The following is a 56,783-nucleotide window of genomic DNA, read 5'->3' as shown; positions in this document are numbered from 1 at the left end:
CAGCAGAACCGCCTCATCGAGCCGGACGGCATCGAGCTTGCGGGCGCGCCGATCAACCTGCACGGAATCAAGACGCCGACTTTCATGCTCTCGACCCGCGAAGACCATATCGCGCCATGGAAATCGACCTATGCCGCGACGCAGATATATCAGGGGCCGGTGAAATTCGTCCTGTCGGGTTCCGGCCATATCGCGGGCGTCATCAATCCGCCCGCCGCCAACAAATATAATTACTGGACGAACGACGAACTGCCCGCGAAGCCCGACGACTGGTTCAAGGATGCCGCGCAGCATCCGGGCTCATGGTGGGGAGAATGGGACAAATGGTCGCGCCAATATACCGGCGGCGAAGTCCCCGCCCGCAAGCCCGAAGCCCCGATCATCGAAGACGCGCCGGGCAGTTATGCACGCGTGCGGGCGGTTTGATTGTCAACACAACACATCTGTTGACAAAACACAACATATCTGTTAGGTTTTTATGAAGACAAAAGAGGCATTGCGTCGGTTGCGGCGGCTGGGCGTGGAAACAGGCGGCCAAACAGGCAGTCATCTCAAGCTGTATCACCGCGGCCGCCGAAGCATCATTCCGATGCACACCGGAGAGATAAAGACCGGAACGCTGTATGCCATCTTGAAACAACTCGGCATCGACCGGCAAGACTTCATGGAGATTTAGATGTTCGCCTATCCCGCCGATATTGAGGACGCTGCCCAACATAATCCGGGCGAGCGCGGCTTTGTCGTGACGTTTCCGGACGTGCCCGAAGCGATTACGCAAGGCGACTCGCTGGAAGAAGCATTGGCCCATGCGTCGGATGCCCTGGAGACCGGCCTGTCCTTTTATGTCGATCAGGGCAAAGATTTGCCCAAACCGTCGGCGCGGCGCCGGCGTCCCCTGATTTTCCCGTCATTGCGCGGCGAAATGAAGCTGGGGCTATATCAGCAGATGCGGACGCAGAAAATCACCAAGACCGCACTTGCCCGACGGATGGGCAAGCATTTAATGGAAGTCGACAGACTGCTCGACCTCACGCATCATAGCCGGATCGATCAGGTGGAAGCCGCTTATGCCGCGCTGGGGCAACGGGTCAATGTCGTGCTGGTGTCGACTTGATGCCTGGCAAATGGGCCGAATCCGTTTCCATCAGGCCCGCGAACGCTAATGATGCCGAGTTAATGTCGACATTCATCGTGAATCTGGCAGAAAAATTTATCCTGTTTGAGTTCTCGGAGCGAGGGCGCGCGCAATTTCTTTCGGATCACACGCCCGCGAAAATGCGGGAACGCATCAACGGAAATTTCCGATACCACCTTGCCGAGGCGGATCACGAATTGGTGGGGCTGGCAGGCATTCGCGATAACGCGCATCTGTTTCATTTATTCGTTGCTGAATCCTTGCAGTGCCAAGGATTGGGACGACGGCTGTGGGAATACGCAGTGGCTGAATGCCGAAAGGAAAGCAACTCCGGTATCTTTACGGTCAATTCTTCAAAGAATGCCGTAGCGGCGTACGAGAGGCTTGGATTCTCAGTCACTGGACCTATGCAGAATATGAATGATGTGTTATTCGTTCCGATGCAGTTGGCTTTCTTATGAATGATCATATCGAAGACGCGGGCAGTTATGCACGCGTGCGGGCGGTTTGACAGGCGCGCTTATGCCCCGAAAAAATATCGCCAAACTCTTTTATGGCATCTGCGCGATTTTTATCGCGGCGGGAGCCGTAAACTACGGCTTTTCCGGCTTTGCGCCGGCCCTTCCCTTCATGCTCGCCGCGATAGCCCTCGCCAAAAAGATATCCCGCAAGGCCATGACCGGAACCATGCTTGCATGCATCGCCGCCATCGCTTTCAATATGACCGTCGCAAGGAACCCGCTGGTTTTCCCCATCCTGAACGATGGCTATGTCACTATTAACGAGAATGGCTATTTGCGGACATATTCCGATGGAAGCGGCGGCTTCTCGTCCGGCAAAGAGACGTTTGGCGGCGGCGGCCAAGTTACGTTCCGGGAGCTTCGCCAGGGCGAAACCTATAAAATCACCGGCGTCAAAATCGGTCATCCGGAATTCGCGACGACCGTAAGCCTCGTGACGGAGATTGGCCAGTTTTCCGAAGAGGACTATAAAACCGCAAAACATATATCGCCGAGCAAACCGGCCGTCAGCGACTGGGCGGACAAGCTTAGCTTTCTTATGAACTATCCCGTGGCCTTCTTTTATCTTGGCAATCTGGCGCAGACATCCATGCCGTGGATGAATGTTCTGGTGGAAGACGATAGCGGGCAGGTCAGAAAAGGCCGCCTGAGTCCGACCGTCACCAGCGGACGCCTGGTGAAATCAGGCGACACCGTGCGGCTCAATTGCGTAAAAGCCCCTCCCCTCCCGGGCAGGAAATTATGCAAAATCGAGTTCCGGGGCTTCGATCCGAATTCCGCTTGCCCGAAGGGCAGCCCCTGTTACGGCAAAATTCCTGATTTCAGCGTCTCGGTGGACGAGACAGGCGTACCCGACAAGAATCTTCTTATTCTGGAATGACCGGCATTCACCGATAACTCGCCGCCAGCTGCGCATAATGATCGGCGCGATGATGAAATTCGGCGATTTCTTCGGGTTTGAGAGCGCGCCAGAGCTTGGCGGGATTGCCCGCCCATAGCTCGCCGCCGGAAATGACTTTTCCCGCCGTCAGCAACCCCATCGTCGCCAGCATGCCTTGGCTTTTGATGCGCGCCCGATCCATGACGCAGGATTTCATGCCGACGAAAGCATTATCCTCGATCGTGCAATCATGCAGCACCACCATATGCCCCACGGTGACGCCGGAGCCGACATGCGTCCCCTGCCCGCCTGTCGTGACGTGAATGACGGTGCCGTCCTGGATATTCGTCCGCGCGCCGATACGAATGACGTGAACGTCGCCGCGCAAGACGCAGCCGGGCCATATCGAGCTTTCCGGCCCGATCTCCACGTCGCCGATAACGACCGCGCCGGGAGCGACGAAAGCCGCCGGATCGATCTTCGGCCAGATGCCCTTATAGGGCATGATGATGGGTGCGTTGCTCATGCCTTATCATCGGCCATAACAAGCGCGGCGGTCAATGCGGCGATTCTTCTAATCGACCGAGAAAAAGAAGCTCGGCGCGGGGCGCTGCGCGTAATAAGGCGCCGTATAAATCACCGGCGGGTTGGTATAGATCACCGTCGGATTAGTATAGATGACCGGCGGCGCATAGACGGGCCGCGACGGATATCCATAGTAGGTGTAATATGGCGGATAACCAGGGCGTATGACGACCGTGGGCCCATGATTGCGCCCGCGATTCCAATCATGGCCGCCATGCCGGCCCCGGTCATGATGGTCATGATGGTCTCCCTGACGCCGATCTCTGTCGGCTTTTGCCGGCATGGATGAAGGAACCGCCATAACGGCGCTCAACACCAGCGATAAAGCCACTGCCGTGCCGCAACGAGTAAGAAACGCCTGAATCGGCATTTTTCGGCTGTTCATGATGATCTCCTTCTCTCTCCCCTCCGCTTGAAGCGAATCCGGCGCTTTGCCGGATTCGCCATCGAGCGCGCGACTGATTATTGGCCTTCTCTCATGGACCTGCCATGACCGCCGCCTTTGCCGCCAAAGCGATGCTCTCCTTTGCCGCCGCCCTTAAATTTTCCGAAGGACGCGTCGGCGGCCTTCTTCTGTTCCTCGGACATGCTGTTATAGAGCGGCTCGAAAGCCGTCAGCAGCTTGCCTACGCCTTCGGCATGGCTCTGCGCCATCTTTTGCTGAAAGCGCAGATTGTCGAGCGCGCTCGCGCTTTCCCCTTCCTTATGGCGCTCGGCGAAAGAAGCGCGCATAGCCGCATGGTTGTCATGCATGACCTGTGCGACGACCTTCCATTGCGCTTCCTGCGCGGCAGTGATGCCGAGTTCGTCATGCAGTTTCTGGTTATGGGCTTCGCCCCGTTCTTCCGGGCTCATCTTTCCCCATGCTTCCTTCATCGAGGCGGGGCTTTCTTTCTGAAGCGTCACGGTGTCGCCCGTGGCCGCATAAGCAGGTCCGGCGAGCACGCCGAGCAAAGCAGCCGCAGCCACGGTGCGCCGCAAAGAATTGGTGAATGTCGTCATATTGATCCTCCGTCAGTGGTTGCGGGATTGCGCGGATGCTTCCGTTTCCCGAATTAGATTCTTAGTTCCGGTTCATGGCCGATATGTGGCGGCGACAGGGCAATGCTAAGGCGCCAAGGTAACAATATTCCATGCTGAACCCATAACGAAAAAGGGCGCTCCAACCGGAACGCCCTTTACATAACAACAGGATAAGAAGCTTACCGCTTGCTGAACTGGAAGCTCTTGCGCGCTTTGGGCTTGCCGTATTTCTTGCGTTCGACCACGCGGCTGTCGCGGGTGAGGAATTTGGCCTTTTTCAGAACCGGGCGCAGCGCGGGCTCGAAATAAGTCAGCGCCTTGGAGATGCCGTGCTTGACGGCGCCGGCCTGGCCCGAAAGCCCGCCGCCGACGACATTGACGTCGACATCGAATTGCGTGCTGCGATCCGCGATAGCGAAAGGCTGGCGTACCACCATCTGCAGAACCGGACGCGCGAAATAAGTCTCGATGCTGCGGCCGTTCACGACGATCTTGCCATTGCCCGGCTTGATCCATACGCGGGCGACGGCGTTCTTGCGCTTGCCGGTCGCGTAGGCGCGGCCGAATTTGTCCAGTTTCGGTTCGTTGGGATCATGCTGCGGCGCGGGCGGCGCAACAACCGCCGCCACGGGCGCTTCCGGCTTCGCGGCTGCCTTGCCGATCGTCTTCAGCTCGGCAAGCGGCGCGGCCTTCGCACGCGGCGCGCGAGGCGCGCGGGCGGGCTTGGGGGTGTCGTCAGTGGGAGAAGCCATGCTTAGCCTCTTTTATTCTTGGGGTTGCGGGACGCGAAATCAATCACGGTCGGAGCCTGCGCCGCATGAGGGTGCTCAGCGCCCTTATAGACGCGCAGGTTGGTAAGCTGCCGCCGCGCCAGCGGGCCGCGCGGCATCATGCGCTGCACCGCAAGCTCGATGACCCGCTCGGGGAACTTGCCCGCCAGCATCTTGTCGCGCGTGCGCTCTTTGATCCCGCCGACGAAGCCGGTGTGATAATAGTAAACCTTGTCGGTCGCCTTCTTGCCGGTCATTTTGACCTTCTCGGCATTGATGACGATGACATTGTCGCCGCAATCGACCGACGGCGTATAAATCGCCTTGGTCTTGCCGCGCAGCGTCATCGCGATCGCCGAGGCCAGACGGCCCAGGATGACGCCTTCGGCGTCGAATAATACCCAATGCTTTTTAACGTCCTGATGCCGGAGCGCAAAAGTCTTGGTGGGGGTTCTCTTGACCGCGACTTTCTTGGCCGCGGTTATCGCGGGCGCGGGTTTGTTTGCCTTGGTTGCCATGTTCATACTCCATTAACGTGCGCCTTTGTATCGGCAGACGGCTCGCTATGTCAAGGAATATCAGGCGTTTATTTGTGGGGTATTATATTACCTCAAAAGCTTCGCCCCTCGCCTCTATAAGCCTCTATAAAGAGCATGTTTACCAATCTTTGGTAGCCTGCGAAGGTGGCGTTATTACTTTCATCCGATTCCGGTTATATAATTATCCAAGGCTTCGATAACAACGCATAGACGCATTACAATGGACAACAATAATCGATTTCCGCCGCGAGGCTCCAACCGTTCGCCCAATCGCCGTCCCGCTGGCTTGGGCGGCGTGGCTCAAATCCCCTATGTTCCGTTGCAGGCATGGCAGCAGCAACAGGCTGCTCAACCGCTGCCACAGATTCAGCCGCAACAGCTTCGGCAACAGCCCGCTCCAGCGCCCGCAGGCCAAAGCCGTGCGCGCGCGCAGCCCGCGGTCAATGCGCCTGCCGCTGAGCCGCCAAAAAAGAGAAGCAAGATAAGACGATTTTTTAAGGTCGCCGCGATCGGCCTGACCGCGACTGCCGTCGCAAGCGGCGCAGTGGGCGGACCTGCTTTAGTCGCCTTGAATAAAATCAACAGCGAACTGCCCGACATTCACAAACTGACCGAGCATAAGGCGCCCCAAACGACGAAAATTCTCGCGCGTGACGGCAGCCAGCTTGCGGAAATCTATACCGAGCGGCGCACGAATATTAAGCTCGACGACCTACCCGCCCATGTCAAACTCGCCACGCTCGCCGCCGAAGACGCCAGCTTCTATGAGCATGAAGGCATAAGCTATACCGGCATAGTCCGGGCTGGCTTCAAAAACCTTGTATCGGGGCACAAGAAGCAAGGCGCATCGACCATCACCCAACAGGTGGTCAAAAACATTCTGGGCGATACCGAAAAAACCTACACGCGCAAAATAAAAGAAATCCAACTCGCGATCAAACTCGAGCAGCAAGTTCCTCCGGGCGCGGAGAATCTGCCGCCAGAGCAGCAAAAAATTGCAATCAAGAACTGGATTCTCGAAAACTATTTCAACGAGAATTATTACGCTAACGGTCGTTACGGCATCCAGGAAGCTTCGAAATATTATTTCGACAAAGACGCCAAGGAACTGACGATCGCGCAAGCCGCCTTTCTGGCGGGAATACCGAACTCGCCGGAAAAATATAATCCGATCAAGGACGAAGCTCATTTCAATGCCGCTATCAAGCGCCAGCATGAGATCATCGACCAGATGGCGGAGAAAGGCTTCCTGGACAAGGAGCCCGCCCAGGCCAAGAAGATGGCCGAGTCCATAAAAAGTGAGCCCATCGTCATCACGACGCCATCGGAAGCCACAAGCGGCCCGGTCTCCGAAGTCGTGGGGATCGTGCGCGAACGGTTGACCCAGGTCGCGGGCTCCTCATACAAGGCGACGGGCGGCTACGAGGTGGAAACCACCATCGACCCGCGTGTCCAGGCGCTGGCGCGCACGGCCGTGCGCGAAAATCTGGAAGCGCTGGATAAGCGCATGAACCTTCAGGTTCGCAAGGACGTTCCGACACCATACCGGAACCCGGGATCCGTAGTCGCGCAGAGCGGCAAAAAGGGCAAGCACGCCGTTGTCGCTTCCGCTTCGCCGTATAACGCCGAGCCTCCGTTCGAGGGCATGCCGACGAAGAGCGATTTCAATCACGGCGTCATCGGCGTTGTGACGGCCGCGGACGACGTTGCCAAGACCGTGGAGTTTCGGGTCGGCAAGCTGCGCGGCTATATGACCATGGCCCAGCTGAAGCGCTATAATCCCGACGATGTCCCGGCCAGCCAGTTCGCCGAAGTCGGCGCGCATATGCGCGTCAGCCTTGTCGGCAACCCCGATAAAGTCCTGGCTTTGCAGCCCGGAACCAATGAGCCGGGCCGCGTGCAGCTCTCCCCCGCCATGGGAGCGGAATCCGCCATGGTCGTCATCGATCCGGCGACCAAGGAGATTCTCGCATTGGTGGGCGGCTATGACGGCAGCAACGGCGGCTTCGACCGCGCGACGCAAGCCATGCGCCAGGCCGGATCGACCCTCAAGCCTGCTCTCTATGCCCAAGCATTGGAATTGGGACTAGCGACTCCCGGCACGGTCTGCGACCCCGAGGCAATCAAGAATAAATTCGCGCCTGGAGGGATCATCTCCATGCGCGGCCTTAAGATGAGCGTGATCGAAGACAAGAATTTCCGCGAGCCGGTTCTTCTTCGCGAAGCCTTGGCGCAAAGCCTCAATCCCGTCGCCACCGACCTCATGGCCAAAGTCACGCCGCAGAGATTCGTAACCTGGGCGCATCAATTGGGCATTCCGGAAGGCGTCAAGATGGACCTCGGCCTGTCTCTTGCTCAAGGCGCGGTCGATGTTAACGCCCTTATCATGGCGAATATGTTCACGACCATCTTTAACGGCGGCGTAGCTGAACCCTCGCATCTCCTCACGAAGATGAGGAATCCCGATAAAACGGAAATAGCTCTTCCCGAACGCCCCGCGCCGCAGCGCGTCATGCAGGCGAATACCGCATATCTGATCACCGATATGCTGACCTCCGTGGTCGATCACGGCACGGCTAAAGCGGCGGGAAAAGTTTTCCCCGCCCGTTCCATCGCGGGCAAAACCGGCACCAGCAATATCGTGGACGATGCAAACGTGAATACCAAGGGCACGAAAGATGCGTGGTTCGCGGGCATGAAAGCAGGCGATCCCAAAGACCCCCAAAATCACGGCTTTGTCGGCGTGGTTTGGGTAGGCATGGATGACGGCTCGTCGCTCGGCAAGGAAACGGGGGCCACCGCCGCCCTGCCCGCCTGGATATCCTTGGCGAATGGCCTGCAAAACAATCGTTCCGTGACTCTATTCCAGCCTCCTCCGGAAGTTCAAGTGCCGATCGATCCTGCGACCGGCCTGCCGTCCTGGGGCGCGCAAACGCCTCCCAAGGATGGCATCGTCAAAATGACCATCGATCCCGCGACCGGCTTGCTGCCATGGGCGGGACAGGAAAATCTTCCCAAGGAAGGCGTGGAATTGCTCAACGAAGAGGGTAAGGCCATAAAAGGCAAAGACGGCAAGCCGAAGAAGGCGCTCTTGCCCATCACCGAATCCTTCCTGCCCGGCACCGAGCCGAAAGCGCGCGCGCCCGTGCCGACCGGCCTGCCGCCTGAATATATTCCTCAGCCGGTGCTGGTTGGCGCGGCGCCGGTTAACGCCATACCGGGATATACGCCTCCGGGCGGCGCGCCTCCTTTGCTGGCGCCGCAGCCTCAAGCCCCGCTGCCGCCTTCATCGTTGCCGCAGCAGCAGCCGTCCACGCTGCAGCCCTGATGAAAGTCTATTCGGATTTTTTGCATGAAGCACACAGGGTAAGCTATCCGTGTGACTCCGTTAAATTACTGAAGCTCACCGAGACGGTTTTGCGCAAAAAGAACCCCGGATTGAAGGACGAGGCCAAGACCCAAGCTATCATGGGTTGTCTGTCTCAATCCTTGAAAGAAGAAAAGAATAACCCCCGTCGCGATCCTGTGCGCGGCCGGAAACTCGCCGAAGGGCTGTTGCGCATTGGCCAAACCCGGAGCTTGGCCAGCCATCAAGCCTTTTTAGAACTGGCGGATGTTATCGACACCTATCCCGCCACGGCGGCCCTGGCCGCGCCGGGTATCGCGCAAACTTTAGCCGCGGAAACGGCCCGCCAGGGACGGGAGAATTACGCTCCGCTGATAGCCGCCGTTGCATGCATGAGTGCCGACAAGAACACTGCCCCAATTCTGGCGAAAGCGCTTGATAACGTCGCGCGGCACGATTACCTAACAGATAATCGCAGGGCGGCGCAGAATATCGCCAAACGCCATGGCTGCGCGGCGTTTCTCGAAGACGCGAAGCCCGCCGCCGTTTTAGACGACGCCTCCGTTATTTTCGTTTATGACGAAGATGCCCCGCCCCCGGCGAGCCGGAGCCGCGCGCGAATTAAGCCGCCTTCCCGCCATGAGCCTTCGACCACGCCTCCGGCGCGTTCAGGAACTTCTCGACCTCGTCCAGCGTCCCCGCGTCAAAATAATTATTAGCCCTCGCGACCGCGAGCGCGTCCCGCCATGTGCAGAGCGCGTGCAGCTTCACGCCGAGCTTCTGCATCGTGTCGTCGCTGGCCGCGAAAATGTCGTAGTGAAATACCACGGCGATATGCTCGACCACCGCTCCCGCCTGGCGCAGCGCCTCGACGAACTTGATCTTGCTGGTGCCCTGGCTCTGCAAATCCTCGACGAGCAGCACGCGCTGCCCCTCGCGCAGATCGCCCTCGATCTGCGCCATGCGCCCGAAACCCTTGGGCTGCTTGCGGACATAGAGCATCGGCAAATCGAACGCGTCCGACATCCATGCGGCATAGGAAATGCCCGCCGTCTCCCCGCCCGCGATCGCGTCGAAGGCTTCATGGCCCGCGCTATTCATGACCGTCTCGGCCAGCATGGCGATGATCGCGCGGCGCGCGCGCGGGAACGATATCAGCTTGCGGCAATCGATATAGACCGGGCTGGCGCTGCCGGACGTCAGGATGAACGGCTTCTCGGCGTTGAAATTCACCGCCTTGATCTCAAACAGGATTTTCGCGGTGCGCTCGGCGGTGGCGGTGAGTTGGTGCGGTTTCATGAATGGCTCCCCAATAAGATGAGCCGACAATAGCTTATTTGGGCGGCATGGAAAAGCAGGAATGAAAGATTACTTCTTCGCGCCTGGCGGGATCGAATTGGCTCCCGCGATCATGTTCATGCGGGCGATTTGCTTGTCGATATAGGTATTGATCATGCCGACGCGATTGTCGCGGATCAGCGCCCGCACCGGATCGCCGCTATTGCCTTCTTCGGTGACGATATAGCGCAGATAGGGGCCGTTGACGTTCAGGGTTTGGTGGCAGGCCGCCGTCAGCCCTTGCGCCAGCATGAAATTGGCCCCCTGCTCCATCGTTTGCGACGCCAGATGCATCAGGCCCATGAAGCTTTCTTCGATGGAACCGGCGTGAATCGTGGTGATGACCAAATGCCCCGTCGTCGCGGCGCGCAGAATCTGCTCCGCCGCTTTTGGAGAACGCACCTCGCCGACCAGGATATAGCGCGGCGTCCAGCGCAGCGCGCGCTTCAGCGGCGTCGCCCAATCTTCGTTGTTGTCCACCTGTACCTGATAGCAATAGCCGTGCTCGCCGACCGGACCGTCCAGCGCGTATTCGACCGGGTCTTCAACCGTGATGCCGACGCCGCCGAAGCGGATCAGATATTCCCGAAGCAGCGCGAAGCTGGTCGTGGTTTTGCCGTGGCCGGTCGCTCCCGAGATCATGATCAGCCCATCGCGGCGGCCAAGCCCCGTCAGCATCGTGGCGATATGCGGCGGATAGCCAAGGCTGACCAGCGTGGCGACATTCGGATTGATTTTGCGCAGGATGATCCATTCCGCGCCCGACGCCAGTTTCTGATAGGACAGGCGGAACCGCATCCCGTCATACTCGAAGGATGAATCCGGGTTATCCAGCTCGCTGCGGATTTTTTCCGCCATCCGCATCGCGTCCGGCATATAATCGTCTGGCAACGGACGCGACCAGGTATTCGACATGTCGCGTGCCGGAGAACGATAGCGGGCCTCGCCCGTCCTATCGATCCGCACATAGATATCCATCATCGGCAAGTCGTATAGCCGCGCGGGACCCGCGCCCATCGGCATCATCATATCCGGCGACAGAGGAGGCTTCGGCGGGATGACATTCATAACCTATATCCGTCTTTTCCCGGCCAGGGACGATGGCTGCACCGACGTTACGCCCGCCGCGTGAGCATGGGTAAGCTTGGCGGCGATCTTTTCGACATAGGTCGTGATCATGCCGATTTTCTTGTCGCGGATCAGGGCGCGAATCGGATCGCCCGGCGAATTTTCTTCCGTATAAAGATACCGCATGTAAGGCCCGGTTTCGGCCATGTTCTGATAGATCAGCGCGGTAAGACCGGCGGCCAGAATGTTTTCCACGCCCGGCCCCATCGCCTGTTCAGCGAGATGGGTGAGGCCCATCAGCGCCTCTTCGGGCGCTCCGGCGTGAACCGTGGTGATGACCATATGACCGGTCGTCGCGGCGCGCAGCAATTGCTCGGCGGCTTTCGGGGTGCGGATTTCGCCGACAAAGATATAACGCGGCGCCCAGCGCAGAGCGCGCTTGAGGCAAATCGCCCAATCCTCGTCTTGCTCCACTTCCACCTGGAAACAATAACCGCCCTCGCCGTGGCGGCCTTTCATCATGAACTCGACCGGGTCTTCGATCGTCACCGCCGTGCCGCCGTTGCGGCGCAGGAAATCCGCCAGAAGCGCCGCCGCCGTCGTGGTCTTGCCTTGCCCCGTCGCGCCGGAAATCAGGATCAGACCGTCGCGCAGCCCGAGGCCGCGAATATGGTTGAGAATATGCGGCGCGATGCCGAGCTTTTCGATATCCGGTATCTCGGTATTGATCCGGCGCAAACAGGCCCAGGTTTGTCCGTCCGCCATATGCTGGCGGGAAATACGCAGACGAATGCCGTCGAACTCCATCGCGCCGTCCGCATGCTGCAGAATCTCATTGACCTTCAGCATCACGCGCTCGATCACCGGCTCAAAGGCGTCCGGAACGTCCCGATTATGGCGATGCCTGCCTTTTTCGCGCGGCAAGTACTTGGCTTTGTCCTTCTGATCCAGGCGCAGATAAAGGTCAGTAAAATTCAGGTCGCTGAGCGTCAGGATGGACATGAAGAAACCCGGTTAATGAGGTATGAAGGGACTCACCCAGCATGATGGCGGAATTTCCCTAATTTGCTGTTAATGAATAACGTCCGGCAGGCACCCGACCCCGGCATGATCCCTTGCGAATAGCGCCGATTAAGGTAAGGTAAAATCCGCTCGCTCATCCCGGATTGAACCTATGTCTCTCGTCACGCCCCGCACGCCCGCCGGCACCATGGAACTGCTGCCGCGCGAGCAAATCGCCTTTCAGCGTATGCTGGATATTATCCGCAAGGGCTATGAGCGTTTCGGATTCCTGCCCGTCGAAACTCCGGTCTTCGAGCAGCGCGACGTGCTGCTGACCAAATCCGGCGGCGAGACCGAAAAGCAGGTCTATTTCGTCCAGTCCACCGGCTCGATCGAGCAAGGCCACGCGCCGGATATGGCGCTGCGCTTCGACCTGACCGTGCCCCTCGCCCGCTATGTCGCCGAGCATGAGCGCGATCTGGTCTTTCCCTTCCGCCGCTATCAGATACAGCGCGTGTATCGCGGCGAGCGAGCGCAAAAAGGCCGGTTCCGCGAATTCTACCAATGCGATATCGACGTGATCGGCAAGGATAAGCTCGACCCCGCCTATGACGCGGAAATTCCGGCGATCATCGCGCAGATTTTCACCGAATTAAACGTCGGCGATTTCACCATCAATTTCAGCAACCGGAAAATCCTGCTCGGGCTGTTCGCGGCGCTGGGCTACGATGACGACAAGCAGAAGCTATGCCTGCGCGAGATCGACAAGCTGGACAAAATCGGCGTCGCGAAAGTACGGGAAAATCTCGGCGCGCTCGGCATGAAAGCCGAAGACGCGGAGAAAGTCTTGCGCCTGATCGGCGGCGCGACAAATAATGCCGCGATCATCGCGCTGCTCAAGGCGGAAACAATCGATCATCCGGTTTTCAAGGCCGGCGTGGAAGAAGCGGAAAGCACGGTTGCGGCACTTGCCGCGCTCGGCGTGCCGGAAGGCAGGGCGCGGCTTAACCTCGCCATCGCGCGCGGCCTGGATTATTACACCGGCACGGTTTACGAAACCGTCATCGACGCGCATCCGGAATTCGGCAGCGTCTGCTCCGGCGGGCGCTATGACGATCTGGCGAGCCTCTACACCAAATCCAAGCTGCCCGGCGTCGGCATATCCATCGGCGCGACCCGGCTTTTCGATTTGCTGCGTTCCATCGGATGGGCCAAGGATGCAGCGAGCACCGTGCAGATATTGATCCTGCAACTCGATCCCGCGCTGCGCCATGATTATCTGGCGCTCGCCGCGAAGCTGCGCGAAGCGGGACTCAATACCGAGGTCTATCTCGAACCGGCCAAGCTCGACAAGCAGATGCGCTATGCCGACCGCGCCGGAATCCCCCTCGCCGTCCTTATGGGCGAGGACGAGCGCGCGAAACGGGTTGTCCAGCTTAAAAACCTGCAAACCAAGGAGCAGCGCGAGGTGGCAATCGGCGATATCGCCGCGCGGGCGAAGGAAATCCTGAATGCCGCCCCTTGATAGCCCGGATGCCTTTCTAGATCACATCCTGACCCGTTTTTATGGCGACCTGCAAACCGCCGTCGCCGATAATTACGACGCCGAGCGCTTCAATTATGGCGGGGTCGACCGTTCCCAGGATGATTATCTGCCGGTTCATTTCGCCACGCTGAAATCCCTTATCCGCGAGACGGAGTCCTATTACCGCGCGTGGTCGCTTCTCGGCGACGAGGATTCGAAGCGCCTGTTCATCGATCTGCTGCGCTACCGCCTCGCCGGGCATAAGCATGTGCGGCTTCCCACCAACACGCCGGAACATTGGGCAATCCGGAAAATCGGACATGCGATGCCCTCCTCGCCTTCGGCGCTCGCCATCCCAAGCGTGCTTGGCTGGCAGATTTCTCATATGGAATTCGTTTTCGAGGGCGACGCCATCAAAATAGACGGCTACGGCGCGCCGTTATGGCCGTTCCAGTACCGGCAATATTTCTACGAAAAAAACGGCGTCCGCATCCGGCCCGAACACGGCGACCATGTGATCGATGCAGGCGCGGGCTTCGGCGACACCTCGCTGGCTTTCGGCCAGGCTGTCGGACGCGACGGCTGGGTCTATATGCTCGAAATGCTCGAAGCCCATGTCAAGTTCTGCCGCCTGAACGCGGAGCAGAATGCCGGGCTGTCCCATTTCAAAATCATCGAGCGCGGCCTGTCGGATGCCGTGTTCACGCCGGAGCGGAAACTACCGCAAGCGGACGCCTACGACCCCGGATTTACGCTGGAGGAAGGCAACCAGACTTTCGCGACATCCACCGTCGATCATCTGGTGGCGCAAGGCGAAATCCCGCGCGTCGATTTCATCAAGATGGATATCGAAGGATCGGAAATGCGCGCTTTGCATGGAGCCGCGCAAACTCTGCGGACTTTCCGCCCCAAATTGGCGATCTCGGTCTATCACGACGTCCGGCATTTTTACGAAGTGCCTATTTTTATCGACGCGCTCGGCCTGGGCTATAAGTTCCATCTGGATCACTACACGATCCATATGGGCGAAACGGTGTTATACGCGGCAATCGAATAGCGCTAGTCCTTAGCAAACATTAGGTGCGAGAATGGACGCTGCTGGTTCTGCAAGGCGACGGGCCTGGAGGGAGAAACGTGAACATCGTGCCAGTGCGAATCCATAAAATCGGGACGGCCAGTATATTTAATATTGCTTCTTATTTTTCTGGCCCACGGCAGAGATATGACCGTGACGGATGCCAGCTTTGGCGCAACGATATTATCTTTTGGAAAAGTATTGACGCCGCCTTGCTCTAAAAGCGGCGCATAAATATAGCTTCCGCTGTCAGGGTGACCATTGGGACGATAAAAATAGCGTTGCAGCGTAATGCATCCGCTTTTCAGATTCGGCACTTCGACGCGTTTTGCGTAATCCGATTCCTGGATCGTATCGCGGATGCATATTCCGCCGGCGGCCTCGACAAGGGACGGCGCGACAAAGCGTTCCACTTCGCTAAATAGGCTGGCCTTAACGATCGGCGGCAAGCGCGAGAGATCGGAGAGATTCGTGACATTCAGAGCCACGCCCGGCGACTGGGCCATCTGCCGAAGCGTTTCGGTCGAGATTTGATCATTAACTTTTATGTCCCCCGTAAAGCCATAGGGAGTTTCTTTTTGGGACATAATCGATCTCCTTATTATGAATAGAATAAAATCGAAATCTTCAGCGCGGGCAGCCTACTATGAATTCATGAAAGTAAAAACCAAATATCGCTCGCTATAAAGCCATTCCTGCTTTTAATCAGCTCAAGCGTTCGGATCGACCAGGCTTACAAGTTGGCCGTTCTCGTCGGCATGGCCGAGGCACAGGGCATATTCGATGTTGCCGATCAGGGTGTCGGAAAAGAAACCGGCGGCGAGCTTGGAAGGCGGGGCCGATGTCCGCGCGAGCGGCATATGCGGGAAATACCCGTCCCGGCTCTTGGTATAAACTTCCGGCAGCCGGTTCTGCAAATCGTCGGCGATCTCGGCCTGCAGATCCATCAATTGCGGAGCGCGGGCGACGCCGTAGCCGATCCAGAATTTTCCTTCATGTTCCGCCGTCCCTTTATTGATATAGAGGCCGGTATTCTTGAGCCATATCCCGCCCAGTGAAAATTTGCTCGCCAGCATAACCGCGACGGCATCGCTCTCCGCGCGGAACTGGCATAAGGATATGTGAGGGAACGACAGGTCGGGCGCAAGGCAATAGCCGTCCGCGATGGATTTGAACTGCGCCGCCGCCTGGAAAAGATATTTTACGACCTTCGGATCGGTCGGCACCGCGGCGATGTCAAATCGTGGGAGCATGGTCGGCTCATCTCGGCTTGAAAAGAATTAGGGCCGGGACAGAGTATCACCATTGCCGAGATTATCAACATGCTTGGCAAAGCGCACGTCTTTGACGACGGCGAACGGAACGCCATCGCGTCCCACTTCGGCTATAATGCGGCCCGGCAGCTTTTCGTCGCAGCCATATCGCGTCGCGGCGATAAAGAAGTCCACATGCCGCCAGTCCGCCGTCGGCTGAAGCTCCGGATGGGGCTGATCGCCCATTTGATTGTAATCGCCGCAAATGGCCACGCGCCAGGGTTCGGGCCGGTTCAACTGATGCTCGGCGATATAGCGCCTCAAATCCGTCGTCGCCTCGGCCATGGAAGTTCCCCAGTATTCCGTCTCGAACAGCCCCTCCGCGCCTTTCACGCCGCCAACGATGTCGTTGAAGGCCGCGTATTCATAAGGATGCATATCGATCAAGACCTGCATCTGCCGACCGCCTCCGGCGATAAGCATGATGGCGACGGCGGCGCTGGCCCAGCGCCGTTGCGGCATCACCGCGAGCCTGCTTGCCGCCAGCCCGGCAAGAACCGCCATGGGCGGCAGAATGAATATGAAATGACGGTCTGCGTCATAAAGCTCGGGCCTGGCGATCACGGCATAGGCGAGAGGAAAAAATGCCGCCAGCGTCACCGGCGCCAGGCGCAGAGGAAATTGACGAATGCCGTTTTTCCATAGCGCCATCGCGCCAAGGGCCGTCCCTGCCGCCAGTGCGGCTATGACTATCTGCGGCATCTTGGCGGCGACATAAACCGGCAAATATAAAGCGGGGTGATAGGTCAGACCCACTTCATGGCCGAAGAACAGCGTATTGATGTTGCTGTGCGTATTGGAAAAATGCAGGAGAGCCTCGAAGGGATGGCGCAACGGATCGACCTGCGCCCACGGCCAGAACGCCATCATGACGATCCAGGCCAGCGCCACGGCGGGAACAACAATCCGCAGACTTGAAATCCCGGCCTGCCGCCAGCGATCGAGCATGGATTCCGCCCGGCCGGTCTTGTCCGTCATCCAATAAAGCAGCAGCGCCGCGCCGAGATAGAAGAAAAGCAGTATCCCGCCCACGCGAACCGCGAGAGACAGACCGGCGGCCAAGCCAAAAGCCAGGATCAGCTTCATCGGCGGTTTCGGCAAATTCTCCATAAGGAGGGTACAGGCGTAAACCGCCCATATGGTCATGGCCGCGAAAGGAATATCCTTCGGGTTGACGAACATCATCCCGTAATAACTTGGCATCAGCGCCAGCGCCGCCAGCGAGAAAAACCCCGCGAGCGGCCCGCCGAGATGGCGTCCCAGCTTCCAGGCTCCCGCAAGCCCTATCAGGCCGAATATTCCCCCCATTAGGTGACAAGTCGCCCAACGGTCGAAGGGAGAAACCATGGTGGCCAAGGCCGCTAACGTATCGAACAGGCCGCCATAATAAAAAAGATCGCGATAATGAAGGGCGGAGGTGTCGGCGCCCAGGCTGGCATACCAGGAGATAATTTGCCTGCCGTAGGTATCCTCGAGAGCGGCATCGAAGCCGTTGCCGTAATTGCCGAATGTCGCGGCGACCAGTAAAACGAGCGCGCCGAACACGGCTAGGCTCGCCCAGTCCGCTAATGGCATGCGACGCGATAAAAACCTACTCATGCCGGAAGACGAGAAATTCATCATGGGCTGCTCTCTGTACGGATATTTACCACAAATGTCTTTTTGCAAAAGCATGTCCCGATCCATGCTTGACATATTTCTCGAAGGCTATCGCCTTGTCCTTATCTTCAAAAGCGATATAGGCAACAAGCTTCCATGGTTTAAATTTATTGGTGTGAATAGATTTACCGCTGTTATGCTCCTTGAACCTTGTCTTCAAATCAATAGTAACACCTGAATATCTTTGGTCAGGGTTTGCCATGCTTTGAAGAAGATAGACGTAATGCATACAGCCCTGCTTCGCTAAAGCTTCGCAGGGCATCCTGCTGCTTTATTTTACGCAGGACAAGCCCTCCGAAGGCGGAGGGCTTGTCCTGCGTAGCTTTAGCGGAGCAGGATGGCGCGCCCGAAGAGATTCGAACTCCTAACCTCCAGATTCGTAGTCTGATGCTCTATCCAGTTGAGCTACGGGCGCGCAATTCTTCATGCAGGCATATTGGTTAATATTACCAAGGCTGCAAGAGAGGCGGCACCTTAGCCGAAAGGAATTTGCACTGCAAGCTTTAGCCAAATAAAACAATCCCCTGACGGAATTTGTGGCGTTTTTATATGAAGCGCGGTTACTATCCCGTCATATCCGTTAGTTTAAGCCATCATATGCAGCCGAAAATCAGCATCATCATCCCGGTATTCAACGAAAGCGGCAATGTCCTGCCGCTTGCCGAAGATATTCAGGCCGCGCTCGATTTTCATCCGGCGATCCTTGGCGCATACGAAGTCATCTTTATCGACGACGCCAGCCTAGACGCGACATGTGGCGAAATCATGACGCTGATGCAGGACGACGGCCGCATTCGCCTGCTGCGCCATGGCGCGCGCATGGGCATTAGCGCGGCCATCCGCCATGGCATTAACGGCGCCCGCGCCGAATGGATCGTGACCTGCGACGGCGATGGGCAGAACGACCCGTCCGACATTCCGCGCCTCTTGCAGCGCGCCTGGACGCACGGCAAAGACGGCAGGATTATCGTTTGCGGCGTCCGCATCCATCGCTGCGACACGTGGCAAAAACGGCTCGCAAGCAAATTCGCCAATGGCGTACGGCGCGCCCTGCTGAAAGACGGCTCTCCCGACACCGGCTGCGCCCTCAAGGCGTTCCGCCGCGACGCCTATCTGGCCGTTCCGTTCTTCAACGGGCTGCATCGTTTCATGCCAGCGATGTTCAAGACCTACGGCCATGAGGTCGTCCATATTTTGGTCAATGACCGTCCCCGGCTCCGCGGACAATCGAAATCGGGCATTATCGAACGCGGCCTGCGCGGGTTTTACGACATTTTCGGGGTCATATGGCTGACCCGCCGCACGCCTGTCCGAACCGCTCATGAAGAAATGCGGACGGCGGTGGTGACCACTCTGCAAAAACCGCTTAAGCGTTAAAACTATTCTCCATATTGAGAAACGAATTATGGGCCAGGATAAGATAAGCGAAATCATAACGCCGCGCCTGCGCTTGCGGCGGTATAATCATCAGCGTCCCGATCCCGGCGACATGCGCGGCTTCTATAAGCTCAACGCCGACTGGCTGACGGTGCGGCGCTATTTTCCCGACGGGATCAGACCCGACTATGGATCGAAGCCGATCACGCAGGATGGTTTCGTTATCGCCGACAAAGAGACCAATCAGTTCAAGGGTTATATAGGCCTCGCCGCTTGGGCTGGCCCGGAGGAGAACGAGCGGCAAGTCATACACTATGCGTTGCTTAAAAAAGAGCGCCGCAAAGGCTACGCTGCCGAATCCCTGCATGCGATTTGCGCTTACGCTTTCGAGCAACGGGAATTGCCCCGGATTGCCGCTTCCGTAGCGCGCAGCAATGCCCGGTCGCACGCCCTGCTGGAAGGCGTCGGGTTCGAACCTTTGGAGGAGGTGCCGTGGTATCACACCATCCTTGACCGTTATCTGAGCTTGCCGCGCGAAAGATGGAAAGAACAGCCCGACAAGCCGAGCTGGGCCATGGTCAATTCGTCGCCGAACACCGCCATATTGACCCTTTAGCCCGACCGAAACTGTTTTTATTGACTTCGGGCCGTGAATCCGCGATAAATCCGGCATCCGGGGGCGCCTAGGCGGTTGCCCTCTTTTTATTGTTGCAATTCAAGGTGTTAGAAATGTTCGCGGTCATTAAAACAGGCGGCAAGCAATACAAGGTTGCCCAAGGCGATGTGATCCAGGTGGAAAAGCTGGCTGGAGAAGCGGGAGTCAAGATCCAATTGGCAGAAGTGCTGATGGTCGGCGACGGCGCAAGCTCCAAGTTCGGCGCGCCCTTCCTGGCCGGTGCTACGGTAGAAGCCGAAATCCTCGGCCATGAGCGCAGCGCCAAGGTCATCGTCTTCAAGAAGAAGCGCCGCCAGAATTATCGCCGCAAGAACACGCACCGGCAGGATTACACGGTCATCCGCATCACGGCGATTGCCGCCTAAGACCTAAAAACTCTGGAGAACGACTATGGCTCATAAAAAAGCAGGCGGCAGTTCGCGCAACGGCCGCGATTCCGCGGGAAAACGCCTCGGCGTCAAATTATTCGGCGGCCAGGAAGCCAAGGGCGGCGCGATCATCGTGCGTCAGCGCGGCACCAAGTTCCATCCGGGACGGCATGTCGGCATCGGACGCGATCATACGCTCTTCGCGGAAGTTCCCGGCAAAGTGAAATTCCGCACCATCGTCGGAGGCCGCACTTACGTTTCGATCGAACAGGCCGAGCAGGCTGACGCGGCTGAATAGTTCCGTTAATTCGGCGAATGAATAAAGCGGGGATCGAACGATCCCCGTTTTTATTTGCAGGATACGATACAATGAAATTCCTCGATCAAGCGCGCATTCATGTCGCCAGCGGCCATGGCGGGGCCGGCTGCGTCGCTTTCCGGCGCGAAAAATTCATCGACAAGGGCGGCCCCAACGGCGGCAATGGCGGACGCGGCGGCGACGTGATCGTCGAGGCGGCGGACGGCCTCAATACCCTGATCGATTACCGCTACCGCCAGCATTTCATCGCCGAAAAAGGCCGCGCGGGCATGGGCAGCGATTGCACCGGAGCCGACGGCAAGGATGCCGTGCTGCGCGTGCCGCTGGGCACGCAGGTGCTGGCCGAGGACAATGAAACGCTGCTGGCCGACCTGACAGAGCCGGGGCAGCGCATCGTGCTGTTCCGGGGCGGCGACGGCGGTTTCGGCAACGCGCATTACAAAAGCTCGACCAACCAGGCGCCGCGCAAGCATTCTCCCGGCTGGCCGGGCGTCGAATGCGACATATGGCTGCGCCTGAAGCTGATCGCCGACGCCGGGCTGATCGGTCTGCCCAATGCCGGAAAATCGACCTTCCTCGCCGCGACGACCGCCGCCAAGCCGAAGATCGCCGATTACCCTTTCACCACGCTCACGCCCAATCTCGGCGTGGTGCGTTACGGCACGGCGCGGCAGCCGGTCGAATTCGTTCTCGCGGACATTCCCGGGCTGATCGAAGGCGCGCATGAAGGACATGGACTCGGCGACCGGTTTCTCGGCCATGTCGAGCGCACGCGCGTTATGCTGCATCTGATCGACGCCACCGGCGAAAATGTCGCCGCCGATTACAAGACCATCCGCAACGAGCTGAAAGCGTACGGGCATGGCCTGGCGCGCAAGCCGGAAATCATTGCACTGAACAAATGCGACGCGCTGACGCCGAAAGACATCAAGGCGAAACTCAAGGAACTCGCCAAGGTCACCAAAAAGCCGGTCCTGACGATTTCCGCCGTGGCTGGCACGAACGTCAAGGAAACGCTGCAAACGCTGTGGAAGAAAATCGAAAAGAAGAAATGAAACCCTTCACATTGGGAAATTTCCCTTGACTTTTTCGCCATATTCCTGTATTTGACGATCCCAGGGGCCTTGCGCCCAAAACCCGCCCGGAGACCATCCCGGCGGGTTTTTTCATGGCCCGAATGCGGCAAAAATCTTTATTTCAAAACCGGAGGTAAGAGTCGCGATTTTTGGGGATTGTCCCGGCACGCCGCACCATGCGCCCGAAATCCTTGTCAACATGGCCTCAAGCTTGGTACTCACCATGGATGCACAATCAACGGCTCAAAACCCTGCTGGCCTTCGGGCACGATCTGACGGCGGCGGCGCTGGCTTTTCTGCTCGGCATGGCGCTGCGTCACGGCGAGCATATCGGCGAAGTTCCCGCCGAGCATATCTTCGGCAATACGCTGCTGTTCGCGGCGGTTTGCGGCATCGTCTTCATGCTGTCGGGGCTTTATCGCGGCATCTGGGCCTATAGCTCGGTGCGCGATCTCGGCGCGATCCTGCGCGCGGTGACGCTCGCGGTGCTGATTTTCCTGCCGGTATCGTTTCTGACGACGCGCCTTGCCGACGTGCCTCGCACCACGCCGGTGATCGTTTGGCTGATCCTGACCGCGATGCTGTGCGGATCGCGGCTCGGCTACCGGCTGATCCGCGAAGGGCGGCTGTCGTCATTATGGTCGAAGGCGGGCGCGGGACAAAGCCCGGTCTTGCTCTACGGCGCGGGCGACGGCGCGGATTTGTTCATCCGCGCGCTAGCCTCCAATCCCCACGCGCCCTATCGCGTAACGGGCGTGATCGCCGAGAACGCCAAGCGCGTCGGGCGCGAGATTCACGGCGTCAAAGTGCTGGGCGCGCTCGAGCAGCTGCCCGCGATCATGACGCAGATGCGCGCCAAGGGGCAAGCTCCGGCGCGGCTCATTCTCACCTGCCCGCCCGCGGGACAGGGCGATACGCTGCTGGAGATGGCCGCGCAACATGGATTGCAGTTATCGAGCGTGCCGCGCCTGACCAACCTGCAAGCCGCCGAAGCCGCCGCCGCGACCGAGCATCCCATCGCCATCGAGGATTTGCTGGGACGCGCCGAAACCGTGCTGGAGCGCGAAGCCATCGCGTCGCTGATCGCCGGAAAGCGCGTGCTGGTCACGGGAGGCGGCGGCACCATCGGCGGCGAGCTTTGCCGCCAGATCGCCGCGCTCAATCCCGCGCAACTCGGCATCGTCGAACTGAGCGAGTTCAACCTCTATACCATCGAGATGGAACTGCGCGAAAAATTTCCCGCGCTCAATCTGCGCTGCCATCTCGGCGACGTGCGCGACCAGACGCGCCTGCGCGATATTTTCGCCAAGGACAGGCCGGAACTGGTGTTCCATGCCGCCGCGCTCAAGCATGTGCCGATCGCGGAAGACAATGTGCGCGAAACCGTTTTGACCAATGTGCTCGGCACCAAGATGGTGGCCGACAGCGCCGCCGAGTCCGGCGCGCTTGCCGCCGTGCTGATCTCGACCGACAAGGCCGTCAATCCCACCAGCGTGATGGGCGCGACCAAGCGCGTCGCCGAGCTCTATACGCAAAGCCTCGATCTGAGCGGCGGCAAGACCCGCTGCCTCGCGGTGCGGTTCGGCAATGTGCTGGGATCGACCGGCTCGGTCGTGCCGCGTTTCCGCGCGCAGCTGGCGAAAGGCGGCCCGCTGACCGTCACGCATCCCGACATGACGCGCTACTTCATGACCGTGCGCGAGGCGGTAGAGCTGGTCTTGCAGGCTTCGGCCTTTGCCGTGCAGCCGCAAGAGGAACGCGGCCACATTCTGGTGCTGGATATGGGCACGCCGGTGAAGATCGTCGATCTCGCGCGGCAGATGATCCGCCTCGCCGGATTGCGCCCCGACGAAGACGTGAAGATCACCTATACCGGCCTGCGCCCCGGCGAGAAAATGCATGAGGAGCTTATCGGCGGTCAGGAAAATCTGCGCGCCACGACGGCGGACGGCGTGAATATCCTGCTCAATCCCGCGCGGGATGCGGCGCAGTTCCGGCGCGATCTCGAAGACTTGCTCCGTTCCGCCAGCGCGGGCGCGGACGCCGCGGCGCTGCGCCAGTTCATCACGCGCCTGGTTCCTGAATTTTCAGGCGACGGCGCGGAGCGCAAGGCGGGGTAGCCCCCTCCTCACATTCTACATATGCACGACCTTGCCATACGCATCCAAAACCGCTTCATGCATCGTTTCTGAAATCGTCGGATGCGGGAAGACGGTGTGCATCAATTCCGCCTCGGTGGTTTCGAGCGTGCGGGCGATGGTGTAGCCCTGGATCATCTCGGTGACTTCCGGGCCGATCATATGCGCGCCGAGCAGCGCGCCGGTCTTGGCGTCGAAGATCGTCTTGACCATGCCTTCCGGCTCGCCCATCGCAATCGCCTTGCCGTTGCCGATGAAGTTGAAGCGCCCGACTTTGACCTCATGCCCGGCGGCTTTGGCCTTGGCTTCGGTGAGGCCGACGCTGGCAACCTGCGGCGTGCAATAGGTGCAGCCGGGAATGTTTCCGGCATCGAGCGGATGCACGCCCTTCACGCCCGCGATCTTCTCGACGCAGACGACGCCCTCATGGCTGGCCTTGTGCGCGAGCCATGGCGGCCCCGCGACATCGCCGATGGCATAGATTCCGGGCTCGCCGGTCGCGCACCATTCGTCGATCACGATATGGCCGCGATCCACTTTGACCTTGGTATTCTCAAGGCCCATATTTTCCGTGTTACCCGTGATGCCGATGGCCATGATGACGCGGTCGACCGTGAGCTGCTGCGCCTTGCCGCCCTGCTCGATGGTGGCGGTGACATTGTCCCCTCCCCGCTCCAGCTTCTTGACCGTCGCGCCGGTGAGAATCTTCATGCCCTGCTTCTCGAAGCTCTTGCGGGCGAAGGCGGAGATTTCCTCGTCCTCGACCGGCAGCACGCGATCCATGACCTCGACCACCGTGACCTCCGCGCCGAGCGCGCGATAGAAGCTGGCGAATTCGATGCCGATGGCGCCCGATCCGACGACCAGCAGCGATTTCGGCATCGCGGGCGGCACCATGGCCTCGCGATACGTCCAGATCAATTGCCCGTCAGGCTCCAGCCCCGGCAGCACCCGCGCCCGCGCGCCGGTAGCGAGGATGATGTTCTTGGCAGCAATCGTGACGGTTTTCTGGTCGTCTTTCGTGACCTCGATCTGGCCTTTGCCCAATAGTTTGGCGTGACCTTCGATCACTTCGACCTTGTTCTTTTTCATCAGATGCTTGATGCCGCCGGAAAGTTGCGCCGCGACCTTGCGCGAGCGGTCGACGATTTTCTTGATGTCGAAGCTATGCTCCTTGATCGTGAAGCCATAAGCATCGGCATGTTTCAGCAGCGTGGCGATCTCCGACGAGCGCAACAGCGCCTTGGTCGGAATGCAGCCCCAGTTCAGGCAGATGCCGCCAAGCTGCGCCTTTTCCACCAGCGTCACTTTCATGCCGAGCTGCGCCGCGCGAATGGCCGCGACATAGCCGCCCGGCCCGCCGCCGATGATGATGAGGTCGGATTGAGTCATGAATTTATACCACGAGGCTGTAAGGTTGCTCGATCAGGCCCTTGAAGGCCTGCAGGAATTCCGCGCCGACCGCGCCGTCCACCGCGCGGTGATCGACCGAGAGCGTGCAGGACATGATCGTCGCCACGGCAAGCTGGCCGTCCTTTACGACGGCGCGTTGCTCGCCCGCGCCGACTGCGAGAATACAGCCCTGCGGCGGATTGATGATCGCGGCGAAATCCTTGACGCCGAACATGCCGAGATTGGAGATCGAGAAGCCGCCGCCCTGGAATTCTTCAGGCCGCAGCTTGCCGTCGCGGGCGCGCGCGGCGAGGTCTTTCATCTCCGTTGAAATGACGGCGACGGTTTTCTTGTCGGCTTGCTTGATGATCGGCGTGATCAGGCCGTTCGGCGTGGCCACGGCAACAGACACATCGACATTCTTATATTGCAGGATCGCCTCGTCGCTCCAGGACACGTTGGTCGTCGGAACCTTGCGCATCGCCAGCGCAACGGCGCGGATGACAAAATCATTGACCGAAATTTTTACGCCCTCGACGCCGTTGGTCTTCTTGCGCAGGTCGAGCAGGTCGTCGATGGCGCAATCGACGGTCAGATAGAAATGCGGAACCGTCAGCTTCGATTCCATCAGGCGGCGCGCGATGACCTTGCGGACGCCGTTGTTGGGAATGAGATCATACTCCATGCCGAGCTTGTCCGCGAGATCGCGGGCATCGACCCCGGCAGGCATCGCGCCGCCGGACGCGGGCGCGGCGGATTTCGCCGGAGCGGGCGCGGCTTTGGCGGCGGGCTTCGCGCCGCCTGCCGTCGCCGCCCTCGACATCGGCCTTGACGATCCTGCCGCCCGGACCGGAACCGGCGACGGCTTTCAGATCGACGCCGGATTGTTCCGCCACGCGGCGCGCGAGCGGACTGGCGAAAATGCGTCCGCCATCGTGAGAAACCGATGGCGATGATTGAGCGGACGTTGCGGGCATGGCTGGGGCCTCCTGCGGTTTGGTTTCGGCTTTCGGCGGAGCGGCTCGGGCGGCAGTGGGGGCAGCGCCGCCTCCCGTCGCGGCTTCGATGCTCTCCCCTTCTTCGGCCAATATGGCGATGGGCGCGTTGACGGCGATGCCTTGCGCTCCGGCGGGAACCAGAATTTTCGCGAGAATGCCTTCATCGACGGCCTCGACCTCCATCGTCGCCTTGTCGGTTTCGATCTCGGCCAGCACCTGACCGGCCTTGACCGTGTCGCCTTCCTTCTTGAGCCAGCGGGCGAGATTCCCCTCGGTCATCGTTGGCGACAAAGCGGGCATGAGGATATTGATGGGCATAAGGGTATTCCTGTGTGACTGTATGCTAATCGAAATTCAGGCCGTGCTTCTTCAGAAGCTTGTCCATCGTTCCGTCGCGCTGGATTTCATCTATAATCGCATCGATGTTGGCTTTCAACTTATAGCTTTCGGGCGGGTAAAACACGCGTACCGATACTTTCAGGATCGAGCCGTCGCCGGCCTTTTTCAACTGGCCGGGATTGTCTTTGAGATAAGCATTGGCGGCAATGCGCGACAGAACGACGAAATCCGCCTTCTTGCCGCGCAGTTCCAGGAACATATTGCTCACGGACAGCCCCATGGCCAGCAGGTTGAGTTTCGCCTTGGGAAACATTTTCGGCACATAAATGCCGCCAAGCTCGCCATCCATGCCAACGAAGGTGTATTTCGGGTCATTCAAGTCGGCGAGTGTTTTTATGCCCGAAATATCCTTCTCTCCGTCCGCGTAGATATTGATTTCGTCGGAGCCGATGAAGTAGCCCGGCAGATATTTCATGGCCGTCGACGGCAGCAGCAGCAGCGGCGCGCAGGTCATGTCGTATTTGCCGCCATTCAAATCCTGCAGCAAGGTCGCGAAGCTCGAAATCTCGGTGTATCTGACCTTCAGGCCGGTGCGCTCGGACACTTCCTTGAAAAGATCGACGGTGAATCCTTGCGGCTGGCCGGAGGCATCGTAGGAAAAAATAGTCCCGAGAACATAAACGCCGCAGTTGATTTCCTGGTTCTTATTGATGCGCTCGAACGCCTTGTCTTCAGCATGAGCAGAAAAGGGCATAGCGAGAATAAGCGCGAGAGCGAGCAAGGCTTTGAGCATCTTATTCCTTACGTGGATGAGCGGACAGCGGCTGATTTATGCCGCCCGCTTGAGGCAAAGCTGGCGCACGGCCGCGACGATGTTCTCCACCTGCGGCAGGGCGAGGCGCTCCAGATTGGCGGCGTAGGGCAGCGGCACGTCGGCGGCATGGACGCGCATGACCGGCGCATCGAGATAATCGAACGCATGCTCCATCATCAGCGCGGCGATTTCCGAACCCATGCCCGCGACCGGCCAGCCTTCCTCGACGGAAAGCAGGCGGTTGGTCTTCTTCACGCTGGCCACCACGGTCTCGGTATCGAGCGGGCGCAAACTGCGAAGATTGATGACTTCGGCCTGGATGCCTTCCGCCGCAAGCTGTTCCGCCGCCGCCAGCGCGTAGCCCACGGGGCGCGAGAACGACACGATGGTCACGTCGCTGCCCTCGCGCATGACTTTCGCCTTGCCGATGGGAATGGTGAAATCCGGCTCGTCCGGCACGTCGAAGCTCGTGCCGTACATCAATTCATGCTCGAGGAAAATGACGGGATTATTGTCGCGGATCGCCGATTTCATCAGGCCCTTCGCGTCCTCGGCGTCGTAAGGCGAGACGACTTTCAGGCCCGGTATATGCGCATACCAGCTCGCATAGCATTGCGAGTGCTGCGCCGCGACGCGCGATGCCGCGCCGTTCGGGCCGCGGAACACGATGGGGCAGCCCATCAGCCCGCCGGACATATACAGCGTCTTGGCGGCGGAGTTGATGATCTGGTCGATGGCCTGCATGGCGAAATTCATCGTCATGAATTCGATGATCGGGCGCAGGCCGCCGAAGGCCGCGCCGACGCCCAGGCCGGCGAAGCCCATTTCGGTGATCGGCGTATCGACCACGCGCTTGGCGCCGAATTCCTGCAGCAAGCCCTGGCTGATCTTATAGGCGCCCTGATACTCCGCGACTTCCTCGCCCATCAGGAATACGTTTTCGTCGCGGCGCATTTCCTCGGCCATGGCATCGCGCAAGGCTTCGCGGACGGTTTGCTTGATATATTTCTCGTGGGTCTTTTCCGGCTGCATCGCCATGGGCGCAACAGTGGCCGCTACCGGCATCAGCGGCACGACATTGGCAGTGGGGGGCGCCTTCGGCTCTATCTTGGGCGCGGCGGCGGCGGGCTTTTGAGAAAAAAGCCGGGGCGGCCGGAGCCGCGGCGCTATCTTCGCCTTCCAGCAGGGCGATCGGCGTATTGACCTTCACGCCTTCCGTTCCTTCGGGAATCAAGATTTTGCCGAGCGTGCCTTCATCGACCGCTTCGACTTCCATCGTCGCCTTGTCGGTTTCGATCTCGGCGAGAACCTGACCGGCCTTGACGATATCGCCTTCTTTCTTGAGCCAGCGCGCGAGCTTGCCCTCCGTCATCGTCGGCGATAGGGCAGGCATAAGGATTTCGATGGGCATGGTCGTTCCTATTCCAAGATATTACGGCGCAGGCGCCGGAAGGTGAACTTCATAAGCTTCGCGCCTGACGGGGCCGTTGCCATAAGCTCTCGCATGTTGCACGGCCATGTGCCGCCATTTCATGTCCAGATCGCTGGACAGCGCGCTTGCGAGCATCAGAGGAGCGGCGCGTTCGGCAGCCTCCGAGCAAATATCGAAATATTTACCTCCCCAATCGGCAATCAAATGAACCCGCTGCACGCTGGCCGGAGGGAAAGCCGCCGCGACATCGACCAGCGCTTCCAGGGCATGGCCCCGGACCTGAAACGCATAGTCGGCGAAAAGCTCATGCCTGATGTTTTTCACCGCATGATGGGCAATGACAACGGCTTGCTGAATGGCGGCCCCGGCCAAAATCGTGGATTCGCCGGATTTCGCAAGGCCGCGCGCCGCCGTGCAAAGAGATTGAACAAATGCTCCGGTCGCGCCCTTCTTGTTCCTTTTGTATAAATCCAAAGCGCGGGACGTTGCCACCGCAAGAAGGGGATAATTTTCCTGGCCCGGCGCAGCGTATTGCTGAATAGCCGCGCAAACTTCTGTTTTGGTCGCCTGCATAAGGCGTTCGATCGTGCTCGTTTGTTCCGTCATATTCCCCTGCGTCACTTATGAAGACGCCAACAAAGCGTTTTATTTAAGAACATCCGTCCATAATTCTTCCGGATCGGGCTCCGGGCTGCTTTGCGCGAACTCGGCGGCCTCGGCCACGATTTGCTTGATCTCGCGCTCCATCGCTTTCAAATCTTCTTCGGTAGCCATGTGCTCGGTGAGCAAAATCTTGCGCAGGTTTTCGATGGGGTCGTTCTGCTCGCGCATCTGCTCGACTTCTTCCTTGCTGCGATATTTGGCGGGATCGGACATCGAATGGCCGCGATAGCGGTAGGTGATCATTTCCAACAGCATCGGCCCGCGCCCGGAGCGGACATATTCCACCGCTTCCTCGGCGGCGGCGCGCACCTTGACGACATCCATGCCGTCGATCTTGACGCCGGGAATGCCGAAGCCTTCGCCGCGACGCCATAATTCGCCGGCCGCGTGACGAGCCTGGCTCGTGCCCATGCCGTATTTGTTATTTTCGATGACGTAGAGCACCGGAAGCTTCCACAGCGAAGCCATGTTGAAGCTTTCGTAAACCTGCCCCTGATTGGCCGCGCCGTCGCCCATATAAGTAAGGCACACGCCGTTATCCTGCTTGAATTTATGCGCGAATGCCAAGCCGGTGCCGATCGGCACCTGCGCGCCGACGATGCCGTGGCCGCCGAAGAAATTCTTCTCGCGGCTGAACATATGCATCGAGCCGCCCTTGCCGCGCGAATAGCCGCCGATGCGTCCGGTGAGTTCCGCCATGACGCCCTTGGGGTCCATGCCCGCCGCCAGCATATGGCCGTGATCGCGATAGGCGGTGACGACACTGTCTTGGGGAAGCTGCGCCGCCTGCAGTCCGACGACGACCGCTTCCTGCCCGATATAGAGATGGCAGAAGCCGCCGATCAATCCCATGCCGTAAAGCTGGCCGGCCTTTTCTTCAAAGCGGCGGATGAGAAGCATTTCACGGAAGTGGCGGGTAAGCTCTGCCGCGTATGCGGGCGCATGGTTATCGACAACCTTAAGGCTGCTCTGCGGCTTGCTTATCTGCATATCAATATTCTCCGTCATGGCCGCATCTGAACCCTTGCTGGCCGCGTCACGTCAATAGAACGCCAGCAAAATTTTTTCAAGCGACACGCGCTGCAGGTTAAATAATTTCGTACAATAATTTTATGCAGTATAGATGTTCAAGGTTTCAAATGCACTAAACATTCTTATTTGCTGCGCTGCAATACAGCAGAATTCTTGGGCGTTGCTTGCTGCGGCGCGAGGATATTTACGATTCTCGCAACTCAAGAGCCGGCAGGCGGCTTTACGGCACGGCCTTTGCTGGCGGAGGCTTCTGGGCGCGGCCTGCCGACTCTTGAACTGCGAGGGGGATAACAACCAAATCATTCGGCTTGGCCATATTCAATTGCCGCCGGGCTTCTTCGTCTAAAAGGTCGGCATCGATGCTGTCCGGGCGCAAATGCTTGACCCGCGCTTCGAGCGCCGTGCGCTCTTTTCGCGTCTGAGCCAGATTTTCCTCCGCGTTGTGCTGCTCGTTTCGCAGCCGGAGCATGGCGATAATCCCCCGATCTCCCTGAACCGTCACGTACAGGAAGTAAACGAACAGCATGGCCATGACCAAGGATACGGCCAAGCTGCGGGCATTCTTATCGAACCAGGAACGAATCAAGCCGACCTCGCATTCTTAACCATAATAGAGCGCGATTATTGCCGGCGGAAGTCCCGTTATTTTTACTTTCGCCAACCTCATGATATAAATAATCATGACGGAACGGAGAAAGCGATGACTTCGGCAAAAAATGTATTGGTTGCCTTTGGCGCCGCCGCGACGCTGCTTTTAGCCTCCGGCGCAGCGTGGGCTGAGAAAAAAGCGACCGCGCCCTCGATAGTTAGACAAGAAAAGAATATAAAAATCGTGCACTCGGTAGCGCTGCCGCCCGCCTCCACCGGAAACATCATTGCCGCGCTGTTGCCTGCCCTGGTCGCGGTAGGCATAGGAGTGAAAACGCTGCGGCTTAAAAAAGCTAAAAAACCGGATTCGAGCAAAGGCAAGAATGCCTGCGTTTCTGATAATTCAATCTACAGCGACCCTATCCCGCCGTTGAACGCAGGCTGGGACCATGTCTTCCGCGATGCTATCGTCACGCATGCATGCGATCCGTTGACCAATATGGGATTAAAGCTCCCAAAATCGAACAAGGGCTTCTTCCGCGAATGCACGCCCAAGGAGCGGCTCATTAATCAGAAGGATGCCACGCCCGCTAGCAGCGTAATAAGCGAGCATGACAAGCACCGGGAACGCTTTGATGATGCCGCGACCCACGCAGCGATACGCCGCGCCGTTATCGAAGAATCTCCTGACAGACTGGTGCTGCGCGATCCTCGGACAAACGAGGCGCTGATTACGCTTGTTCCCGATACCGGCCCCATGCTTCCGGGTCAAAAGCCTTTGCCTCTCTTCGCGCCACCGCCTAGCCAGCCTTTCTCAGCCCCCAAGCAGCCGCAGAAACCCGTGCGGCATTTACGCGTTATATCCTCGCAGAAGCCGACGAAAGGCTGAAAAGCCCCCATACTGATCTCAATGATAGAGATTATATAATCGGTCATTTATAGTCGGAAGCATGACCCAGGAACTCTCCACCCTCGACGCGCTGCAGTGGCAGCTTGAAGCTGGCGCCGACGAAGCCATAGCGCTTCAGCCGGGGCTTCAGCATTGGACGGCCGCGCCGCCGCGCTCATTAGGCGCGCCGGTATCCCCTATATTGGCACCGCCCGCGCAGCCGCCCCAAATGCGGCAATCCTCCGCTTCTCCGCCCCCGACACTGATCCCAAGCCGGGTGCAGGCGACGACATTGGAAGCTCTTAAAGAAGAACTTGCCGCTTTCGACGGCTGCGCGCTCAAGCGAACGGCGACCAATCTTGTGTTTGCCGACGGCAATCCTGAGTCCTCCGTCATGCTGATCGGCGAAGCGCCGGGCGAAGACGAAGACCGGCAGGGCAAACCCTTCGTTGGGGTCAGCGGCAAGCTGCTCGACCGGATGATGGGGCATATCGGCCTCGACCGGACGCGATTCTATATCAGCAACGTCATTTTCTGGCGTCCGCCCGGCAATCGCTCGCCCACCGAGGCGGAATTGGCGGCTTGCCTGCCTTTTATCGAACGTCATATCTCAATAATCAACCCCAAGGCATTGATTTTGCTTGGAGGAGTTGCGGCCAAGACCTTGCTGCGGACTACGGACGGAATCACCAAGATTCGCGGCCGGTGGCAGGAATATCGTCCCGAAGGCAAGGCCGATCAAACCATTATGACTATGCCGATATACCATCCCGCATACCTGCTGCGTCAGACCGCGGCGAAACGTCAAGCATGGAATGACCTTCGGCAAGTAAAAAAATTTCTGATTCGGTCTAACTTGCTGAACTGACAGTATAATCGCAAGAATTACCTATTTTTGGTGCAAGAACAGGCTTGCCAATCCCAGTATTGGCGGTTACCCAGCCGTCATGAGCAAAGCTAACCCCCACGCGGTTCGTTTCGGGATTGATGTCGGACTTGTGACCGCAATCCTGATCTGCCTGATACTGGCAACGAGTACACGAGTTGCGTCCGCCGATATTTGGCCTGAACTTGGCGCACAGAGAATTGCTCTTGCGTCGACGCAATTCAATTTGCCGCATAACGATGGCGACATGGCTGCGCCCGCGCTTGTGCAGCGCTTCGCGCAAATCATCAAAACTTACGGCAATGATAAACCGGGCTACGGCAATCTGACCGGTTTGACGGTGCTCTCGCACGATGATGAAGCGCTTTACCGGCGAAGCTTCGCCGCCGTGCGCCACGGCCAGTTCGCCAAGGCCGAAGACCTGCTCAAAGAGGTGCGCGATCCCCTTCTCGCTGGGCATATACGCGCCGAAAAGTATCTGTCGCGCCAAAACCAGAACAAACCCAATTATACGGACATGGCCGTCTGGCTCACGAAACATAATGATTTGCCTCAGGCCGGGCGGATTTACGCTTCCGCTTTGAAATTAAAGCCGCAAGCCGCTTCGGAACCCATGGCCCCTGCCCCCCAAACGCTCACCAAGGGCGCGTTGGCGAATACCGGCAGCGATCTGAAGATAGGCATCGACTCTGACACTCTCGACGATGCCGACAAACCTAAAGCGGAAGCCTTCAACCGCCTGCTGCGGCGGGGCAAGCTGGCGGAGGCCGAAAAACTGCTGGAGCGGACGCGCAAGGACAATAAAGCCCCTAAAATGCTGGCCCAGGCGGAAGCCGCCCTGGCGGCCACGGCCTTTTTCGCGGGCGATGATCGCCGAACCAAGAATCTCAGCGCATCGACCATCAAAACCGTTCCGCTGGCAGGATGGATTTCCGGCCTGCGCGCCTGGCGTCTTCGCGATACCGCCCAGGCATCCCTTTATTTCAGCCAGTTTGCCGAACATCGAAATCTGGGCGACTGGGATCGCGCGGCGGGTCATTTCTGGCATGCCCGTGCCTTGACGCGCCTGGGCGACGTGGCCGGAGCCCATGAGGCCTTGGCGAAAGCCGCCGCCTATCCGCATAGTTTCTACGGGATGCTGGCGCTGGCCCAAACGGGACAAAACATCGATTTTTCGTGGGAAACGCCCTCCCTCACCTCCGGCGGCCTGCGAGCCATCGCCGCCGCCCCGGCCGGACGTCGGGGATTGGCACTGCTCCAGGTCAATGAGCCTGAACTGGCGATGGCGGAACTCCTGCGCATACGGACCAAGGGCAATCGCGAACTGACTCAAGCCCTGGTCGCCCTCGCGCATGAAGCCGGCCTGCCGGCATTTTCGCTGGCCTTGGGCAGCGCGCTGAAAACCGCCGACGGCAAATTGTTCGATAGCGCCTTGTATCCTTTGCCGCCCTGGCAACCGCGATCGGAACAAGCGGAAGACCATGCCCTTATTTACGCCGTCGCACGGCATGAATCCGGCTTCGATCCGGAAGCGATCAGCCGTCGCGGCGCTCAAGGATTGATGCAGCTCATGCCCCGCACCGCCGGAGGCATGACCGATGCCGCCATGCGCGGCAGGAACGTCAATCTGTTCGATCCCGATTATAATATAACGCTTGGCGCGCGCTATATCCGCCATTTGGCCGATCATCCGGGGATCGATAATAATTTGCTGTTGATGGTCGCGGCTTATAATGGCGGGCCGGGCAATATCGCGCGCTGGCGCCGGGCCGCAACTCACGGCGACGATCCGCTGACATTCATCGAGACTTTGCCGGTGCACGAAACACGGGACTATGTCGAAAACGTGCTTGCCAGCTATTGGATGTACCGCGCCCGCATGGATCAATCTCAGGGATCGCTGCGCGACCTCGCGGCTGGAAAATGGCCTTATTTCGCCACGCCGCAACAATTCGAGGATCGGGAAACCGAATCCGCCTCCCTCACCCAACCTGCTTTCAAGATTGCCAGCAAATAGTTGTTGTATAATCGCAACGATTAATACTTTCCAGGCCGCCTTAATCTCCGCTCAACCATTGGTTAGGTTTCCGTTAGCCATCTTCGTGCATTCTGGTGCGCTCGGAGTTAGGAACGGCCGCCATGTTTGATATGTTCTCGCATAAGGGCGTACCGCCGGTTATCGCCAGCCTGTTGGCGTTTGCCGTGGGAATCATGACTCCGGCCGCAGCAATGGCGGCGGATACGGGAAATTCGACGCTCAGCTTGCGCCAGGCCCTATTCACGAATAACCAGAAGCCCCTATTCGCCAGAGACGAGCATCAGGGCTTATCCCAACGCCTATCCTTGACCAGCAGCAGCTTTTCCGGTCGCGCCTCGGGCAACGATCCCAGCGCCGGACACAGCCTTGCCGGCCTCGGAGTCCTCGGGCAAAGCGGCGACCGGCTGGCCGAACTGGAAGGCGACCAAAGGGTCTTCGCGCTGCTCATCGACGGCAAATACGATTTTTCGTTCGATTTCGGCACCGGACTTGCGCTGCATCCCTATATCGGCGGCGGCTTGGGCATGGCGGTTTATGAAGCTTCGTCGAGAAGCGGCCTCAGCGGGGACGGCGAATCGGTGCCCCTGTTCCGCCTCACCAGCGGCGTGACCTACAAGCTCGGTCAGGATTGGGATTTATCGCTCAACTATAAGGCCGGATATAGCGGCAGCCTGTCCGGCAGCAATGTTTTCACCGGGCGCGATCAGCAGAAAGTCGATCTGCACTCGCTCGATATGGGACTTAAGTTAAAGTTCTAAAAATGCTTTGATGTGATAGACTTTTATCTTCGCTATCCACAATCGCAAGCTCCATGCCCCCCTGGTGGTCCCCTGAAATCTTCGCCCGCAAAATGCCTGCGCTCGCGGCGCGGCAGAAGATAACGCAAGCGGTCAGGCAGTATTTCGCCGCGCAAGACTTTCATGAAGTCACGACGCCCGCCTTGCAAGTCTCGCCGGGGCTGGAGGTTCATCTCCACGCTTTCGAAACCGCGTTTAACGATCCGCATGGCGGCGCGCCGCGCGCGCTCTATCTGCATACCAGCCCCGAATTCACGATGAAGAAGCTCCTGGCCGCCGGGATGCCCCGTCTTTACCAATTGGCACAGGTTTACCGCAATAACGAGCGATCCTCGCTGCATCATCCCGAATTCACGATGCTGGAATGGTATCGCGCCCATGCCGGTTACCGCGACTTAATGGAGGATTGCGTCGCTCTGGTGCGCGCGGCGGCGACGGTTTGCGGCAAGACTTCCCTTGTCCATCAAGATATATCCTGCGATCCCTTTGCCGATTGGGAAGTGTTGACGCTGCCGGAAGCTTTCCGCCGCTATTGCGCCATCGACCTGCTGGCGACCATGCCCGCGCCGCACACTGGCGATACCGAACGATTGCGCGCCGAAGCAGCGCGCCTGGAAATCCGCACCGCGCCGGACGACGACTGGGACAATATATTTTTCCGCATTCTCGGCGAACGCATCGAGCCGCATTTGGGGAAAGACCGCCCGGTTTTTCTGACCGATTATCCCGTGAGCCAGGCGGCGCTGGCCCGCCCCAAGCCCGAAGAGCCGCGCCTCGCGGAACGCTTCGAGCTTTACTTGTGCGGGGTAGAAATCGCCAATGCCTTCGGCGAGCTTACCGATCCGGACGAGCAGCGCCGCCGCTTCGCCGCCGACATGGATGCCAAGGAAAAACTCTATGGCGAGCGTTACCCGCTCGACGAGGATTTCCTCGCCGCCCTCGCTCACATGCCGCCCGCCGCGGGCATCGCTTTAGGATTCGACCGCTTGATCATGCTCTGCACCGGCGCGGCACATATCGAAGACGTGCTTTGGGCGCCGGTGGCGGGATGATTTCTATTCCCCCAGCGCCGCGAGCTGGCGCGTCGCCAGCGTAAGCATGGCAAGGTCGGGATTATTGGCCGCGCGCAGTTCCTGCACCGTCTGTTCCGCCGCCAGCCGCCGCGTTCCCAGCTGCTGCAGCCAGCGCTGGTAACGCGCGCCGTTACGGCCTTTTTCACGCAGCACCGAGGCGGTCAATTTCCGCTGCGCGATCAGCATTTCCTCGATCAGCGCGGCGCCGGCATCCCGCTGCCATGAAGACGGCGTGGGCAATTGCTGCGCCCGCTCGCGCAGCCAGGCGAAGCTGAACTGCTGGTCGAGGCGGAAATATATATCGGCGACCTGGGCAATCGTCGTGCGCGACGTTCTGGCAAGGCTTTGCAAATCCGGCGCGGCGGCAAGAAGAGGCAAGGTCGCGATGCGATAGGCCAGATGCGCTGGAACCCCTGCCGCCTTTAACGTCGTCCAATTCTGCCGATGATGATTGCTGAGGCGGTCGTCGCCGTTCCGCGCCAGCCATGAAGCCAGGCCGAGCGCGCCGCGGCGATAATACGGAATCAGCCGGTCGAGCCGGATGCCGCTGGGATGCTCGCGCAGGAACCATGGCGCCAGCCTTTTCACCGCCTGATTGGCGATGAGCTGCATGGCGATCTGGGTCTGGGCGGACACTTTATTGTCGAGCGCCTCGATCTCCTGCCAGATGCCAACAAGGCCGAAAGCTTCGCGCGTCAGCCAATAGGCCTGGGTGATATCGGCAGCGCTGCGCCCGGTGCGTTCGGTGATCCGCATGACGAAATGGATGCCCGCGTGATTGATCAGGCTATTGGCCACCGAAGTCGCGATGATTTCGCGCCGCAATTGATGCCGCCTTATATCCGCGACGAATTTGGTTCGCATGAGGGTCGGGAAATACTGGACAAGCTCGGACTCCAGGAATTGGTCGTCCGGCAAACCCGACGCGAGCAGCTGCTGGAAAAGCCATATTTTGGCATAAGCCAGCAGCACGGCCAGCTCGGGCCGCGTCAGGCCGCGCCCGGCGCGCTGCCGGTCGGCAAGCTCGTCCTCGTCCGGCAGCACCTCGATACGGCGATTGAGCAGCCCGCTGCGCTCGAGCAGCCGCATGACGCGCACATGCACGATCAGCAGTTCGGAAGCCTCGGTTCCGACCAGCGACAGCGCCTGGGTCTGCAGGTAATTATCGCGCAGCACCAGCCTCGCGACGTCGCCGGTCATGGCCGCCAGCAGCTTCTTGCGGGCCGCGGGCCGCAGCGTACCGTTTTGCGAAGCGCGGGCGAGCGCGATCTTGATGTTGACCTCGTGATCCGACGTATCCACGCCCGCCGAATTGTCGATCGCGTCGGTATTGATGCATCCGCCTTTCAACGCATATTCGATCCGCGCGCGCTGCGTCATGCCGAGATTGGCGCCCTCGGCGACAACCTTGACCCGCAATTCCGCGGCATCGATGCGAAGCGAGTCGTTGACATGGTCGCCAGCTTCCTCGTGCCGCTCATCGGCGCCTTTGACGAAAGTGCCGACGCCGCCGAAATAAAGCAGATCGGCCGACGCCCGCAGCATCGCCTGAATGAGTTCCGACGGCGATAACTGATCGGCGGTCAGTCCGTAAGCCGCCTGCATCTCGGGCGTTATCTTAATCGTCTTGAGGTTACGGGAAAAAATGCCGCCGCCCCTGGAAATTAGTTTCGGATCGTAATCCGCCCAGGTGCAGGACTGCTTCGCGAACAGGCGGCGGCGTTCGGCAAAGCTTTTGGCCGCGTCGGGATTGGGATCGCAGAAAATATGGCGATGATCGAAAGCGCCGAGAAGCCTGATATGCTTCGACCGCAGCATGCCGTTGCCGAACACATCGCCCGACATGTCGCCCACGCCGATGCAGGTGAAATCCTCGCGCTGAATGTTCTTGCCCAGTTCGCGGAAATGCCGTTTCACGGCTTCCCAAACACCCAGCGCGGTTATGCCCATATGCTTGTGGTCGTAACCCGCCGATCCGCCCGATGCGAAAGCGTCACCGAGCCAGAAATCGTAATCCGCGGAAATTCCGTTGGCGATATCGGAGAATTTCGCCGTGCCCTTGTCGGCGGCGACGACCAGATACGGATCGTCGCCGTCATGGCGCACGATATTGCCCGGCGGAACGATCCTGCCTTTCACGCGATTGTCCGTGAGATCCAGCAATCCGCGCATCAGGGTGCGGTAACATTCCACGCCTTCTTTTTGCGCATTCTGCGGATCGGGATTTTTGACGACGAATCCGCCCTTCGCGCCGACCGGCACGATGACGCTGTTCTTGACCATCTGCGCCTTCATCAGGCCCAGGATTTCAGTACGGAAATCTTCGGGCCGTTCGGACCAGCGAATGCCGCCCCTGGCGACTTTGCCGCCGCGCAAATGGATGCCTTCCATACGCGCGCTGACGACGAAGATTTCATAAAGCGGCTTCGGCAAAGGCAGGTTATCGATCGCCCCGCAGTCGAATTTGATCGCCAGATAGCTCTTGGGATCACCCGCGGCGTCAAACTGGAAATAATTGGTCCTGACCGACGCCCGCACGAGATTAAAGAGACGGCGGATGATGCGGTCTTCGTCCAGATTGGGCACGTCGGCCAGAAGCCGCACCGCCTCCGCTTCGATCGCTTTGCTTCGCGCGGAATATTGGCGCTGCGCGGCGGGATCGTGCCGCGCCATGAAGAGCGCCACGATCAATTGCGCCAGGCGATGATGCTTGGCCAAAGCGGCGATGATCGCCTGCTCGCTGTGCGGACTGCGAAGCTGCCGGGCGTATTTCGCCAGCACGCGGAGAACATTGACCTCCCGCCACGGCAACTCGGCGCGCAAGACCAGCTGATTGAAGCCGTCATTGGGAATCTGACCCTGCCAGATTTTACGGAACGCATTCTCGAATAAAGTTTTCACGCTGCGAAGCTGGGAGGGAATCGCATGATGCACCCGGCCGATGAAATCATGCAGCCACACGGATTCCGAGACGCCATGCGGTTCGATGACATAAGGCCCTTCGTGGATTTCCACGAAAAGCCCCATATTCTCGATCATCGGCAATACTTGAGACAAAGCGAGCGGCGTGCCGCGATGAAAAATCCTGAGATTGACGATATGAGGAGAATCGCCGCCGTGATGCAGCAGGTTAACGCCTATGGTCTCGGCCTCCATCGTCTCGACGATACCGATATCCTGCAGCGCCAATTCGACGGACGTCGCCTCGCGATAGGTTTGCGGAAACGCGGCATGATATCGTTCGACCAGAATCCTGCCCGCGCCATCGCCGAATACGTCATAAAGCTGGTCGCGCAGCCGGTCGCTCCAGGGACGGGCGATATCGCGCAGTTCCTCCTCGAGAGCCTGCAAATCCACGGCCGGGACGGCGCCAGGCGTCGTCGTCACGGTCATAAAGACGCGGGCCAGGGGGCTGTCGTCGATCCGCACATTGAAATTCTCGGCCGTGCCGCCGAATCCCGCTTGCAGCACCCTTTGGAATTTCACCCGCAAAGCGGACGTATAATAATCGCGCGGCACGTATATAAGGCAAGTGGCGAAGCGCTCGAACGGATCGAGACGCACGAACAGCGCCACCTGCTGCCGTTCCTGCAGCCCCAGAATGCCGATAGCGTGATCGTAAAGCTCGCGTTCGGAAATCTGATACATTTCGTCGCGCGGATAATTATCGAGAATATGGATCAGAGATTTGCCGTCGTGGCTGATCGGATCGAGCTGGGCCTTCGCCAGCACGCGGCTGACCTTTTGCCGCAAAAGCGGGATTTCCCTGGGGCTGCGCGAATAGGCGAAAGAGGTGAAAAGGCCGATGAATAAATGCTCGCCCGCCACATTGCCCTTCTTGTCGAAACGCTTGACGAAGATCGCGTCCATCGGCACGGGACGATGCACGGTCGCGGCGCGATTAGTCTTGGTGACCATCAGCAGCCGGCGCTCCTGCATGAAATTCTGCACTTCCGGCGGCTGCGATTCCAGATCGCTGAGATTATTGAACACGAACACGTCCGGATCGTGCAGCACGCCGCGTCCGCTTCGCGGCGTCACCGCCAATTCGAGCCTGCGGCGCCGCGTTCGCAGTTCAAGCCGGCGGTAGCCGAGAAACGTATAATGATTATCTTGCAGCCAGCGCAGGAAATGCTTGGTTTCCTGCACTTCCCCTTCCGGCAGGGACATGGACTGATGGGCGCTGATTTCCTCGATGACATCGTCGATCAGCTCACGCATCGCCTTCCAGTCGCCGAAGGCAAGCCGCACGTCGCGAAATGCCTGGCGCATATTGTCTTCGAGCTGCCGCAACTGGACAGGATCGCGAATTTCATCGAATTGGATATGCGTGCACGACTCCGCCATGACGCCGGGACTGCCCTTATGCGACGGCTCGACGCCCAGCAGACGTCCCGCCGCGTCGCGCCTGACGCGCAAAACCGGGTGAATGATCTGCTGAACCGGGAATCCGAGCTTGTTGATGGCGCCCATGGCGGAATCGACGATGAAAGGCATGTCGTCATGGATGATTTCCGCGACGCTGCATTTTCCTTTCCAGCCGTCCCGCTCGAGCGTGGGGTTGTAGACTCGCACCAGCATATGCCCCGGCTTGCGCCGCTGCATGAACTGCCAGAAATTGCCGCCGATGACGGCGCGCAGTTCCGGAGGCAGGGAGATCAAATCCTGAGGGCTCAATTGAGCGAAGAACTGCGCCATGAATTCGCGCTGCGCGCTATTCCCGGCCGGATTTTTTCGATGCGCGGATTTCAAAGTACGAGCCACTAGTCAACTACCTACTCTCGCGGTTCCGGCGAAGGCCGGAATAACGGATTAAACGAATGCGATTCTCGCCGAATGAATACCAGAATTCCCATTCCGTAAATAGAGCCGCGCCGTGCGCCGCACAAATCGCTATTCCTCAATCTTTTTTATAACAGCACATCCGCGAGCAACTTGACGTTGAGGGCGATAATCAGGATCGCGGCGCTCCATGCGGCGATAACCGTCACGGGCCTGCTGACGAATTCGCCCATCAGCTTGCGGTCCGACGTCATTTGCAAAAGCGGCACGATGGCGAACGGCAATTGCAGGCTGAGGACGACCTGGCTCAACAGCAGCAGTTTCCCGGTGCCCTCCGCGCCATAGACTATGGTTACGAACGCCGCCGGAATAATGGCCAGCATACGGGTAATGAGCCGCCGCGCCCAAGGCGGCAATCGCAGCTGCAGGAATCCTTCCATGACGATTTGCCCGGCCAGGGTGGCCGTCACGGCGGAATTCTGCCCCGATGCCAGCAGAGCCAGCGCGAATAAGGTGCTGGCAAGCGGCAATCCCAATAACGGCGCGAGCAATTGGTGCGCTTGTTCGATGGTGGTGACTTCATACATCCCGTTTTTATGAAACACCGCCGCGGCCATGATCAAAATCGCGGCATTGATCAGCAGCGCGAGAAACAGCGCGACGACCGTGTCGAAAACGGCGTAGCGCAGCGCCTCTTTTTTGCCGCCTGGCGTCAGGCCGAACTGGCGCGTCTGGACGATGGAGGAATGCAGATAGAGATTATGCGGCATCACGGTGGCGCCGATGACGCCGATAGCGATATAGAGCATCGCCGGATCGGTGAAAATCCGGGTGGTCGGTATCGCCGCCGCCGCGATAGCCCCGAAATCCGGCTTGGCGGCCATGATCTCATATATGAACGAAAAAGCCACGACGCTCATGAGGCTGATCGTGAAGATTTCCAGTTTGCGGAAACCGCTGCGCTGCAGCAGCAGGATCAGGAAAACATCCGCCACGGTCAGGCATACGCCGACAGCCAGCGGCAAGCCGAACAACAGATTGAGCGCGATGGCCGTGCCGATGACTTCGGCAAGGTCACAGGCGACGATGGCTATTTCGCATAACAGCCACAGCGATATATTGACGGCTTTCGGATAACGGTGGCGGCAGGCTTGCGCCAAATCCTGTCCGGCGACGATGCCCAGTTTCGCGCTCAGGCTTTGCAGCAGCATCGCCATGAAATTGGCGAGAATAATGACGGAGATAAGCGTATAGCCGAAACCGCTGCCGCCCGCGATCGATGTCGCCCAATTGCCGGGATCCATATAGCCGACGGCGACCAGATAGCCCGGCCCGCCATAGGCCATCATCTTGCGCCAGAATCCGGCATTCGACGGTATCGGCACCGTGCGGAAAACTTCGGCGAGGGAAATATCGGTCTTGGCGCGCTCTAACATGGGGCCACGATATATAAGTCTGCCATCAGATGGCAATATACTATTATTCTAATGCGCCAAAGTAAGCGCAGCCTGTGTCCCCACATAGATTCCGATGCATAACACCAGAAGGCTGGAAGCATACGGCGCTTTTTTGGCCAGTACGCCAAGAGCCGGCCAATGGCGGGAAATGTGACGCGCGCCGAGCGCGGCGATAACGCCCGACATGACCAGGGTTATGGCAAGTCCCACGCTGAATCCCAACACCAGATAAGCGCCCAGGGCGATTTTCTTCAATTGCAGGCATAGCAGCAGAACCGTAATCGCCGCCGGACATGGAATCAGCCCGCCGGTCAGGCCGAACATGATGATCTGGCCGGTTGTCACGGGCTGGCCGGCGAATTTGCGGATATCCTCGGCATGAGCCGCCTCATGCGCGTCATGGTGATGCTCGTGGGCATGGCTGTGGCCATGGGCATGATCATGGCCGTGTCCGGCGGCATGACCGCCGCCCCGCTGCTTTCTCCAGGCCTGCATCAGCATCCACAGCGCCATGCCGACAATGCACGCGGCGGAGACAAGCTGGAAATAGGGTTCGCTGGTATGCTCATCGAAATTCCGCCCCAGATACATCCCTCCGATGGCGACCGCCCATACGATGGCCGTATGCGATATCGTCGCGGCCAGGCCGAGCAGCACCGCCTGCCTCACCGTGCCATGCACCGCGACGATAAATCCCGCCATAAGCGTTTTGGAATGGCCCGGCTCAAGCCCATGCAAAGCGCCGAGAAGGATCGCGCTCGGCAGAAACAGCCAGCCATAGGCCGCGCCTTGCTGGATAAGATCGGAGAGATCGGGCATGAGATTGTTATACTCCAATTAAGCGCTGGCGAGCTATGAATTTAGACTATAATGACTATAATAAAGCATCGGTCATGCCATGATCGAAAAAACAGCGAAAGCGGAAGCCATGCCTAACATTATTCCGGAATTTTCATACCCCTTTGAAGTCGATAAGATTCCTCCCGGCGGCAAAGACCTTACGATTACGGCGACCCCCGAAGAATGCCAGGCGGTGGCCGAACGTTTGAGGCTCCTCAGTCTCAAGAAGCTATTGGCAAACCTGCAACTGCGCCGCATCGACGACAGCGCCATGATCATGGTCACCGGGAACTTCGCCTCCGACGTCGTGCAGCAATGCGTCGTGACGCTCGATCCCGTCCCGGCGAACCCCGCCGGAGAAATATCCGGTCTGTTCGCGCCGCCTTCCATCATTAAAAAAGAAGACGAAGAAGACGGCGAAGACATGATCGATATCATGGCCGACGAAGTCGAGCCCATCGTCGGCGGCATCATCGATCTTGGCGAGCTGGTGGTTCAGCATCTGGCCCTGGCGCTTGACCCCTACCCTCGCAGTCCCGGAGCAAAACTTACCGAACCGCCCCCCGCCAGCAATCAGAACCAGCGCATAAGCCCTTTTGCCAAATTGGCCGATTTAGTTAAGGATAAAGAGAAGGATAAGGACAAATAATAAGCCGTCTTTTCCTTAACGAATAGAAATCAAAGGGTTTTTCAGCCTTTGCCGCAAAAGCCGGAAAACAACAACCGCTTTGAAAACAAAGGTTTTCTCTTGCCTTTGCCGAGAATTCTTCATAGAAAGACCTACGCGCACCGAATTTGAACGGGCGCGTTATTTATTTGGAAATCGGGTAGTACCATGGCAGTTCCTAAAAGAAAAACCTCGAAATCAAGGCGCAACATGCGCCGTTCGCACCATGCGATCAGTGCGGGCAAGCATCAGGAATGCCCGAATTGCGGCGAAGCGAAGCGGCCCCATTTCGTCTGCAGCGCTTGCGGCTATTACGATGGCCGCGAAGTGACCAGCGCCAAGTCCGCCGCTTAACGCAGCCGCGCGCATGTCCAACCGCACCGTAATCGCGCTCGATGCGATGGGCGGCGACCGCGCCCCCGAGATCGTCATTGCCGGGGCGGCGCTTGCGGCGGAGAGGCATCCGAATATTTCCTATCTGATGTACGGCAACGAGAGCGTTGTCGCCCCCATCCTCGCCCGGTACGCGCCGCTTAAGGACATCGCCGAACTGCGCCACGCGCCCGACAGCGTGTCCGCCGACATCCGGCCCTCGCTTGCGTTGCGGCAGGGACGCAATTCCAGTATGCGTTACGCTCTCGACGCGGTGGCGAAAGGCGACGCCGCCTGCATCGTGTCGGCAGGCAATACCGGCGCATTATTGGCCATGGCAAAATTGGTGCTGAAGACGCTCCCCGGCATCGACCGCCCGGCCATGGCGTCTTTTTTGCCGACGATGGTGGGCGAGAGCGTCATGCTCGACCTCGGGGCTAACGTGGAAGTCGATGCCGAGAATCTGGTGCAATTCGCCATCATGGGCGCGATCTTCGCCAGCGCCATTCTTGGCGTGAGCGAACCGACCATCGGCCTGCTGAATGTCGGCGTCGAAGACATCAAGGGACGCGATGAATTGAAAACCGCGGCGCAGCTGCTTCGCGAGCGCCCGGTTCCCGGAAAATTCGTCGGCTTCGTCGAGGGCAACGACATTCCCGGCGGCCGGGTCGATGTTATCGTCACGGACGGTTTTACGGGCAATGTGGCGCTGAAAACCGTCGAAGGCACCGCCAAGCTCATGGCTCATTTCATGCGCCAGACTTTCCAGTCGTCGCTGTCGGCCAAAATCGGTTACCTCTTCGCGCGCGACGCGCTGGGACGCATGAAGCAGAGAATAGACCCGCGCCGCTACAACGGCGCGATGTTCCTGGGCCTCGAAGGCGTATGCGTCAAAAGCCACGGCGGCGCGGACCATGAAGGCTTCGCGAATGCCATCGGCGTTGCGGCAGACCTCGCGGCACATAATTTTAATGACAAAATCAGGGCTGAACTTGCCCGTCATTATGATCTGCACGAACCGCCCCCTTCTCTGCCCGACGCGGCGGCGGGCCAAGCCTGATGATCACGCGCTCCGTCATCGCGGGATGCGGCAACGCCCTGCCCGCGCAAGCCGTCACCAACGACCAGCTGGCGCAGCGCGTCGACACGTCCGACGCCTGGATTCAGCAGCGCACCGGCATCAAACAGCGTTATCTCGCGGCAGACGACGAAAAGACTTCCGATCTCGCCGTGCGCGCGGCGCGCCAAGCATTGGAGAACGCAGGCATAGACGCTAGCGCCATCGATGCCGTCGTCGTCGCGACCACCACGCCGGATTACACCTTTCCCGCCACGGCGGTTCTGGTGCAGGCCGCGCTCGGCATCGATCGCGGCTTCGCCTTCGACGTCCAGGCGGCGTGTTCCGGATTTATCTACGCGCTGGCGACGGCGGATAACTTCATTCGCACCGGGCAAGTCAAACATGCGCTGGTGATCGGCGCGGAAACTTTTTCGAGATTGGTGGATTGGAACGACCGCAACACATGCGTCCTGTTCGGCGACGGCGCGGGAGCCGTGGTGCTTTCGGCCATGCCGGGCGTAGGCGATAAGAGCGACCGCGGCATTCTATCCACCCATCTGCATGCCGAAGGCAAACATTGGAAGAAGCTTTATACATCCGGCGGCCCAGGCAGCAGCGGAACGGTCGGCAAAGTGGTGATGGAAGGGCAGGAAGTTTTCCGCCAGGCCGTTATCCGTCTCGCCGAAGTGGTCGATGAAGCCCTGCAGGCGAACAACATGCAGCCCGATGAAATCGACTGGCTGGTTCCGCATCAAGCCAACAAGAGAATCATCGACGGCACCGCAAAGAAACTTCACCTGAGTTCGGAGAAAGTCATTCTAACCATTTCCGAACACGCCAATACATCGGCCGCCTCGATTCCGCTCGCCTTGTCCGTGGCCGTGCAGGACGGCCGCATCAAGCCGGGCCATGTCGTTCTGCTCGACGCCATGGGAGCGGGCCTTACCTGGGCGGCGGCGATGGTGAGAATCTGACAATAGGCATGCGATGCCGGGTGTCAGTAAATTTCGTTCAGTAAGTTTCGTATTGATATAACGCGGTATTCTCGCCAGAACATTCCTGTATGTGATTCTCCATATCTGATTCTCGACATTTGACGCCCATCTGAAATGCCTCATACTCCTGGTTTCCATAGATTGATCCGGCTTTTGCTGAAGGCGCAAGCTCTTCAGGGCGAAGCGACTCCTCCGGCTGCCGCGCCGGGCATAACGCGCCGCAGTTTCGTCAAAGGGCTGGTGAGCGTCGGCGCCGCCGGTATCGTCAGCCAGGCATTTCCGTTTACCGCGAAAGCTCTGGCTGCGGCGGGAGGGATTCAGCCCCGCATCGCCGTGATCGGCGGCGGCCTTGCCGGGCTGAACGCGGCCTACCGGCTCAAGCAGGCAGGGTTTTCCTCTAAAATCTATGAAGCCAGCAACCGCCTGGGCGGACGCGTCATATCCCGCGCGGGTTTGGTCGGCGACGATCTCATGACCGATCTTGGCGGCGAGCTCATCAACAGCGACCATCGGGATATGCTGAAGCTGGCCTCCAAACTGAAAATCCCGCTTTTCAACAAAATCCGCGACGCCAAACGGCAGAAATGTCCCGAAGAATGTTATTACTTCGACGGACGCTTGCGCAGCGAGCAGGAAATAGCCTCCGACCTGCTCGGCCTCGCGGTGCGACTGGCAACCGACGCTGCTTTTCTCGACCGGGATTTCAAGAAATACGGGCCGGTGATGGACGCCATGTCGGTGGAAGACTATCTCGACATGCACGCCGATAAAATCCACGCGCCTTATATCCGCACGCTTATCAGAAGCGTCATTCATACTGAATACGGCGTCGATCCCGTGGACTCCTCCGCGTTGCAGCTGATCTACAGCCTGCCCAAGGCCGATGGAAAACATGCCGATCTTCTCGGCAAGAGCGATGAAATGTATACCGTCATGGGCGGCTCGGAGGCGATCATTCATGCGCTGAAGAAAAACCTGGACGGGCAAATATCTTTCCAGAAAGAAGTGCGCGCCATCCGCGCCAAGGACGATGGCTATCGCCTGGAATTCTCGGAAGGCGAACCCGTCGAGAGCGATTATGTCGTCGTCGCCCTGCCCTTCACGGTGCTGCAGGATGTGAGTCTGGACGCTCCGGTGCCCGATAAACTGCAAAAATTTATCCAGACCGCGAAGCTCGGCTCCAATGAAAAGCTCCTTGCCGGATTCAACCACAAAACCTGGCGCAGGGAAAAAATCTTCAGCATGGGATTCTGGAACGACCATGGTTTCGATCAGGTTTGGGACGCCACCCAGCGCCAGCCGGAACAAAAAAGCGGGGTCTTGAATTTCTTCATGGGCGGCAATCGCGTTACGGCGGCGGCCACCGGCGGCGTTCTGGCCTGCGGGGAAAATTTCGTCGGACGGCTCGATCAGATCGCGCCGGGAGCGAAAGCCGACGCCAACGGACAATATTTCATGACGAACTGGACGGAGGGAAGGCTGACGCGCGGCGCTTATTCTTCTTATCGTCCCGGCCAGTTAACCGAATTCAGAGAATATTTCTGGGTCGAATCGGATCACCCCGAGCAAAGGCAAGCAGTTCATGCCGGCAATCTAATCTTCGCGGGCGAACAGTTAAGCGACGAGCATTTCGGCTATATGAACGGCGCCGCCCAGACCGGCAGGCTGGCCGCCGATTTCATCATGCGCAGCCTCATCAAAAGCCGGAAAACCGGTAATTAGGTGAAGCGCCCCCGCTTTTTCTTTCTCTTTGACGGGCTTGCAAGAGAGTATTAGGGTGAGCCGTTATCCGTGAAGCCAACCGGAGTCGCCTTATGGCTGAAAATACCGTGACCCGCGCCCATCTCGCCGAATCCGTCTATCAGGAAGTCGGCCTGTCCCGCAACGAATCCGCCGAACTTGTTGATATCATCCTCGATGAAATCAGCGCCGTTCTGATACGGGGAGACATGGTCAAACTGTCGTCCTTCGGCAGCTTCCAGGTAAGAAGCAAGGGCGAGCGCATCGGACGCAATCCCAAAACCGGCCAGGAAGTGCCGATTCTGCCGCGCAAGGTGCTGGTCTTCCGCGCCAGCCATGTGCTCAAAGACGCAATCAACCGCGGCCTGACGGGCAAAAGCCTGCCGCCTGCCCAGACCGGAGAGGAGGATTAGAGCATGACTATCCAACTGGTTAAGGAAGAACATAGCGAGCCGCTTCCGGTCGTTACGCTTCACAAAGCCGAAGTGAAAGCTCCTGCCGCTTTCCGCACCATTAGCGAAGTAGCGACAGAGATGGCCGTGCCGCAGCATGTGCTGCGTTTCTGGGAGAGCAAATTTTCGCAAATCAGGCCGATGAAGCGTGGCGGCGGCCGCCGCTACTACCGCCCGGAAGATGTCCATCTTCTCAAATACATACAGAACCTTCTTTACAATCAAGGTTACACGATCCGGGGCGTGCAGAAGGTCCTCAAAGAAACGCGCGGCGGCGTCATCAACCGCATCTCCGAGCCGAAAATCCAGGAAGCGGACGGCAAGATCGGCGCACTCGGCCTTCCCTCTCCCTCCAAAGGCACCGGCATTTCTTCGCAAAAGCGCAAAGAATTGCAGGGCTTGCTGGTCGAACTTCAATCCCTGCGCGAGCTGTTGCGGCAGTCGGGGATTTAAGAGTCCTGGATTCAGAAGCTTCCGAATTCTGCCTTCCCCGCTAATAAAGCTTCCAACGGCTGGCCGGCCAGCGTATCGCGTGCGCGCAGAACATACGCAGCCATTAGCGCCAGAGAATCAGGCGCGGTCGGCACGGTTCCGTACAGATTTTTATCGAGAGCGGTCATAAGGGCATCCCGCCCGTCGCCCAAACCTTTTTCATAAGCCGCATAGCGTCCGTAAAAGCCCTCGCCCATCGCCTTGACGCGGCGGGGGATGCCTGTGTCGCCGACGCCCATCTCGCGCAGGCTGCGATCCATGTCGGCACCCATGAAGTCAAAAAGGTGCTGGCTCATCTTGCGTCCTTGCGGCCCCTCGCCGCGCAAACGGAGCATCAGCAGCACCAGATGCAACGCCAGCAAGTCGAATCTGCCGTCGATGGTGTCGGGCACGCCTCCCGCCGTGTAAAACTCCGGACGGCGCGATTGCCCTGACGCTGCACGGTAAAGCGCCGCGACTTCCGGCGCCTGCCATGCGGGGACAAGGCGCAATGCAATCATCTTTTGCCATATACGTCGCAGCAATTTATAGTCCCTCCAACTCCGACTGGTGAATTTAGGAAACAGGATTCCAATGCGCCCGCAACTGATTATGCCTTTGCTCGTAGCCATCCTTGCCGGGTGCAGCCCTACCATTGCCAATCGCGGCAATCTGCTCGATGCCGACCGTATCGCGCAGATCAAAGCCGACACATCGACCCGCGAAGACGTTATCGACAAACTGGGCTCGCCCTCGCACCGCTCCACGTTCGACGATAACACATGGTATTATATCGGCCGCCGGACGGAGCGATACTCTTTCCTTGATCCCGAGGTCACCGACCAGCAGATCATCACCATCCATTTCGACGACAACGGCATCGTCAAGACGATCGAAAAAACCGGCAAGGACGAGATCGCCAATATCGATGCCGCGCCGGGACAGACACCGAGCTTCGGACGGGATACGAGCTGGATTCAAGACCTGTTCGGCAATATCGGCCGCGCCGGAACGCCCATGGCCGGCCAAAGCCGCCGCGGGCGTCCGGAATGACGGTCATGCGCGGCATTATTAGGCCGTAATATAGATCGCCCGGAAATCATTGACGTTGGTGCGCGTCGGCCCCGTGATGAGCAAGGAATCCGTCCGTGAAAAGAACCCGTGGGAATCATTGCGGGCTGCGTAATCCTTGGCTTTGACGCCTTTGGCCAGCGCCCTGGCGAGCGTATCGGGATGCAGGACAGCGCCCGCATTGTCCTCCGTGCCGTCGATGCCGTCCGTGTCGCAGGCCATGGCATGAATGCGCGAGGAAAGCCCCTCGACGGCAATCGCGAAATTGAGAAGAAATTCGCAATTGCGCCCGCCCCCTGCCCTCCCCCTTGACGCTGACCGTCGTTTCTCCGCCTGAAATCAGCACGCAAGGAGCGGCAATCGGCTGGCCGTGCTCAACGGTCTGGCGCGCCATGCCGGCCATCACCAAGGCGACATCGCGCGCTTCGCCTTCGATGGCGTTGCCGAGGACAAGCGGCGTAATCCCATGCCTGCGGGCGAAAGCGGCCGCCGCTTCGAGCGCATCCTGCGGTTTCGCAATCAGAATATTCTCGACGCGCGTGAAACATGGATCGCCGGGCTTGGGCGTTTCCTCCTTGGCCTCGGCGAGATATCTCTCGACCGCCGCGGGAACGGCGATGGCGTATTTGCTGATGACCATCCTGGCGTCGGCGAAACTTGTGGGATCGCCCACGGTCGGGCCCGAGGCAATGACGGAAAGATCGTCGCCCGGAACATCCGAGATCATCAAGGATACGACGCGGCCGCCTTTGACCGCCTGCGCCAGCCGTCCGCCGGAAATAGCCGACAGATGCTTGCGGACGCAATTCATTTCATGAATAGCGGCCCCCGAAAGAAGAAGCGCCTTATTCACGGCGCGCAGATCGTCCATGGTCAGGCCGGGCGCCGGCAGCGTCAGGAGCGCCGAGCCGCCTCCCGAAATCAGGCAAAGCAAAAGATCGTCCGGACCCGCCGTTTCCGCAAGCTGCAGAATGCGCAAGGCCGTCGCGCCCCCAGCATCGTCAGGCACGGGATGCCCCGCCTCGACGCATTCGATCGTCCTGAGGGGAAGACCGTGCCGATAACGGGTCACGACAATGCCGGAATCGATAGTCCCCCTTGTAATGATCCTCCACCGCCTTGGCCATTGCAGCCGCGGCCTTGCCGGCGCCAATGACCAAGGTGCGCCCTTTCGGCGGCTCCGGCAGGAACGGCGGCACGCAGCGTTCCGCCATGACCGGCGTTAGAGCGGCCTGGAACAGGCCTTCGAGAAACTGACGGGGATCGATCGACATGGGGTTCTCGCCGCAAACTAAAAATCGAGGTTAATTTTTTCCCTTGTTGCATCGCAACATCCTTGATCCGCGATAGGATACTTGCGTTTTGTGCGTCTGCGAAGTCAACCGCGCAGTTTCGCAAGTAAAAAAGCACAGATATTTTTGACAAAGTAACATTCCATTGATTAAATGGAAAGGAATTCGATGGCAGAACTAATATATATGTTTTGATATTTCGTGCGCTGAATTTTGATAAAGGAAAATTTAAAGTGTCCCCCAAAACAATATTCCCCGGTATTGCCGGAACGCAGCTTTCAGAACCGCTCGACATCAAAGTCATCGTGCTCGACCTCGATGGCACGCTAGTGCCCACATACAAAACATTGGCGTCTGTCGCCGCCACGCAAGATTCCCTGCAGCGTCAATTCGACGCCGCGGGCGGAGAAACCTGCATGAGCGGCGCCGCATGGCAGAGCCATTTAATGCGCACCCTCGGCATTCAGAACATACTCCACCGTCCGGAACAGGTATTCCGTGAATATATGAGGAGCCTCGATTACGGAAATCCGGCTATCTCTGAAGAACTGGCTACGCTGAAAGACGCAAAAACCTCGGCGCACCAATCTTACGAATTATACTCAGGCGCGGCCGATTTTCTTCGCGTGGCAAGCAAGGCCGGCGTATTCGGAGCCATCTATACCAACTCCCCGGACTCTCATGCCGTGGACCGGTCGAAGCGCGCGGGCCTCGATCCCGACCATCTTAGCGCCTTTTATGCCAAAAAATTATGCGATGAAGACTCGCCGAGCTGGAAAGAAGGCGCGGCCTCATCCAACGGCGGAGGATTCGGCAGAATCGTCATTCCCTACACATATCAAAAACCGGACCCGACGCCGCTGCATGAAATCGCAAGATTGACCGGGGCCAGTCCCGACCAAATTCTCGTGATCGGAGAAGGATTAAGCGATTTGCGCGTTGCGCTAGGCATCGATCCTTCCAAGTCTCGCGAATATGACCCGAAGAGCCGGAACGCGATTTTCTGTTTTCAGGAACATGGCGCCAACGATATCAGTCCCGCGGAACGCGACATCAACAACCAGCTTCGTCCCGGCAAAGAGCTGCTGGGCGCCGAAGCGGTCAATAAGGAAATCGACGCGCTTGGCATCAACGACAGCATTATCCGCCTGCCAAAAGGCTTCGAGACTTTGCTCGATTTGATCGACAGCGGCTTCATACGGTTGAGCAGTCCGGCATTCGTGCCGGTGGTAAAGAACAACCAGCTGACAGCCGGCGATAGCGACAAGCCGGCGCGCAGCAGCCCGCGCGCCTCAAGCCACCCGATGGCGAGCAGCAGCCCCTTCCATGCCCTGCCAAGCTGATTGAACGCAGCGTCTTATTCTGCCGCCGTCTGCTGCTCGCGATGATAAGGCAGCGCAGCCGCGACTTTCTGGATGAATTTGCCGAGATCGGCGCGCATTTTGTCAAAGCCCGAAGCGCGCTGGATCACATCCTCGTCCAGATAGAGCGCCCGGTTGATTTCCAGCTGCAGCGAATGCCTTGCCTGTCCGGGCTGCCCATGGCGGCGTACGATTTCGACGCCTTTATAGGGATCGTTGATGACGACCTTATAGCCTAATCCACGCAGCGCCTCGGCGCACAGCGCTGTGAAATCCGCCGAACAACTCGTGCCGTCGCGGTCGCCGAGCACGAAGTCCGCCGCCATCAGCGATCCGTCATACATTTTCGACGGCATGGAATGGCAGTCGATATGCCACACCGCGCCGAAGCGGCGATGCATGCCATCCAGAATTCTGGCCAGCGCCCGGTGATAAGGATGGTAATATTGCCGCAGCCGCCGGTCGATTTCCTCGATCGCCAGCGGTTCCTTGTAGACCGGCACGCCGCCGCGGCACATCCGCCGCACGAGCCCAAGACCGCCAAGCGTCCGCTCGCTGGGCTGCAATGGTTCAGGCCAGACGCCATCGACGACCGCCGGATCGAGATCGTCGACCGCGCGATTGACGTCGATCAGCGCGCGCGGAAACAGCGCCGTCAGAACCGTCGCGCCATGCTCGACGGCGTTTTCCATCAATTCATCGACATAGGCGTCTTCGGTCTGGCGCAGCAGCGGAAACGGACAGGCGTATTGAAAGTCGCCCGGATAAGTGCGCCCGCTATGCGGCACATCGAGAACCAGCGGCGCCGCCGGCCCTGCCGGATCGTTAACGCGAAAGATGCCCGGGATTTCCATGAAGTGTTCCTTCTTTATCTTCGGCTTCTATCTTAATCTAGATTGTCATTTCAGCCAAGCCTATATGACTCTATTCATAAACATCGCGCCGATGAGCGATGCGCGTTATATCAACTGTTCGAGCGGTATCGTCGATGACATAAACGACGCGGTAATCGCCGATCCGAATTCGATATTCTTTATCGCCACCCTTTAACTTTTTGCATCCGGGCGGACGGGGATTGGCGGCAAGTCCCTCGACATGCGGAAAGATGCGCTCGACAATTTTAGCGGGTAATTTCTGTATTTCTTTATCAGCGCTAGCGGCAAGGCCGACGCTATAGAGCCTATCCATGCAGCTTGCCGCTCTTGACGAGCGCGGCCTTGACCTTGCTGAGCGGAATCCGGCGTTCCTGTTTCCGCGACCGGGAAACCAGAACATCCTCGATATCTTCCCAAAGCTCTTTATGCTTTTTGAGGTCGATCTGAACAGCCACCTTCCGGCCCTTCTCATCCGTTACATATTGAATCCCAACCATCATCTTCTCCCGTTTACCCTAGCGCTATAATAGCATATTGTTTTTCCGGCTGCTAGGAAGCAAACGGGATCCTGGGTCGCGCCCAAGGGCACGCCCCGGTTTGGTGACTTGTCCTGTGGGGTGAGTACGCGCTCAAACCCCCAACTCCCGCGCTTCCAGCCGCTTGATTTCGTCGCGCAGGCGGGCGGCCTCCTCGAATTCCAAATCGCCCGCCACCGTTTTCATGCGTTTTTCGAGATCGCGGATATGGCTGCGCAAATCCTTGCCGACGAGATGCGCGGTTTCGTCGTCGCCCGTCCCGACATCGAGGTAATCGCGCTCGTACACGAATGCAGAATATCGTCGATGGATTTCTTGACGCTCGACGGCGTGATGCCGTGTTCGGCGTTATAGGCTTCTGCTTCGCCCGGCGGCGGCCCGTTTCATCGAGAGCCGCCTGCATGCTGCCGGTGATCCTGTCGGCGTAGAGGATCGCGCGGGCTTCCACATTGCGCGCGGCGCGGCCTATCGTCTGGATCAGCGATGTGCGCGAGCGCAGATAGCCTTCCTTGTCGGCGTCGAGGATGGCGACGAGGCCGCATTCGGGAATGTCCAGCCCCTCGCGCAGCAGATTGATGCCGATGAGCACGTCATACACGCCAAGCCTTAAATCGCGAATGATCTCGCTGCGCTCCAGCGTTTCCACGTCGGAATGCAGATAGCGCACCTTGATCCCCGCCTCGCCCATATATTCGGTCAGCGCCTCGGCCATTTTCTTGGTGAGCGTCGTCACCAGCGTGCGAAAGCCCCGTGCCGTCACCGCGCGGGTTTCCGCCAGCAAATCGTCGACCTGAAACTCGGTCGGGCGGATGACGACCGGCGGATCGATCAGGCCGGTGGGCCGCACGACCTGCTCGGTAAAGACGCCGCCGGTGCGCTCCAGTTCCCATGGCCCCCGGCGTCGCCGAAACGAAAATCGTCTGCGGCCGCATCCGCTCCCACTCCTCGAATTTAAGCGGGCGGTTATCGCGGCAGGACGGCAGGCGGAAGCCGTAATCCGCCAGCGTGGTCTTGCGCTGAAGATCGCCGCGATACATGGCGTTGAGCTGCGGCACCATCGCGTGACTTTCATCGACGAACAGCAGGGCATTAGGTGGAAGATACTCAAACAACGTCGGCGGCGGCTGGCCCGGCGCGCGTCCGGTGAGATAGCGGCTGTAATTCTCGATGCCCGAACACACGCCCGCCGCCGCCAGCATTTCCAGATCGAACTGCGTCCGCTCGCGCAGGCGCTGCTCCTCGATGAGTTTTCCCTGCGCGGTGAATTCCTGCAGACGGTCTTTCAGCTCGACCTTGATCTGCCCGATAGCCTGGGCGAGTGTCGGTTTCGGCGTGACATAGTGGCTATTGGCATAGAGCTTCACTTCCTCCATGACCGCCGTCTTCTCGCCGGTCAGCGGGTCGAACTCGACGATCTCCTCGATTTCATCGTCGAACGTGCTGATGCGCCAGGCGCGATCTTCCATATGCGCCGGGAAAATATCCACCGTGTCGCCGCGAGCGCGGAAATCGCCGCGCGAGAAACCTATGTCGTTGCGCTTGTATTGCAATTCGACAAGCTGGGCCAGCAGCGCTTGCCGCCCGACTTTCTGCCCCTTCGCAAGAACGGCGGCGGTTCCGGAATATGTCTCGACCGAGCCGATGCCGTAAATGCAGGAAACCGACGCGACGATAATCACGTCGTCCCGCTCCAGCAGCGCGCGCGTCGCCGCGTGGCGCATGCGGTCGATCTGCTCGTTGATCATGGAATCTTTTTCGATAAAAGTATCGGAACGGGGAATATAGGCTTCCGGCTGGTAGTAATCGTAAAAGCTGACGAAATACTCCACGGCGTTATCGGGAAAGAACTGCTTCATTTCGCCGTATAGTTGCGCCGCCAGCGTCTTGTTGGGTGCGAGAATAATGGCGGGACGTTGTAGCTCATGGATGACCTGTGCCGCGGTGAATGTCTTGCCCGATCCGGTGACGCCAAGCAGAACCTGATCCCGCTCGCCGCGCTGCAATCCCGCGACAAGCTCGCGGATGGCGGCGGGCTGGTCGCCCGCGGGCTGGAAATCGGATTTCAGGACGAATTTCTTGCCCGCCTCGGGGCGATAGGCCGGCACAACTTCAGCCATAGCGGGGAATACAGAGGACAT

At 58.8% G+C, this 56,783-nt stretch carries 52 protein-coding genes, 1 tRNA gene and 4 pseudogenes (1 of these 57 running past the window's edge); 28 read left to right on the top strand and 29 right to left on the bottom strand.

Annotation, left to right across the window (positions count from 1 at the left end; all coding sequences use genetic code 11):
- The 5 genes from phaC to WDO70_09830 all read left to right on the top strand — a co-directional run.
- Positions 1-426, top strand: partial view of a class I poly(R)-hydroxyalkanoic acid synthase gene (gene phaC, locus WDO70_09850; GenBank protein ID MEJ0063475.1) — the end only. 1,362 nt of this gene lie to the left of the window's left edge; the window shows 426 of its 1,788 coding nt (coding positions 1,363-1,788); its start codon lies beyond the left edge, outside the window; the stop codon is at positions 424-426.
- 52 nt (positions 427-478) lie between these two features.
- On the top strand, positions 479-676 hold the full coding sequence (locus WDO70_09845; GenBank protein ID MEJ0063474.1) for a type II toxin-antitoxin system HicA family toxin: 198 nt from the start codon (positions 479-481) through the stop codon (positions 674-676).
- On the top strand, positions 677-1,114 hold the full coding sequence (locus WDO70_09840) for a type II toxin-antitoxin system HicB family antitoxin (protein MEJ0063473.1): 438 nt from the start codon (positions 677-679) through the stop codon (positions 1,112-1,114).
- Positions 1,115-1,176: 62 nt separating this feature from the next.
- On the top strand, positions 1,177-1,596 hold the full coding sequence (locus WDO70_09835) for a GNAT family N-acetyltransferase (GenBank protein ID MEJ0063472.1): 420 nt from the start codon (positions 1,177-1,179) through the stop codon (positions 1,594-1,596).
- 61 nt (positions 1,597-1,657) lie between these two features.
- Positions 1,658-2,536 carry a hypothetical protein gene (locus WDO70_09830; protein ID MEJ0063471.1) on the top strand — a complete coding sequence of 293 codons (879 nt, stop codon included), beginning with the start codon at positions 1,658-1,660 and terminating at the stop codon, positions 2,534-2,536.
- A 7-nt stretch (positions 2,537-2,543) separates the two neighbouring features.
- Here WDO70_09830 and WDO70_09825 read toward each other — a convergent pair whose 3' ends face one another.
- The 5 genes from WDO70_09825 to rplM all read right to left on the bottom strand — a co-directional run bounded on the left by WDO70_09825 (position 2,544) and on the right by rplM (position 5,432).
- Entirely contained in the window at positions 2,544-3,062 is a 519-nt protein-coding gene (locus WDO70_09825) for a gamma carbonic anhydrase family protein (protein MEJ0063470.1), read from the bottom strand.
- Between the two features lie 48 nt (positions 3,063-3,110).
- Positions 3,111-3,506: a hypothetical protein gene (locus WDO70_09820; GenBank protein MEJ0063469.1), complete on the bottom strand. Its 396-nt coding sequence runs from the start codon at positions 3,504-3,506 to the stop codon at positions 3,111-3,113.
- Between the two features lie 77 nt (positions 3,507-3,583).
- Entirely contained in the window at positions 3,584-4,123 is a 540-nt protein-coding gene (locus tag WDO70_09815; protein ID MEJ0063468.1) for a Spy/CpxP family protein refolding chaperone, read from the bottom strand.
- Between the two features lie 200 nt (positions 4,124-4,323).
- The gene (gene rpsI / locus WDO70_09810; GenBank protein MEJ0063467.1) at positions 4,324-4,896 is read right to left on the bottom strand and encodes a 30S ribosomal protein S9; all 573 of its coding nucleotides are present in this window, start codon (positions 4,894-4,896) and stop codon (positions 4,324-4,326) included.
- Positions 4,897-4,898: 2 nt separating this feature from the next.
- Complete coding sequence (gene rplM / locus WDO70_09805) at positions 4,899-5,432, bottom strand: 50S ribosomal protein L13 (GenBank protein ID MEJ0063466.1); 534 nt, start codon at positions 5,430-5,432, stop codon at positions 4,899-4,901.
- 241 nt (positions 5,433-5,673) lie between these two features.
- Between rplM and WDO70_09800 the strand changes: the two genes are divergently transcribed.
- A complete protein-coding gene (locus WDO70_09800; GenBank protein ID MEJ0063465.1) occupies positions 5,674-8,781 on the top strand; it encodes a transglycosylase domain-containing protein in 3,108 nt (1,035 codons plus the stop codon).
- A 639-nt stretch (positions 8,782-9,420) separates the two neighbouring features.
- Here the strand turns inward: WDO70_09800 and WDO70_09795 are convergent.
- The 3 genes from WDO70_09795 to WDO70_09785 form a co-directional block, all read right to left on the bottom strand.
- Entirely contained in the window at positions 9,421-10,098 is a 678-nt protein-coding gene (locus tag WDO70_09795; GenBank protein MEJ0063464.1) for an orotate phosphoribosyltransferase, read from the bottom strand.
- A 69-nt stretch (positions 10,099-10,167) separates the two neighbouring features.
- On the bottom strand, positions 10,168-11,205 hold the full coding sequence (locus WDO70_09790; GenBank protein ID MEJ0063463.1) for an ATPase, T2SS/T4P/T4SS family: 1,038 nt from the start codon (positions 11,203-11,205) through the stop codon (positions 10,168-10,170).
- Between the two features lie 3 nt (positions 11,206-11,208).
- On the bottom strand, positions 11,209-12,207 hold the full coding sequence (locus tag WDO70_09785) for an ATPase, T2SS/T4P/T4SS family (protein ID MEJ0063462.1): 999 nt from the start codon (positions 12,205-12,207) through the stop codon (positions 11,209-11,211).
- Positions 12,208-12,379: 172 nt separating this feature from the next.
- On the opposite strand from WDO70_09785, the gene hisS reads away from it, so the two are divergent.
- Together hisS and WDO70_09775 are read left to right on the top strand one after the other, a co-directional pair.
- Positions 12,380-13,732 carry a histidine--tRNA ligase gene (hisS, locus tag WDO70_09780; GenBank protein MEJ0063461.1) on the top strand — a complete coding sequence of 451 codons (1,353 nt, stop codon included), beginning with the start codon at positions 12,380-12,382 and terminating at the stop codon, positions 13,730-13,732.
- On the top strand, positions 13,719-14,789 hold the full coding sequence (locus WDO70_09775) for an FkbM family methyltransferase (GenBank protein ID MEJ0063460.1): 1,071 nt from the start codon (positions 13,719-13,721) through the stop codon (positions 14,787-14,789). Before hisS ends, WDO70_09775 begins: the two co-directional genes overlap by 14 nt.
- A gap of 2 nt (positions 14,790-14,791) precedes the next feature.
- On the opposite strand, the gene WDO70_09770 is transcribed toward WDO70_09775, so the two are convergent.
- The 5 genes from WDO70_09770 to WDO70_09750 all read right to left on the bottom strand — a co-directional run bounded on the left by WDO70_09770 (position 14,792) and on the right by WDO70_09750 (position 18,194).
- Positions 14,792-15,394, bottom strand: coding sequence for a hypothetical protein (locus WDO70_09770; protein ID MEJ0063459.1), 603 nt, complete (start codon positions 15,392-15,394; stop codon positions 14,792-14,794).
- Between the two features lie 123 nt (positions 15,395-15,517).
- On the bottom strand, positions 15,518-16,060 hold the full coding sequence (locus WDO70_09765; protein ID MEJ0063458.1) for a hypothetical protein: 543 nt from the start codon (positions 16,058-16,060) through the stop codon (positions 15,518-15,520).
- Between the two features lie 27 nt (positions 16,061-16,087).
- A complete protein-coding gene (locus WDO70_09760; GenBank protein MEJ0063457.1) occupies positions 16,088-17,695 on the bottom strand; it encodes a hypothetical protein in 1,608 nt (535 codons plus the stop codon).
- Between the two features lie 70 nt (positions 17,696-17,765).
- Entirely contained in the window at positions 17,766-18,008 is a 243-nt protein-coding gene (locus WDO70_09755) for a GIY-YIG nuclease family protein (protein MEJ0063456.1), read from the bottom strand.
- Between the two features lie 109 nt (positions 18,009-18,117).
- Positions 18,118-18,194, bottom strand: a tRNA-Arg gene (locus WDO70_09750).
- A gap of 134 nt (positions 18,195-18,328) precedes the next feature.
- Between WDO70_09750 and WDO70_09745 the strand changes: the two genes are divergently transcribed.
- The 6 genes from WDO70_09745 (at position 18,329) to WDO70_09720 (ending at position 23,715) form a co-directional block, all read left to right on the top strand.
- Positions 18,329-19,156, top strand: coding sequence for a glycosyltransferase family 2 protein (locus WDO70_09745; protein ID MEJ0063455.1), 828 nt, complete (start codon positions 18,329-18,331; stop codon positions 19,154-19,156).
- Between the two features lie 28 nt (positions 19,157-19,184).
- Positions 19,185-19,772, top strand: a complete 588-nt coding sequence (locus tag WDO70_09740) for a GNAT family N-acetyltransferase (GenBank protein MEJ0063454.1) — start codon at positions 19,185-19,187, stop codon at positions 19,770-19,772.
- Between the two features lie 113 nt (positions 19,773-19,885).
- Positions 19,886-20,197 carry a 50S ribosomal protein L21 gene (gene rplU, locus WDO70_09735; protein ID MEJ0063453.1) on the top strand — a complete coding sequence of 104 codons (312 nt, stop codon included), beginning with the start codon at positions 19,886-19,888 and terminating at the stop codon, positions 20,195-20,197.
- A 25-nt stretch (positions 20,198-20,222) separates the two neighbouring features.
- Positions 20,223-20,498 carry a 50S ribosomal protein L27 gene (rpmA, locus tag WDO70_09730; protein ID MEJ0063452.1) on the top strand — a complete coding sequence of 92 codons (276 nt, stop codon included), beginning with the start codon at positions 20,223-20,225 and terminating at the stop codon, positions 20,496-20,498.
- 71 nt (positions 20,499-20,569) lie between these two features.
- On the top strand, positions 20,570-21,574 hold the full coding sequence (gene obgE / locus WDO70_09725; protein ID MEJ0063451.1) for a GTPase ObgE: 1,005 nt from the start codon (positions 20,570-20,572) through the stop codon (positions 21,572-21,574).
- A 248-nt stretch (positions 21,575-21,822) separates the two neighbouring features.
- A complete protein-coding gene (locus WDO70_09720; GenBank protein ID MEJ0063450.1) occupies positions 21,823-23,715 on the top strand; it encodes a nucleoside-diphosphate sugar epimerase/dehydratase in 1,893 nt (630 codons plus the stop codon).
- Positions 23,716-23,730: 15 nt separating this feature from the next.
- On the opposite strand, the gene lpdA is transcribed toward WDO70_09720, so the two are convergent.
- From lpdA to WDO70_09685, 7 genes and pseudogenes are all read right to left on the bottom strand, one after another.
- Positions 23,731-25,125 (bottom strand): dihydrolipoyl dehydrogenase, encoded by a 1,395-nt coding sequence (gene lpdA, locus WDO70_09715; protein ID MEJ0063449.1) that lies wholly within the window; start codon positions 25,123-25,125, stop codon positions 23,731-23,733.
- A 4-nt stretch (positions 25,126-25,129) separates the two neighbouring features.
- A pseudogene (locus tag WDO70_09710) lies at positions 25,130-26,441 on the bottom strand (pyruvate dehydrogenase complex dihydrolipoamide acetyltransferase).
- A 25-nt stretch (positions 26,442-26,466) separates the two neighbouring features.
- The gene (locus tag WDO70_09705) at positions 26,467-27,255 is read right to left on the bottom strand and encodes a transporter substrate-binding domain-containing protein (GenBank protein ID MEJ0063448.1); all 789 of its coding nucleotides are present in this window, start codon (positions 27,253-27,255) and stop codon (positions 26,467-26,469) included.
- A 36-nt stretch (positions 27,256-27,291) separates the two neighbouring features.
- Positions 27,292-28,687, bottom strand: a pseudogene (locus tag WDO70_09700) (pyruvate dehydrogenase complex E1 component subunit beta).
- A gap of 21 nt (positions 28,688-28,708) precedes the next feature.
- Complete coding sequence (locus tag WDO70_09695; GenBank protein MEJ0063447.1) at positions 28,709-29,314, bottom strand: hypothetical protein; 606 nt, start codon at positions 29,312-29,314, stop codon at positions 28,709-28,711.
- Between the two features lie 39 nt (positions 29,315-29,353).
- A complete protein-coding gene (gene pdhA / locus WDO70_09690; protein MEJ0063446.1) occupies positions 29,354-30,379 on the bottom strand; it encodes a pyruvate dehydrogenase (acetyl-transferring) E1 component subunit alpha in 1,026 nt (341 codons plus the stop codon).
- Positions 30,380-30,623: 244 nt separating this feature from the next.
- Positions 30,624-30,989 carry a septum formation initiator family protein gene (locus WDO70_09685; GenBank protein ID MEJ0063445.1) on the bottom strand — a complete coding sequence of 122 codons (366 nt, stop codon included), beginning with the start codon at positions 30,987-30,989 and terminating at the stop codon, positions 30,624-30,626.
- A 114-nt stretch (positions 30,990-31,103) separates the two neighbouring features.
- Between WDO70_09685 and WDO70_09680 the strand changes: the two genes are divergently transcribed.
- From WDO70_09680 to epmA, 5 genes are all read left to right on the top strand, one after another.
- The gene (locus WDO70_09680; protein MEJ0063444.1) at positions 31,104-31,880 is read left to right on the top strand and encodes a hypothetical protein; all 777 of its coding nucleotides are present in this window, start codon (positions 31,104-31,106) and stop codon (positions 31,878-31,880) included.
- 61 nt (positions 31,881-31,941) lie between these two features.
- Positions 31,942-32,748 carry a uracil-DNA glycosylase gene (locus tag WDO70_09675; GenBank protein MEJ0063443.1) on the top strand — a complete coding sequence of 269 codons (807 nt, stop codon included), beginning with the start codon at positions 31,942-31,944 and terminating at the stop codon, positions 32,746-32,748.
- Positions 32,749-33,013: 265 nt separating this feature from the next.
- Positions 33,014-34,783 carry a lytic transglycosylase domain-containing protein gene (locus WDO70_09670; protein ID MEJ0063442.1) on the top strand — a complete coding sequence of 590 codons (1,770 nt, stop codon included), beginning with the start codon at positions 33,014-33,016 and terminating at the stop codon, positions 34,781-34,783.
- A 122-nt stretch (positions 34,784-34,905) separates the two neighbouring features.
- On the top strand, positions 34,906-35,562 hold the full coding sequence (locus tag WDO70_09665) for a hypothetical protein (protein ID MEJ0063441.1): 657 nt from the start codon (positions 34,906-34,908) through the stop codon (positions 35,560-35,562).
- A gap of 53 nt (positions 35,563-35,615) precedes the next feature.
- Positions 35,616-36,653: an EF-P lysine aminoacylase EpmA gene (gene epmA / locus WDO70_09660; GenBank protein MEJ0063440.1), complete on the top strand. Its 1,038-nt coding sequence runs from the start codon at positions 35,616-35,618 to the stop codon at positions 36,651-36,653.
- Positions 36,654-36,656: 3 nt separating this feature from the next.
- On the opposite strand, the gene WDO70_09655 is transcribed toward epmA, so the two are convergent.
- From WDO70_09655 to WDO70_09645, 3 genes are all read right to left on the bottom strand, one after another.
- Entirely contained in the window at positions 36,657-41,438 is a 4,782-nt protein-coding gene (locus WDO70_09655; GenBank protein ID MEJ0063439.1) for an NAD-glutamate dehydrogenase, read from the bottom strand.
- 146 nt (positions 41,439-41,584) lie between these two features.
- Entirely contained in the window at positions 41,585-42,892 is a 1,308-nt protein-coding gene (locus WDO70_09650; GenBank protein ID MEJ0063438.1) for an Nramp family divalent metal transporter, read from the bottom strand.
- A gap of 48 nt (positions 42,893-42,940) precedes the next feature.
- Positions 42,941-43,732 carry a nickel/cobalt efflux transporter gene (locus tag WDO70_09645; GenBank protein ID MEJ0063437.1) on the bottom strand — a complete coding sequence of 264 codons (792 nt, stop codon included), beginning with the start codon at positions 43,730-43,732 and terminating at the stop codon, positions 42,941-42,943.
- Between the two features lie 79 nt (positions 43,733-43,811).
- On the opposite strand from WDO70_09645, the gene WDO70_09640 reads away from it, so the two are divergent.
- The 7 genes from WDO70_09640 (at position 43,812) to WDO70_09610 (ending at position 49,492) form a co-directional block, all read left to right on the top strand.
- Positions 43,812-44,402, top strand: a complete 591-nt coding sequence (locus WDO70_09640) for a DUF177 domain-containing protein (protein MEJ0063436.1) — start codon at positions 43,812-43,814, stop codon at positions 44,400-44,402.
- Between the two features lie 186 nt (positions 44,403-44,588).
- On the top strand, positions 44,589-44,774 hold the full coding sequence (rpmF, locus tag WDO70_09635; protein MEJ0063435.1) for a 50S ribosomal protein L32: 186 nt from the start codon (positions 44,589-44,591) through the stop codon (positions 44,772-44,774).
- Positions 44,775-44,787: 13 nt separating this feature from the next.
- A complete protein-coding gene (plsX, locus tag WDO70_09630) occupies positions 44,788-45,852 on the top strand; it encodes a phosphate acyltransferase PlsX (GenBank protein ID MEJ0063434.1) in 1,065 nt (354 codons plus the stop codon).
- Positions 45,852-46,826: a beta-ketoacyl-ACP synthase III gene (locus WDO70_09625; GenBank protein MEJ0063433.1), complete on the top strand. Its 975-nt coding sequence runs from the start codon at positions 45,852-45,854 to the stop codon at positions 46,824-46,826. Before plsX ends, WDO70_09625 begins: the two co-directional genes overlap by 1 nt.
- A 162-nt stretch (positions 46,827-46,988) precedes the next feature.
- On the top strand, positions 46,989-48,569 hold the full coding sequence (locus WDO70_09620) for an FAD-dependent oxidoreductase (GenBank protein ID MEJ0063432.1): 1,581 nt from the start codon (positions 46,989-46,991) through the stop codon (positions 48,567-48,569).
- A gap of 92 nt (positions 48,570-48,661) precedes the next feature.
- Positions 48,662-49,000: an integration host factor subunit alpha gene (locus tag WDO70_09615; protein MEJ0063431.1), complete on the top strand. Its 339-nt coding sequence runs from the start codon at positions 48,662-48,664 to the stop codon at positions 48,998-49,000.
- A gap of 3 nt (positions 49,001-49,003) precedes the next feature.
- A complete protein-coding gene (locus WDO70_09610; protein MEJ0063430.1) occupies positions 49,004-49,492 on the top strand; it encodes a MerR family transcriptional regulator in 489 nt (162 codons plus the stop codon).
- An 11-nt stretch (positions 49,493-49,503) separates the two neighbouring features.
- On the opposite strand, the gene WDO70_09605 is transcribed toward WDO70_09610, so the two are convergent.
- The gene (locus WDO70_09605) at positions 49,504-50,031 is read right to left on the bottom strand and encodes a ubiquinol-cytochrome C chaperone family protein (GenBank protein MEJ0063429.1); all 528 of its coding nucleotides are present in this window, start codon (positions 50,029-50,031) and stop codon (positions 49,504-49,506) included.
- A gap of 91 nt (positions 50,032-50,122) precedes the next feature.
- On the opposite strand from WDO70_09605, the gene bamE reads away from it, so the two are divergent.
- Positions 50,123-50,563: an outer membrane protein assembly factor BamE gene (bamE, locus tag WDO70_09600; protein ID MEJ0063428.1), complete on the top strand. Its 441-nt coding sequence runs from the start codon at positions 50,123-50,125 to the stop codon at positions 50,561-50,563.
- A gap of 18 nt (positions 50,564-50,581) precedes the next feature.
- Here the strand turns inward: bamE and WDO70_09595 are convergent.
- Positions 50,582-51,855 (bottom strand): annotated as a pseudogene (locus WDO70_09595) (glycerate kinase).
- A 251-nt stretch (positions 51,856-52,106) separates the two neighbouring features.
- On the opposite strand from WDO70_09595, the gene WDO70_09590 reads away from it, so the two are divergent.
- The gene (locus WDO70_09590; protein ID MEJ0063427.1) at positions 52,107-53,216 is read left to right on the top strand and encodes an HAD family hydrolase; all 1,110 of its coding nucleotides are present in this window, start codon (positions 52,107-52,109) and stop codon (positions 53,214-53,216) included.
- A gap of 14 nt (positions 53,217-53,230) precedes the next feature.
- Here the strand turns inward: WDO70_09590 and WDO70_09585 are convergent, their stop codons facing one another.
- The 4 genes and pseudogenes from WDO70_09585 to uvrB all read right to left on the bottom strand — a co-directional run bounded on the left by WDO70_09585 (position 53,231) and on the right by uvrB (position 56,762).
- A complete protein-coding gene (locus WDO70_09585) occupies positions 53,231-54,088 on the bottom strand; it encodes an N-formylglutamate amidohydrolase (protein ID MEJ0063426.1) in 858 nt (285 codons plus the stop codon).
- 70 nt (positions 54,089-54,158) lie between these two features.
- Positions 54,159-54,422 (bottom strand): type II toxin-antitoxin system RelE/ParE family toxin, encoded by a 264-nt coding sequence (locus WDO70_09580; protein ID MEJ0063425.1) that lies wholly within the window; start codon positions 54,420-54,422, stop codon positions 54,159-54,161.
- Positions 54,415-54,606: a hypothetical protein gene (locus tag WDO70_09575; protein ID MEJ0063424.1), complete on the bottom strand. Its 192-nt coding sequence runs from the start codon at positions 54,604-54,606 to the stop codon at positions 54,415-54,417. Before WDO70_09575 ends, WDO70_09580 begins: the two co-directional genes overlap by 8 nt.
- Positions 54,607-54,741: 135 nt before the next feature.
- Positions 54,742-56,762: pseudogene (gene uvrB / locus WDO70_09570) on the bottom strand (excinuclease ABC subunit UvrB).
- Positions 56,763-56,783: the final 21 nt, after the last annotated feature.

The sequence above is a fragment of the Alphaproteobacteria bacterium genome, assembly GCA_037200005.1.
GTDB lineage: Bacteria > Pseudomonadota > Alphaproteobacteria > UBA9219 > RFNS01 > JBBCGY01.
The sequence above is the reverse complement of the archived record's forward strand: the minus strand, read 5'-3'. Positions and strand labels throughout refer to the sequence as shown.

What these genes read in the sequence shown, in the direction of transcription:
- WDO70_09745 (MEJ0063455.1), top strand. Translation starts at nt 18,329, where the DNA reads ATGAAGCGCGGTTACTATCCCGTCATATCCGTTAGTTTAAGCCATCAT.
- epmA (MEJ0063440.1), top strand. Translation starts at nt 35,616, where the DNA reads ATGCCCCCCTGGTGGTCCCCTGAAATCTTCGCCCGCAAAATGCCTGCG.
- WDO70_09830 (MEJ0063471.1), top strand. Translation starts at nt 1,658, where the DNA reads ATGCCCCGAAAAAATATCGCCAAACTCTTTTATGGCATCTGCGCGATT.
- WDO70_09825 (MEJ0063470.1), bottom strand. Translation starts at nt 3,062, where the DNA reads ATGAGCAACGCACCCATCATCATGCCCTATAAGGGCATCTGGCCGAAG.
- obgE (MEJ0063451.1), top strand. Translation starts at nt 20,570, where the DNA reads ATGAAATTCCTCGATCAAGCGCGCATTCATGTCGCCAGCGGCCATGGC.
- WDO70_09625 (MEJ0063433.1), top strand. Translation starts at nt 45,852, where the DNA reads ATGATCACGCGCTCCGTCATCGCGGGATGCGGCAACGCCCTGCCCGCG.
- WDO70_09720 (MEJ0063450.1), top strand. Translation starts at nt 21,823, where the DNA reads ATGCACAATCAACGGCTCAAAACCCTGCTGGCCTTCGGGCACGATCTG.
- hisS (MEJ0063461.1), top strand. Translation starts at nt 12,380, where the DNA reads ATGTCTCTCGTCACGCCCCGCACGCCCGCCGGCACCATGGAACTGCTG.
- rpmA (MEJ0063452.1), top strand. Translation starts at nt 20,223, where the DNA reads ATGGCTCATAAAAAAGCAGGCGGCAGTTCGCGCAACGGCCGCGATTCC.
- WDO70_09675 (MEJ0063443.1), top strand. Translation starts at nt 31,942, where the DNA reads ATGACCCAGGAACTCTCCACCCTCGACGCGCTGCAGTGGCAGCTTGAA.
- rplU (MEJ0063453.1), top strand. Translation starts at nt 19,886, where the DNA reads ATGTTCGCGGTCATTAAAACAGGCGGCAAGCAATACAAGGTTGCCCAA.
- pdhA (MEJ0063446.1), bottom strand. Translation starts at nt 30,379, where the DNA reads ATGACGGAGAATATTGATATGCAGATAAGCAAGCCGCAGAGCAGCCTT.
- WDO70_09765 (MEJ0063458.1), bottom strand. Translation starts at nt 16,060, where the DNA reads ATGCTCCCACGATTTGACATCGCCGCGGTGCCGACCGATCCGAAGGTC.
- WDO70_09680 (MEJ0063444.1), top strand. Translation starts at nt 31,104, where the DNA reads ATGACTTCGGCAAAAAATGTATTGGTTGCCTTTGGCGCCGCCGCGACG.
- WDO70_09790 (MEJ0063463.1), bottom strand. Translation starts at nt 11,205, where the DNA reads ATGAATGTCATCCCGCCGAAGCCTCCTCTGTCGCCGGATATGATGATG.
- WDO70_09845 (MEJ0063474.1), top strand. Translation starts at nt 479, where the DNA reads ATGAAGACAAAAGAGGCATTGCGTCGGTTGCGGCGGCTGGGCGTGGAA.
- WDO70_09800 (MEJ0063465.1), top strand. Translation starts at nt 5,674, where the DNA reads ATGGACAACAATAATCGATTTCCGCCGCGAGGCTCCAACCGTTCGCCC.
- WDO70_09840 (MEJ0063473.1), top strand. Translation starts at nt 677, where the DNA reads ATGTTCGCCTATCCCGCCGATATTGAGGACGCTGCCCAACATAATCCG.
- WDO70_09705 (MEJ0063448.1), bottom strand. Translation starts at nt 27,255, where the DNA reads ATGCTCAAAGCCTTGCTCGCTCTCGCGCTTATTCTCGCTATGCCCTTT.
- WDO70_09785 (MEJ0063462.1), bottom strand. Translation starts at nt 12,207, where the DNA reads ATGTCCATCCTGACGCTCAGCGACCTGAATTTTACTGACCTTTATCTG.
- WDO70_09835 (MEJ0063472.1), top strand. Translation starts at nt 1,177, where the DNA reads ATGTCGACATTCATCGTGAATCTGGCAGAAAAATTTATCCTGTTTGAG.
- WDO70_09670 (MEJ0063442.1), top strand. Translation starts at nt 33,014, where the DNA reads ATGGCTGCGCCCGCGCTTGTGCAGCGCTTCGCGCAAATCATCAAAACT.
- WDO70_09640 (MEJ0063436.1), top strand. Translation starts at nt 43,812, where the DNA reads ATGATCGAAAAAACAGCGAAAGCGGAAGCCATGCCTAACATTATTCCG.
- WDO70_09575 (MEJ0063424.1), bottom strand. Translation starts at nt 54,606, where the DNA reads ATGGTTGGGATTCAATATGTAACGGATGAGAAGGGCCGGAAGGTGGCT.
- bamE (MEJ0063428.1), top strand. Translation starts at nt 50,123, where the DNA reads ATGCCTTTGCTCGTAGCCATCCTTGCCGGGTGCAGCCCTACCATTGCC.
- WDO70_09585 (MEJ0063426.1), bottom strand. Translation starts at nt 54,088, where the DNA reads ATGGAAATCCCGGGCATCTTTCGCGTTAACGATCCGGCAGGGCCGGCG.
- WDO70_09755 (MEJ0063456.1), bottom strand. Translation starts at nt 18,008, where the DNA reads ATGCATTACGTCTATCTTCTTCAAAGCATGGCAAACCCTGACCAAAGA.
- WDO70_09740 (MEJ0063454.1), top strand. Translation starts at nt 19,185, where the DNA reads ATGGGCCAGGATAAGATAAGCGAAATCATAACGCCGCGCCTGCGCTTG.
- WDO70_09695 (MEJ0063447.1), bottom strand. Translation starts at nt 29,314, where the DNA reads ATGACGGAACAAACGAGCACGATCGAACGCCTTATGCAGGCGACCAAA.
- plsX (MEJ0063434.1), top strand. Translation starts at nt 44,788, where the DNA reads ATGTCCAACCGCACCGTAATCGCGCTCGATGCGATGGGCGGCGACCGC.
- WDO70_09770 (MEJ0063459.1), bottom strand. Translation starts at nt 15,394, where the DNA reads ATGTCCCAAAAAGAAACTCCCTATGGCTTTACGGGGGACATAAAAGTT.
- WDO70_09615 (MEJ0063431.1), top strand. Translation starts at nt 48,662, where the DNA reads ATGGCTGAAAATACCGTGACCCGCGCCCATCTCGCCGAATCCGTCTAT.
- WDO70_09760 (MEJ0063457.1), bottom strand. Translation starts at nt 17,695, where the DNA reads ATGCCATTAGCGGACTGGGCGAGCCTAGCCGTGTTCGGCGCGCTCGTT.
- WDO70_09775 (MEJ0063460.1), top strand. Translation starts at nt 13,719, where the DNA reads ATGCCGCCCCTTGATAGCCCGGATGCCTTTCTAGATCACATCCTGACC.
- rpmF (MEJ0063435.1), top strand. Translation starts at nt 44,589, where the DNA reads ATGGCAGTTCCTAAAAGAAAAACCTCGAAATCAAGGCGCAACATGCGC.
- WDO70_09815 (MEJ0063468.1), bottom strand. Translation starts at nt 4,123, where the DNA reads ATGACGACATTCACCAATTCTTTGCGGCGCACCGTGGCTGCGGCTGCT.
- WDO70_09610 (MEJ0063430.1), top strand. Translation starts at nt 49,004, where the DNA reads ATGACTATCCAACTGGTTAAGGAAGAACATAGCGAGCCGCTTCCGGTC.
- WDO70_09650 (MEJ0063438.1), bottom strand. Translation starts at nt 42,892, where the DNA reads ATGTTAGAGCGCGCCAAGACCGATATTTCCCTCGCCGAAGTTTTCCGC.
- lpdA (MEJ0063449.1), bottom strand. Translation starts at nt 25,125, where the DNA reads ATGACTCAATCCGACCTCATCATCATCGGCGGCGGGCCGGGCGGCTAT.
- WDO70_09820 (MEJ0063469.1), bottom strand. Translation starts at nt 3,506, where the DNA reads ATGAACAGCCGAAAAATGCCGATTCAGGCGTTTCTTACTCGTTGCGGC.
- rplM (MEJ0063466.1), bottom strand. Translation starts at nt 5,432, where the DNA reads ATGGCAACCAAGGCAAACAAACCCGCGCCCGCGATAACCGCGGCCAAG.
- WDO70_09665 (MEJ0063441.1), top strand. Translation starts at nt 34,906, where the DNA reads ATGTTTGATATGTTCTCGCATAAGGGCGTACCGCCGGTTATCGCCAGC.
- WDO70_09795 (MEJ0063464.1), bottom strand. Translation starts at nt 10,098, where the DNA reads ATGAAACCGCACCAACTCACCGCCACCGCCGAGCGCACCGCGAAAATC.
- WDO70_09645 (MEJ0063437.1), bottom strand. Translation starts at nt 43,732, where the DNA reads ATGCCCGATCTCTCCGATCTTATCCAGCAAGGCGCGGCCTATGGCTGG.
- WDO70_09605 (MEJ0063429.1), bottom strand. Translation starts at nt 50,031, where the DNA reads ATGATTGCATTGCGCCTTGTCCCCGCATGGCAGGCGCCGGAAGTCGCG.
- WDO70_09580 (MEJ0063425.1), bottom strand. Translation starts at nt 54,422, where the DNA reads ATGGATAGGCTCTATAGCGTCGGCCTTGCCGCTAGCGCTGATAAAGAA.
- rpsI (MEJ0063467.1), bottom strand. Translation starts at nt 4,896, where the DNA reads ATGGCTTCTCCCACTGACGACACCCCCAAGCCCGCCCGCGCGCCTCGC.